The organism is Agromyces neolithicus (genome assembly GCF_039529735.1).
GTDB classification, from domain to species: domain Bacteria; phylum Actinomycetota; class Actinomycetes; order Actinomycetales; family Microbacteriaceae; genus Agromyces; species Agromyces neolithicus.
Window position 1 is genome coordinate 299451 of the sequence record NZ_BAAANJ010000004.1, and the last position, 56563, is coordinate 356013.

Annotated in this window: 51 protein-coding genes (1 of these 51 running past the window's edge); 23 read left to right on the forward strand and 28 right to left on the reverse strand. The window is 69.3% G+C overall.

Translation table 11 applies throughout. The annotated features are described in order from the left end of the window. Positions 1-75 precede the first annotated feature (75 nt). Together ABD164_RS06885 and ABD164_RS06890 are read right to left on the reverse strand one after the other, a co-directional pair. Positions 76-804, reverse strand: a complete 729-nt coding sequence (locus ABD164_RS06885) for an L-ribulose-5-phosphate 4-epimerase (RefSeq protein WP_344294790.1) — start codon at positions 802-804, stop codon at positions 76-78. A gap of 311 nt (positions 805-1115) precedes the next feature. Then, on the reverse strand, positions 1116-2135 hold the full coding sequence (locus ABD164_RS06890; RefSeq protein WP_344294792.1) for a LacI family DNA-binding transcriptional regulator: 1020 nt from the start codon (positions 2133-2135) through the stop codon (positions 1116-1118). 213 nt (positions 2136-2348) lie between these two features. Here ABD164_RS06890 and ABD164_RS06895 point away from each other — a divergent pair, with 213 nt between their 5' ends. Beyond that, positions 2349-2975 carry a hypothetical protein gene (locus ABD164_RS06895; RefSeq protein ID WP_344294794.1) on the forward strand — a complete coding sequence of 209 codons (627 nt, stop codon included), beginning with the start codon at positions 2349-2351 and terminating at the stop codon, positions 2973-2975. A gap of 27 nt (positions 2976-3002) precedes the next feature. Here ABD164_RS06895 and ABD164_RS06900 read toward each other — a convergent pair whose 3' ends face one another. The 6 genes from ABD164_RS06900 to ABD164_RS06925 all read right to left on the reverse strand — a co-directional run bounded on the left by ABD164_RS06900 (position 3003) and on the right by ABD164_RS06925 (position 10406). After that, positions 3003-4391, reverse strand: coding sequence for an MFS transporter (locus ABD164_RS06900; protein WP_344294796.1), 1389 nt, complete (start codon positions 4389-4391; stop codon positions 3003-3005). A 2-nt stretch (positions 4392-4393) separates the two neighbouring features. Beyond that, positions 4394-5224: an aldo/keto reductase gene (locus ABD164_RS06905; protein WP_344294797.1), complete on the reverse strand. Its 831-nt coding sequence runs from the start codon at positions 5222-5224 to the stop codon at positions 4394-4396. Positions 5225-5268: 44 nt separating this feature from the next. Beyond that, a complete protein-coding gene (locus ABD164_RS06910; RefSeq protein ID WP_344294798.1) occupies positions 5269-6204 on the reverse strand; it encodes a cyclase family protein in 936 nt (311 codons plus the stop codon). Further along, positions 6201-7535 (reverse strand): APC family permease, encoded by a 1335-nt coding sequence (locus ABD164_RS06915; protein ID WP_344294800.1) that lies wholly within the window; start codon positions 7533-7535, stop codon positions 6201-6203. The genes ABD164_RS06910 and ABD164_RS06915 overlap by 4 nt, the downstream gene beginning before the upstream one ends. 296 nt (positions 7536-7831) lie before the next feature. Beyond that, on the reverse strand, positions 7832-8998 hold the full coding sequence (locus ABD164_RS06920; protein WP_344294802.1) for a cystathionine gamma-synthase: 1167 nt from the start codon (positions 8996-8998) through the stop codon (positions 7832-7834). Between the two features lie 40 nt (positions 8999-9038). Continuing rightward, positions 9039-10406, reverse strand: coding sequence for a cystathionine beta-synthase (locus ABD164_RS06925; protein ID WP_344294804.1), 1368 nt, complete (start codon positions 10404-10406; stop codon positions 9039-9041). A gap of 313 nt (positions 10407-10719) precedes the next feature. Between ABD164_RS06925 and ABD164_RS06930 the strand changes: the two genes are divergently transcribed. Together ABD164_RS06930 and ABD164_RS06935 are read left to right on the forward strand one after the other, a co-directional pair. Beyond that, positions 10720-11403, forward strand: a complete 684-nt coding sequence (locus ABD164_RS06930) for a thioredoxin-like domain-containing protein (protein ID WP_344294806.1) — start codon at positions 10720-10722, stop codon at positions 11401-11403. After that, positions 11400-12170, forward strand: a complete 771-nt coding sequence (locus ABD164_RS06935; protein ID WP_344294808.1) for a DUF305 domain-containing protein — start codon at positions 11400-11402, stop codon at positions 12168-12170. Before ABD164_RS06930 ends, ABD164_RS06935 begins: the two co-directional genes overlap by 4 nt. A gap of 206 nt (positions 12171-12376) precedes the next feature. Here the strand turns inward: ABD164_RS06935 and ABD164_RS06940 are convergent, their stop codons facing one another. Beyond that, positions 12377-14296 carry an ABC transporter ATP-binding protein gene (locus tag ABD164_RS06940; RefSeq protein ID WP_425545918.1) on the reverse strand — a complete coding sequence of 640 codons (1920 nt, stop codon included), beginning with the start codon at positions 14294-14296 and terminating at the stop codon, positions 12377-12379. 282 nt (positions 14297-14578) lie between these two features. Here ABD164_RS06940 and ABD164_RS06945 point away from each other — a divergent pair, with 282 nt between their 5' ends. Further along, positions 14579-15424: a DUF559 domain-containing protein gene (locus ABD164_RS06945; protein WP_344294812.1), complete on the forward strand. Its 846-nt coding sequence runs from the start codon at positions 14579-14581 to the stop codon at positions 15422-15424. 185 nt (positions 15425-15609) lie between these two features. On the opposite strand, the gene ABD164_RS06950 is transcribed toward ABD164_RS06945, so the two are convergent. The 3 genes from ABD164_RS06950 to ABD164_RS06960 form a co-directional block, all read right to left on the reverse strand. Continuing rightward, the gene (locus ABD164_RS06950) at positions 15610-16605 is read right to left on the reverse strand and encodes a carbohydrate ABC transporter permease (protein ID WP_344294814.1); all 996 of its coding nucleotides are present in this window, start codon (positions 16603-16605) and stop codon (positions 15610-15612) included. Further along, positions 16602-17570: a carbohydrate ABC transporter permease gene (locus ABD164_RS06955; RefSeq protein ID WP_344294816.1), complete on the reverse strand. Its 969-nt coding sequence runs from the start codon at positions 17568-17570 to the stop codon at positions 16602-16604. The genes ABD164_RS06950 and ABD164_RS06955 overlap by 4 nt, the downstream gene beginning before the upstream one ends. Before the next feature lie 130 nt (positions 17571-17700). Further along, positions 17701-19065: an ABC transporter substrate-binding protein gene (locus ABD164_RS06960; RefSeq protein WP_344294818.1), complete on the reverse strand. Its 1365-nt coding sequence runs from the start codon at positions 19063-19065 to the stop codon at positions 17701-17703. 272 nt (positions 19066-19337) lie between these two features. Here ABD164_RS06960 and ABD164_RS06965 point away from each other — a divergent pair, with 272 nt between their 5' ends. Next, positions 19338-20360 carry a LacI family DNA-binding transcriptional regulator gene (locus ABD164_RS06965; RefSeq protein WP_344294820.1) on the forward strand — a complete coding sequence of 341 codons (1023 nt, stop codon included), beginning with the start codon at positions 19338-19340 and terminating at the stop codon, positions 20358-20360. A gap of 136 nt (positions 20361-20496) precedes the next feature. On the opposite strand, the gene rplL is transcribed toward ABD164_RS06965, so the two are convergent. Further along, positions 20497-20886 (reverse strand): 50S ribosomal protein L7/L12, encoded by a 390-nt coding sequence (rplL, locus tag ABD164_RS06970; RefSeq protein ID WP_344294822.1) that lies wholly within the window; start codon positions 20884-20886, stop codon positions 20497-20499. Positions 20887-20932: 46 nt separating this feature from the next. Then, positions 20933-21448 carry a 50S ribosomal protein L10 gene (gene rplJ / locus ABD164_RS06975; protein WP_232498145.1) on the reverse strand — a complete coding sequence of 172 codons (516 nt, stop codon included), beginning with the start codon at positions 21446-21448 and terminating at the stop codon, positions 20933-20935. A gap of 307 nt (positions 21449-21755) precedes the next feature. Here rplJ and ABD164_RS06980 point away from each other — a divergent pair, with 307 nt between their 5' ends. Beyond that, positions 21756-22142 carry a RidA family protein gene (locus ABD164_RS06980; RefSeq protein ID WP_344294824.1) on the forward strand — a complete coding sequence of 129 codons (387 nt, stop codon included), beginning with the start codon at positions 21756-21758 and terminating at the stop codon, positions 22140-22142. A 23-nt stretch (positions 22143-22165) separates the two neighbouring features. Here ABD164_RS06980 and ABD164_RS06985 read toward each other — a convergent pair whose 3' ends face one another. After that, the gene (locus ABD164_RS06985) at positions 22166-22861 is read right to left on the reverse strand and encodes a LysM peptidoglycan-binding domain-containing protein (protein WP_344294826.1); all 696 of its coding nucleotides are present in this window, start codon (positions 22859-22861) and stop codon (positions 22166-22168) included. 191 nt (positions 22862-23052) lie between these two features. After that, a complete protein-coding gene (locus tag ABD164_RS06990; protein ID WP_344294828.1) occupies positions 23053-24576 on the reverse strand; it encodes an AAA family ATPase in 1524 nt (507 codons plus the stop codon). 143 nt (positions 24577-24719) lie between these two features. Here ABD164_RS06990 and ABD164_RS06995 point away from each other — a divergent pair, with 143 nt between their 5' ends. Beyond that, on the forward strand, positions 24720-26450 hold the full coding sequence (locus ABD164_RS06995) for an MDR family MFS transporter (RefSeq protein WP_344294830.1): 1731 nt from the start codon (positions 24720-24722) through the stop codon (positions 26448-26450). A gap of 10 nt (positions 26451-26460) precedes the next feature. After that, positions 26461-26895 (forward strand): MarR family winged helix-turn-helix transcriptional regulator, encoded by a 435-nt coding sequence (locus ABD164_RS07000; protein WP_344294833.1) that lies wholly within the window; start codon positions 26461-26463, stop codon positions 26893-26895. A gap of 66 nt (positions 26896-26961) precedes the next feature. Here ABD164_RS07000 and ABD164_RS07005 read toward each other — a convergent pair whose 3' ends face one another. From ABD164_RS07005 to ABD164_RS07025, 5 genes are all read right to left on the reverse strand, one after another. Beyond that, positions 26962-28464 carry a sensor histidine kinase gene (locus ABD164_RS07005; RefSeq protein WP_344294835.1) on the reverse strand — a complete coding sequence of 501 codons (1503 nt, stop codon included), beginning with the start codon at positions 28462-28464 and terminating at the stop codon, positions 26962-26964. Between the two features lie 50 nt (positions 28465-28514). Then, positions 28515-29264 carry a response regulator transcription factor gene (locus ABD164_RS07010; RefSeq protein ID WP_344294838.1) on the reverse strand — a complete coding sequence of 250 codons (750 nt, stop codon included), beginning with the start codon at positions 29262-29264 and terminating at the stop codon, positions 28515-28517. A 206-nt stretch (positions 29265-29470) separates the two neighbouring features. After that, a complete protein-coding gene (locus ABD164_RS07015) occupies positions 29471-30667 on the reverse strand; it encodes a methyltransferase domain-containing protein (protein WP_344294841.1) in 1197 nt (398 codons plus the stop codon). 243 nt (positions 30668-30910) lie between these two features. Further along, positions 30911-31990, reverse strand: coding sequence for an alpha/beta fold hydrolase (locus ABD164_RS07020; RefSeq protein WP_344294845.1), 1080 nt, complete (start codon positions 31988-31990; stop codon positions 30911-30913). Positions 31991-32023: 33 nt separating this feature from the next. Next, positions 32024-32437, reverse strand: coding sequence for a hypothetical protein (locus ABD164_RS07025; protein WP_344294847.1), 414 nt, complete (start codon positions 32435-32437; stop codon positions 32024-32026). Between the two features lie 279 nt (positions 32438-32716). Here ABD164_RS07025 and ABD164_RS07030 point away from each other — a divergent pair, with 279 nt between their 5' ends. Both ABD164_RS07030 and ABD164_RS07035 read left to right on the forward strand, forming a co-directional pair. Continuing rightward, positions 32717-33415, forward strand: a complete 699-nt coding sequence (locus tag ABD164_RS07030; protein ID WP_425545914.1) for a YqaJ viral recombinase family protein — start codon at positions 32717-32719, stop codon at positions 33413-33415. Further along, positions 33412-34215, forward strand: a complete 804-nt coding sequence (locus ABD164_RS07035; RefSeq protein ID WP_344294849.1) for an alpha/beta fold hydrolase — start codon at positions 33412-33414, stop codon at positions 34213-34215. The genes ABD164_RS07030 and ABD164_RS07035 overlap by 4 nt, the downstream gene beginning before the upstream one ends. A gap of 19 nt (positions 34216-34234) precedes the next feature. On the opposite strand, the gene ABD164_RS07040 is transcribed toward ABD164_RS07035, so the two are convergent. Next, positions 34235-34939, reverse strand: coding sequence for a Pr6Pr family membrane protein (locus tag ABD164_RS07040; protein WP_344294851.1), 705 nt, complete (start codon positions 34937-34939; stop codon positions 34235-34237). 125 nt (positions 34940-35064) lie between these two features. Here ABD164_RS07040 and ABD164_RS07045 point away from each other — a divergent pair, with 125 nt between their 5' ends. Then, entirely contained in the window at positions 35065-36048 is a 984-nt protein-coding gene (locus tag ABD164_RS07045; RefSeq protein WP_344294853.1) for an NADP-dependent oxidoreductase, read from the forward strand. Positions 36049-36104: 56 nt separating this feature from the next. On the opposite strand, the gene ABD164_RS07050 is transcribed toward ABD164_RS07045, so the two are convergent. Continuing rightward, positions 36105-37073, reverse strand: coding sequence for an ArsR/SmtB family transcription factor (locus ABD164_RS07050; RefSeq protein WP_344294855.1), 969 nt, complete (start codon positions 37071-37073; stop codon positions 36105-36107). 56 nt (positions 37074-37129) lie between these two features. On the opposite strand from ABD164_RS07050, the gene ABD164_RS07055 reads away from it, so the two are divergent. The 3 genes from ABD164_RS07055 (at position 37130) to ABD164_RS07065 (ending at position 40468) form a co-directional block, all read left to right on the forward strand. Beyond that, positions 37130-38488, forward strand: a complete 1359-nt coding sequence (locus ABD164_RS07055) for an MFS transporter (RefSeq protein WP_344294857.1) — start codon at positions 37130-37132, stop codon at positions 38486-38488. A 169-nt stretch (positions 38489-38657) separates the two neighbouring features. Continuing rightward, positions 38658-39023, forward strand: a complete 366-nt coding sequence (locus tag ABD164_RS07060; RefSeq protein WP_344294859.1) for a hypothetical protein — start codon at positions 38658-38660, stop codon at positions 39021-39023. A 65-nt stretch (positions 39024-39088) separates the two neighbouring features. After that, positions 39089-40468 carry an ATP-binding protein gene (locus ABD164_RS07065; RefSeq protein WP_344294861.1) on the forward strand — a complete coding sequence of 460 codons (1380 nt, stop codon included), beginning with the start codon at positions 39089-39091 and terminating at the stop codon, positions 40466-40468. 439 nt (positions 40469-40907) lie between these two features. Here the strand turns inward: ABD164_RS07065 and aceB are convergent, their stop codons facing one another. Further along, positions 40908-42596, reverse strand: a complete 1689-nt coding sequence (gene aceB / locus ABD164_RS07070; RefSeq protein WP_344294862.1) for a malate synthase A — start codon at positions 42594-42596, stop codon at positions 40908-40910. A 127-nt stretch (positions 42597-42723) separates the two neighbouring features. Beyond that, positions 42724-44064 (reverse strand): isocitrate lyase, encoded by a 1341-nt coding sequence (gene aceA / locus ABD164_RS07075; RefSeq protein WP_344294864.1) that lies wholly within the window; start codon positions 44062-44064, stop codon positions 42724-42726. A 238-nt stretch (positions 44065-44302) separates the two neighbouring features. Between aceA and ABD164_RS07080 the strand changes: the two genes are divergently transcribed. The 7 genes from ABD164_RS07080 to ABD164_RS07110 all read left to right on the forward strand — a co-directional run bounded on the left by ABD164_RS07080 (position 44303) and on the right by ABD164_RS07110 (position 52275). Further along, positions 44303-44671 (forward strand): PadR family transcriptional regulator, encoded by a 369-nt coding sequence (locus ABD164_RS07080; protein ID WP_344294866.1) that lies wholly within the window; start codon positions 44303-44305, stop codon positions 44669-44671. 3 nt (positions 44672-44674) lie between these two features. Next, complete coding sequence (locus ABD164_RS07085; RefSeq protein ID WP_344294868.1) at positions 44675-46090, forward strand: permease prefix domain 1-containing protein; 1416 nt, start codon at positions 44675-44677, stop codon at positions 46088-46090. A gap of 197 nt (positions 46091-46287) precedes the next feature. Then, positions 46288-47457, forward strand: a complete 1170-nt coding sequence (locus ABD164_RS07090) for an ABC transporter ATP-binding protein (protein ID WP_344294870.1) — start codon at positions 46288-46290, stop codon at positions 47455-47457. Between the two features lie 40 nt (positions 47458-47497). Then, the gene (locus ABD164_RS07095) at positions 47498-48682 is read left to right on the forward strand and encodes a polyamine ABC transporter substrate-binding protein (protein ID WP_344294872.1); all 1185 of its coding nucleotides are present in this window, start codon (positions 47498-47500) and stop codon (positions 48680-48682) included. A 7-nt stretch (positions 48683-48689) separates the two neighbouring features. Next, positions 48690-49622: an ABC transporter permease gene (locus tag ABD164_RS07100; protein ID WP_344294873.1), complete on the forward strand. Its 933-nt coding sequence runs from the start codon at positions 48690-48692 to the stop codon at positions 49620-49622. Further along, entirely contained in the window at positions 49619-50506 is an 888-nt protein-coding gene (locus tag ABD164_RS07105; protein WP_344294875.1) for an ABC transporter permease, read from the forward strand. The genes ABD164_RS07100 and ABD164_RS07105 overlap by 4 nt, the downstream gene beginning before the upstream one ends. A gap of 113 nt (positions 50507-50619) precedes the next feature. Then, positions 50620-52275: an amidohydrolase gene (locus tag ABD164_RS07110; RefSeq protein ID WP_344294877.1), complete on the forward strand. Its 1656-nt coding sequence runs from the start codon at positions 50620-50622 to the stop codon at positions 52273-52275. Here the strand turns inward: ABD164_RS07110 and ABD164_RS07115 are convergent. Next, positions 52254-53258 (reverse strand): helix-turn-helix transcriptional regulator, encoded by a 1005-nt coding sequence (locus ABD164_RS07115; RefSeq protein ID WP_344294880.1) that lies wholly within the window; start codon positions 53256-53258, stop codon positions 52254-52256. The genes ABD164_RS07110 and ABD164_RS07115 overlap by 22 nt on opposite strands. 103 nt (positions 53259-53361) lie before the next feature. Here ABD164_RS07115 and ABD164_RS07120 point away from each other — a divergent pair, with 103 nt between their 5' ends. After that, entirely contained in the window at positions 53362-53793 is a 432-nt protein-coding gene (locus ABD164_RS07120) for a VOC family protein (protein ID WP_344294881.1), read from the forward strand. Between the two features lie 11 nt (positions 53794-53804). Here ABD164_RS07120 and ABD164_RS07125 read toward each other — a convergent pair whose 3' ends face one another. Beyond that, a complete protein-coding gene (locus tag ABD164_RS07125) occupies positions 53805-54629 on the reverse strand; it encodes a dienelactone hydrolase family protein (RefSeq protein ID WP_344294883.1) in 825 nt (274 codons plus the stop codon). A gap of 173 nt (positions 54630-54802) precedes the next feature. Then, the gene (locus tag ABD164_RS07130; RefSeq protein ID WP_344294885.1) at positions 54803-55288 is read right to left on the reverse strand and encodes a hypothetical protein; all 486 of its coding nucleotides are present in this window, start codon (positions 55286-55288) and stop codon (positions 54803-54805) included. A gap of 220 nt (positions 55289-55508) precedes the next feature. On the opposite strand from ABD164_RS07130, the gene ABD164_RS07135 reads away from it, so the two are divergent. Further along, a protein-coding gene (locus ABD164_RS07135) for a helix-turn-helix domain-containing protein (RefSeq protein WP_344294887.1) crosses the window boundary here: on the forward strand, positions 55509-56563 show its 5' portion. It continues 436 nt past the right edge of the window; 1055 of the gene's 1491 nt are visible here — the first part of the coding sequence; it begins with the start codon at positions 55509-55511; its stop codon lies off the right edge, out of view.

Below are 56563 nucleotides of genomic sequence, written 5' to 3' on the forward strand. Positions count from 1 at the left end.
TCTTGGTGACCGTCGGAGCCGGCTGCGTCCATGCCAGCCGCCTCCCCTCGCCGACCGCTCTCGCGATCGCAAGCCTCATCTGGATCTCTTGTTCATCGTCGGGACGGCCACGGCGGCCTGCCCGTAGACGTTCTGGTAGCGCTGGTGGAGGGCATCGATCGCCTCTTGCGGGATCGGCACCAGCGGGCCGGCCTCGCGAGCGAGATGCACCGTGCGGGCGACGTCTTCGACCATGACTGCGGCCTTGACCGCGTCCTTCGGGGATGCGCCGATCGTGAACGGGCCGTGGTTCTGCATGAGCACCGCCCGCGAGCGGTGCCCGGTGAGCGTCTCGACGATGCCGCGGCCGATCGAGTCGTCGCCGATGATCGCGAACGGGCCGACCGGGATCGGCCCGCCGAACTCGTCGGCCATCGCTGTGATCACGCACGGGATCTCTTCGCCTCGTGCCGCCCACGCGGTCGCGTAGGTCGAATGAGTGTGTACGACGCCGCCGACCTCGGGCATGTTCCGGTACACGTAGGCGTGCGCGGCGGTGTCTGACGAGGGGCTGAGCACGGCGCCCGGGGTGCCCTCGATGACGTTGCCGTCGAGGTCGCACAGGATCATGTTCTCGGGCGCGAGCTCGTCGTACGACACGCCAGACGGCTTGATCACGAACAGGTCGGCACCGGGAACGCGACCCGATACATTGCCGCCCGTCCAGACGACGAGGCCGTAGCGCGTCAGCTCGGCGTGCAGTCGTGCCACCTCGGCACGCACTCGCGCCACGGCGACCTCGACCTGCGGTCCGAAGGTGCTCATGCGGCAACCGCCCCGGCAACGAGACCCGCTCCTCGACCGGCGCACTGGTGATCGTGCGGCAGCGGTGCAGCGGTGGTCGGCACGTGGGACTCCTTCGTCGAGGGGCGGTATCGCGCCTGTTCCGGGTCTCAATGTGACCGTTCACATGGCGAGCACCATGTTAGCCACAGGGCGGAACCGGATGTCAACCCGAGAAGGTAACGGAACGGTAACGGGACGTCGCGGAGAGATGACGAGCCGGCCGAGGGCCGTCTGACGAAGGCCGCCGGCAGACGTCGCCGGGCAGACCTCGCCCGGCGAAACCCCGCCGGTCAGAACGCGGGCCGTCCGGTCGATCCGCGAACGATGAGCTCGGGCGCGATCGTGCTGTGGTGTTCGATCGCCGCCGGGTCGATGTCGCCGAGCAGCAGCGCCACACAGCGGCGGCCGAGTTCGGCGAAGTCCTGACGCACCGTCGTGAGCGGCGGCCAGAAGTGCGCGGCCTCGGGGATGTCGTCGAAGCCGATGATCGACACGTCGCGAGGCACGTCGAGGCCCGCGTCACGGACCGCGTGCATGACGCCGAGCGCCATCTGGTCGTTCGAGGCGAAGATCGCCGTGAAGTCACGTACGGTCAGCAGTTCGCGGCCGGCGTGATATCCGAAGTCGGCCGTCCAGTCGCCGAGGATCGGTGCCGTCGTCGGCACGTCCTGTTCGCTCATCTCATCGAGGAATCCGCGCATCCTCGCTTCGGCCTCGATCCAGTCCTGTGGCCCGGTCAGGTGGTAGATCGCCCGATGCCCCTGCTCGATCAGGTGCCGGGTGGCCATGCGGGCGCCCGCGATCTGGTCGACCGACAGCGCGCGCACCGGATCGTCGCCCGTGGACTGCAGGGTGACGATCGGCACGTCGATCGACATCTCAGCGAGCGTCTCGAGCACCCGCACCTGGGGGGCGATCACGACGAGACCCTCGATGCGCTGCGCCGCGAGGTGGGCGAGCGCGTCGGCGATCGACGCGGCATCGGTCGATTCGAGACTCGCCGTGCTGATCCAGTACCCCGAGGCCCGCGCCGCCGTCTCGATCGCGGCGATGCTCGATGCAGGGCCGTACTGCTCGCTCGACGCCGAGAGGATTCCGATGATGCGCGAGCGGCTCGTGACCAGGGCACGCGCCGCCCGGTTGGGCTTGTACTGCAGCTCGGCCATCACATCGAGCACACGCTGCTTCGTCTCGGGTCGAATGCTCGGATGATGGTTCAACACCCGCGACACCGTCTGGTGCGAGACACCCGCGAGGCGGGCGACGTCGCGAATGCTCGGCGCGCGCGTGCGCTGCGTTTCCCCCGGCACTGTCACTGGCGACCTTCGATCACGGTTTCGGCATGTTCACGGTCACACACGCCGGCGACTCCATTATGCACAGCACGCGAGGGAATGTGACAGTCACACATGTGACGGTCACATCGAGTGAACGGGCAGCGGATGTCTCGTGGTCGGACCCGTCGCGGTATCGTGCTGCCATCGCACCGCCCGGTGCCACAGCGTCAACCTCGAAAGGCCACGATGGCCGACTTCATGCACGAACTCCCGCTCAGCTGGCGCCCCCGGCGCGACGAATCCGACGTCACGGGCGACTGGCGCGACGCCGTGGCCGAGGTCATCGACGTCGCGGCGACGCAACTCGACGCGGCCGAGGTGGGCGCCGCCACGCGCGAGTGGCTCGCGACCGACTTCTTGCGCGCCGCAAGCTCGCGGCGGCTGATGTTCGCCAAGGCGGACGCCGAACCCGTTGCCGACACCGAGCCCGAAGCCGGCGCCGCGGCCGACGCACCCCCTGCGAGCCCGGCCGATCGCCTTCGCGCCGCAGCGGTCACGGCGCACACCGCCCGAACCGTGCCGGTTCGGGTGCTCTCACGCGCGGTCGCCGCCTACCTGACCCTCGCACGGGAGATCGGGGCGACGCCGACGCTGGCGCCGCGCACGAGCGGCGCGGTCGCCCTGTACCTGGCCGCGAAGGCGCCGACGCCGATTCGCGCCGTCATCAGTGGGCATACCCTGCGCGCCCCCGACGCCGACTGGGACTTCGGCCGCGGCCCCGTACTCGAGGCCGACGCGGTGCCGATGCTCGAGTTCCTGCTCGGGCGCAGCGTCACGGCACCGCGGCCCGCACCGCCGGCGAGCGCCACGTAGAGCGCCTCGCCACGAGGCATCCGGGATTCAGACACCGGAGGAAGCGTCGGCACGCGGCCGCACGCGCGGCGCGAGCACCACTGCGACGAATGCGATCACGACGGTCACCGCGAAGTCGGCGGTGAACGCGCCCCCGACGACAGCGCTCGACACGAGCGCGGTGACCGCGAGCGCGACCGCCGCGCCGAGCGACTCACCGATCGAGAGGGCCGCACTGTTGAATCCCTGTGCCGACACGGCCGAGAGGCCGAGCACCGCGACCGAGAACCGCGGGTACATGAACCCCATCGCGGCGCCCGCGAGCGTCCACGCGACGAACGCGATGATCGGATTGAGCGTGAAGGCCGCCACTGCGAGCACGACGACGAGCGACGCGGCGAGCAGACCGGCACCGATCTGCACGGCTTGCGTGTTCGAGACGCGGTCGCCGAGCCGCCCCTGCAACCACGATGCGACGGCCCACGAGACGCCCGCACCCGTGAGCACCGCCCCCGCGAGGCTCGGCGAGAACTCGTAGCGCTCGATGAACAGGTAGGGCAGGTAGATCTCGCTGCCGAAGAACGCGCCGGCGACGATGAGCCGCAGCAGCACCGTGGCCGGCAGGCCGCGCGCGGCGCGAAGGGTGCCCGCGGGCATGAGCGGCCGCGCCGCCACGACGACGAGCGCGATCGATACACCGGCGATGATCCACCGCCACGGTTCGGCGAACTCCTTCGACAGCGAGAGCGAAAGCGCGGCGGCGGCCGTGAGCACCGACCAGCCGACCCGGCCGGGACTCCACTGCACCGCCCCGTCGCCCTGCACCTGGTCGCGCACCCGCATGATCGGCGGCAGCATCATGCCGGCCGCGGGCACGAGCAGCCCGATGACGCCGAGGAACACCCAGTGCCAGCTGAACGTCTCGGCGACGACGCCGGCGAGCGCAGGCCCGATGATCGACGGAATGACCCATGCCGCCGCGAATCCCGCGAATACGCGGGCGCGCAACTGCTCGGGGTAGACCCGCGCGACGATGACGTACAGCGGCACGATCACCGCCGCGCCCGAGAGACCGTGCACGAATCGGCCGACGATGAACACGACCATGTCGGTCGCGGTGCCCGCGATCACGAGCCCGATGACGAAGAGCACCGCCGAGGTGATGAGCGACGGCAAGGGCCCGGCGCGGTCGGTCCAGTTGCCGGCGATGACCATGCCGATGATGCCCGCGGCGAGCGGCACCGCGAACGCGAGCGCGAAGGCCGCTTCGCCGTCGAGGTCGTCGGCGACGAGGGGCATGATCGTGGTCACCGCCATCGCCTCGAAGGCGGCGAGGAAGATGATCGAGAACATGCCGATCGAGAGCCATCGGTAGGGCAGCGAGAGCACGCCCTTCGCGTGCGGCGGCGCGACGAGATCCGGCCGTGCGACTGGCATCGTCAGAACTCCTCGTGCGTGTCGGGGTCGCCGCCCCACAACCGCCCGCGCGCGAGCGCAGAGATCGCGTCGACCTCTTCGACCGGGAGCGTGAAGCCGAACACGTCGAAGTTCGAGCGCCGGCGCGCGGCGTCAGACGACTTCGGAATCGGCACCGCACCGAGGTCGACGTGCCAGCGCAGCACCACCTGCGCCGGCGTGACGCCATGGGCGGCGGCGAGCTCGACGATCACCGGCTCCTGCAGCAGGTCGCTGCGCTTGGCCAGCGGGCTCCAGCTCATCGTGCGGATCTCGTGTTCGTCGTGGAATGCCCGCAGCTGCGCCTGCGGGAAGTACGGATGCAGCTCGACCTGGTTGACCACCGGCACGACACTCGTCTCGTCGACGAGCCTCGTGAGCATCTCGGCGGTGAAGTTCGACACCCCGATCGAGCGCACCAGGCCCTTCTCGCGCAGCGAGATCATCGCGCGCCAGCTGTCGACGTACTTGTCGACGCGCGGCAGCGGCCAGTGGATGAGGTACAGGTCGACCCAGTCGAGGTCGAGGTTCTTGCGCGACTGCTCGAAGCTCGCGATGGTCTCGTCGAAGCCGTGGTGGCGCCCGGGCAGTTTCGTGGTGATGAACAGGTCGCTGCGGTCGACGTCGGTGCGCCGGATGGCCTCGCCGACCGCTTCTTCGTTGCCGTAGTTGAACGCGGTGTCGAGCAGCCGATACCCGTCGGCGATCGAGGTGGTGATCGCATCGATGCCCGCCTGGTCGTCGAGCCCGTACGTGCCGAGTCCGATCGCCGGAATCGAGTTGCCGTCACGGAGCGCATAGGCGGGAGTGGTCATCTGTCCATCCTCACGTACGAGGCCGACGGATGCCACACCCCCACTCACGACGGCGGCAGCCGCGCGAAGGCCCGCACGGGGAACGTTCCGAACCCGGCGACGCGCGGCGGCACTGCCGTGAACCGCGCCCCGCGCACCGGAACCCGGTCGAGGGCGGTCAGGTGCTCGACGACGTGGATGCCCGCGGCGAGCAGGATCGAGTGCGCGGGCCTGGTGCCGCCCGACTCGGTGTCGTCGATGTTGAGCGAGTCGATGCCGACGATCGCGACACCCGCGTCGGCGAGGTGCTGCGCGCCCGCCTCGGTGAGGAACGGCGAGCCGTGCGCATACTCGGGCCGGCCGAAGTGGCCGCTCCAGCCGGTGTGCAACAGCACAGCGGTGCCTGCGAGGTCGCGGTCGAGGAACACCTCGGCGGGAATGCCGCGCCCCGCGGCATCCGTCAATCGGAACACCTCGGCGGGCACGTCGACGAGCGTCTCGAGCGGAAGGCTCGCGAGGTCGCCGCCATCGGCGTAGCGGTGGAACGGACTGTCGAGGTAGGTGCCCGTGTTTCCCGCCATGGTGATGATGTCGATTTCGAACTCGGTTCCCTGCGCGTAGTGCTCGCGCGACGCCTCGCGCGTGAGGTGCGGGCTGATCGTCGGCGCGGGAATGCCCGGGTAGGTCACCAGCCCCGCCGCGATCTCGTGGCTGAGATCGACCAGTTCGCCGCGCGGCGGGCGGGCGTCGGATGCCCCGGCGAGGCTGTCGGTCGCATCGATCACGCCGCGCGAGCCGCGGTGCAGTTCTTCGACGATCTCGAGATTCGACAGCGTGACGCTGCCGACGAGGGCCAGCCCGAGGTGCCGCACGAGGAGCTCGCCGATCTCGCCCTCGGTCAGCTCGTCCGACGGCAGGTCGAGACGGAACGCCTCGGCATGAAGAGCTCCTCCGTTCACGAAGGCGATCTCGGCGTCGAAGTGGGCCCGGTGTTCGGTCATTCGGGTGCTCCTGTGGTTCGTCGGGACCGGATGCGCCGAACCACCGTGACCGTGACCGCGGCGGCGGCGAGCACGAGGGGAACGACGAGGTTCGCCCAGGCGAGCACGAGCAGCCCGGCTGTGAGCACCGTCGCGACGACGGCGAGCCACCACCCGAAGCTGAAGCGGCGCAGCAGCAACGTCGCCGCGAGCATGCCGACGGCGTAGATCGCGACCATGTTGCTCGTGTGAATGAGGATGAAGCCGGTGAGATCGAGGTCGTTCAGCAGCATGAGCCCGAAATAGACGAGCACGAGCACCCCGGTGAGCGCGAGCGCCCGGCGCGGCACCTCGCCGTCGGCCGCGCCCTTGGAGAAGAACCGGGGCAGGTCGCCGTCGCGTCCGAGCGCGGCCCCGAGCTTGCCGAAGGCAGGCAGGTAGGCGTTCATCACGCCGAGCGTGACGATCGCGGCGATGATCGCGACGAACACCGGCCCGATCCCGGGCGCGGTGGTCTCGACGAGATCGAGCAGCGGCACCTGCCCCTCGCCCGCCCGATCGCCGAGCACCGCGACGGTGACGAACTGCAGTGCCAGGTAGCCGGCGCCGACGACCACGACCGCGATCGCTGTCGCGAGCGGAATGGTGCGTCGCGGGTTGCGGAACTCGCCGGCGATGTGGGTGCCCACCTCCCATCCGGCGAATGCCCACACGAACAGGCTGATCGCGACCCCGACTCCCGCCCAGCCGTTCGGCAGGAACGGCTCGAAGTTCGACGCCTCGACCGCCGGGAACGTCACCGCGACCACGGTCACGACCACGGTGATGAGCAGGCCGGTGAGCACGAACTGCACCCAGCCGGCGACGCGAACGCCGAACCAGTTGGCGATGAACGGCGGCACGAAGACCGCGAAGCCGATGATGGGCACCGCCGCGCGGTCGACGCCGAGCACCGCGACCACGTACTCGCCGCCGAGCACCGCGAGCACGGGAGCCCCGACGCAGACCCCGAAGTAGAACCAGTAGCCGGCCATGCGGGCGGCCGTGCCGCCGAGCGCGCGGCGCACGTAGCTCGCGACCCCGCCCGCGTCGGGGTAGCGCGCGGCAAGGGCCGCGAACGTGCCGGCGAGCGGGATCGAGAGCACGAGCACCGCGGCCACCGCGACGATCGACGCCGGCCCTGCGGCCGCTGCCGCGAGCCCGGGAAGCACGAGGATGCCGGTGCCGAGCACGCTCGCGATATAGAGCGCGGTTCCCTGCCCGAGTCCGAGCGTGCCATGGTGCACGCCGTCGGCGGTCGTCGCCGCCACGTCGGCTGTGGCGGTGGTGGGCGCTGGCCTGGTCGAAGTCACTCGCTCATTCTGCGGCATCCCACCAGCGTGCGCGGTTGGCAGCAGTGACTCTATTCATCAAGATCCTGCCAGTTTCGCCCCTCCGCGCCGCGGGCGCGCTCCCCCACCCAGGCCTCAGGTCGCGCGGGAGCAAGGTTCACCGGCGGGAGCAACCACCGGAGGTTGCTCCCGCCGCACAAAGTTGCTCCCACGGGCGCGGCGGGCGGGCGCGGCGGGCGGGCGCGGCGGGCAAAGCAGACGGGCGCGCGACGAGAGCGCGCGGGAGGAGCGGCGAGGGGCGAAACGAGCGGATGCCGCTACAGGCGCTCGAGGGTCTGATCGATGTCGGCCAGCAGGTCGTCGACGTCTTCGATGCCGACCGAGAGCCGTACGATCGACTCCGGCACCTCGGCCTCGGTTCCCTTCACCGACGCGTGGGTCATCTCGGACGGGTAGTTGACGAGCGACTCGACCCCGCCGAGCGACTCGGCGAGCTGGAACAGCTCGGTCGACTCCGCGAACCGGCGTGCCGCCGCGGCCCCGCCTGCGAGCGCGATCGACAGCATGCCGCCGAAGCCCGACATCTGCCGGCCGGCGAGCTCGTGGCCGGGGTGCGACTCGAGGCCGGGGTAGTAGACGCGTTCGATGCCGTCGTGCTCTTCGAGGCGACGGGCGATCGCGAGTGCATTCTGGCTGTGTCGCTGCATGCGGATGCCGAGCGTCTTGATGCCCCGCGACGTGAGGAACGCGTCGAACGGCCCTGACACCGCGCCCGCCGCGAACTGGGTGAATTTCACCCGCTCGGCAACCTCGGCATGCTCATCGCCGGCGCCGAACACGAGGGCGCCGCCGACGACGTCGGAGTGCCCGCCGAGGTACTTCGTCGTCGAGTGCACGACGACGTCGGCGCCGAGCTCGAGCGGCTGCTGCAGGGCGGGCGACGCGAACGTGTTGTCGACCACCACGAGGGCCCCGGCCTCGTTGCCGAGTTCGGCGAGCGCGGCGATGTCGCTGATCTTCATGAGCGGGTTCGACGGCGTCTCGACCCACAGCACCTTGGTGGTGCCGAGTTCGATCGCCGCGCGCACCGCGTCGAGGTCGCTCGTGTCGACCGTCGAATGCCGCACGCCCCAATCGCCGAAGATGCGGCGGATCAGCCGATGCGTTCCGCCGTAGACGTCGTTGCCGATGACGACGTGGTCGCCCGGCACCAGCACGGTGCGCAGCAGTGCGTCTTCAGCGGCGAGGCCCGAGGCGAAGGAGAGCGCCGAGGCTCCGCCCTCGAGTGCGGCGAGTTGCGTCTCGAGCGCCGTGCGGGTGGGGTTGCCGCCGCGGGAGTACTCGTACCCGCCGCGCAGGCCCCCGATGCCGTCCTGCACGTAGGTCGAGGTCGCGTAGATCGGCGGGATGACCGCGCCGGTCGTGGGGTCGAACTGCTGCCCGGCGTGGATCGCGCGGGTGTCGAATCGTGCGTCGCTGTTCATGGTCTCGTTCTCTTCCGGGTGCGTCGGGCTGGGCCGTGCGTCAGGCCGACAGGTAGGTCAGCAGGTCGGTGCGGGTGATGACGCCGAGCGCCTTGCCGCCGTCGGTGACGAGCATCGCGGGCGCGTCGGCGAACGCGGTGCGAGCGGATGCCACGGGCTCGGTCACCCCGATGAGCGGCAGCGATTCGCCGACCACGCCGGCGACCTCGTCGGTGAGCTTGACCTGCCCCGAGAACACCAGCTCGAGCAGCTGCTCTTCATGCAGGGCCCCCACGACCTCGCCGAGCACGACCGGCGGCTCGGCCGAGAGCACGAGCAACTGCGACACGCCGGTTTCGGTCATGCGGTCGATCGCCTCGCGCACGGTGTCGTTCGGATGCACGAAGACGAGCGGCTCGGTGCGGCCGGCCTTGGCCGAGAGGATGTCGGCGATCGTGTGCCCGGCGGGCGCATTGCCGAAACCGTAGGCGCGCATCCACTTGTCGTTGAAGATCTTGCCCAGGTAGCCGCGGCCGCCGTCGGGTAGCAGCACGACGAACACGTCGTCGGGGCCGGCGGATGCCGCAGCCTTGAGTGCGGCCACGACGGCCATGCCGCTCGACCCGCCGACGAGAATGCCCTCTTCGCGGGCGAGCCGGCGCGTCATCGCGAACGACTCGGCGTCGCTGACCTCGATGATCTCGTGCGGCACCGCGGGGTCGTAGGCGCCAGGCCAGAAGTCTTCGCCGACGCCCTCGACGAAGTAGGGGCGGCCCGTGCCGCCCGAGTAGACCGAGCCCTCGGGGTCGGCACCGATGATGCGCACGGTGTCGCCCGAGACCTCACGCAGGTAGCGGCCGGTGCCCGTGATGGTGCCGCCCGTGCCGACGCCCGCCACGAAATGCGTGACCTTGCCCTCGGTGTCGCGCCAGATCTCGGGTCCGGTGGTCTCGTAGTGCGAGCGCGGGCCGTTGGGGTTCTCGTACTGGTTCGGCTTGAAGGCGCCGGGGATCTCGCGGGCGAGCCGGTCGGAGACGCCGTAGTACGACTCGGGGCTGTCGGGCGCCACCGCGGTGGGCGTCACGACGACCTCGGCGCCGTACGCGGTGAGCACGTTGCGCTTGTCTTCGCCGACCTTGTCGGGGCACACGAAGATGCAGCGGTAGCCGCGCTGCAGCGCCACCAGCGCGAGGCCCACGCCCGTGTTGCCCGACGTCGGCTCGACGATCGTGCCGCCCGGCTTGAGCAGCCCATCGCGCTCGGCGGCGTCGATGATGCGCCCGGCGATGCGGTCTTTCGACGAGCCGCCCGGGTTCAGGTATTCGAGCTTCACCAGCACCGTGGCATCTGTCACACCCTCGGTCACTCGATTGAGCTTGACCAGCGGGGTGTTGCCGACGAGATCGACGATATTCTCTGCGTACTTCATGCCGTGTTCATTCCTTGTGTCAGTGCGTCTGCTGCGCCGGATGCGATGCGCGACGCTGTAGAGGGGGTCGTCTGTCTCAGCGACGACAACACAGCAGCGAGGAGTTCACGCGCCCAGCCTAGCCGGAACGCGCACCGCGCTGCGGGGCGGTTACGGGCACCGGATCGGGGCCGAGGGTATCGACAACTCCGTTCGTGACGCAGAATCGTAGGAGCGGAATGCGGGCACGCGACTGAGCGTTCTCCCAGCTGCATACGTTCGTATTGAACATGACGTCGTTCGATCGACCCCGTCCACCGAAAGAGGCCCACGCGTGAGCGCGACCCCGCCCGTACCCCCCACCAAGGCGAAGAAGCCGACCGTCAAAGAGCAGCGCGCCGCCGAGCGCCAGCGCAAGCTCGAGGAGTTCCGCCGCCGCGAGGCGAAGTCGCGGCGCAACCGGCGCATCGCGATCTGGGGCGGTGCGGTGGCCGCGGCCGTCGTCGTCGGCCTGCTCATCACGTCGATCGTGCTCACGCCGCAGGCGGCCAAGTACACCGCGGGCGGCGAGGGCGCAACGGTCGAGGGCGTCGAGACGTTCGAGAATGGTGCCGGCCACGTCGAGGGCGTCGTCGATTACGCGCAGACCCCGCCCGCCGGCGGCGAGCACAACCCCGCGTGGCTCAATTGCGGCGTCTACGACCAGCCGGTGCCCAACGAGAACGCGGTGCACTCGCTCGAGCACGGGGCAGTCTGGGTCACCTACGACCCGAGCCTCAGCGACGCCGACCTCGAGACCTTGAAGTCGAAGCTGCCCTCGACGTACATCGTGCTCTCGCCGTTCGACGACCTGCCCTCGCCGATCGTGCTCAGCGCCTGGAACTCGCAACTGCAGGTCGACGCGGCCGACGACCCGCGCATCCCCGAGTTCCTCGAGGAGTACTGGCAGAGCCAGAACGTGCCCGAGCCCGGCGCGCTCTGCACGGGCGCGGTCGACGCGCCCGGCAAGATCTCGTGACCGACGGGCGCGAGTACGACCCTGCCGGTGATACAACCGACGCCCGCGCGATGAGCGACGAGCACCACGAAGCGCACGGGCACCACCGCATGAGCCGCGGCGCCCGCATCGCGGTCATCGTCGCGGCGGCCGTGGCCGTCGTGCTCGTCGCGGTCGCTGCGTTCTCGATCGGCCGACTGTCGACGCTCGCCGAACCCACTCCCACCACCACGAGCGCCGAGGCGGGATTCGCCCGCGACATGCAGGTGCACCACCAGCAGGGGGTCGAGCTCGCGATGATCATCCGCGACCTCACCGACGACCCCGACGTGCGACTGCTCGGGTACGACATCGCGACGACGCAAGCGCAGCAGGCCGGGCAGATGTACGGATGGCTCGCCGAGTGGAACCTCTTGCAGGCGGGCTCCGAGCCGTCGATGACCTGGATGACCCGCCCCGCCGAGCCCGGTGCCGGCCATGCCACGCACGACGGCGACAGCGACGGCTCGCACACGACGCACACACCCGGTGAACCGATGCCGGGGCTTGCGACATCCGAGCAGATCGAAGAGCTGAGGGGTCTCGAGGGCACGGCCGCCGAGGTGATGTTCCTCGAGTTGATGATCGCGCACCACCAGGGCGCGGTCGAGATGGCTGAAGCGGCGCTCGAGCGCTCGTCGAACGACGTGGTCGTCGACCTCTCGAACTCGATCGTCGCGAGCCAGCAGGCCGAGATCGACCTCATGAACGACATGCTCGTCGAGCGCGGCGCCTCGCGGGTCGAGTAGCCCACCGGTCGAGTAGCGAGCGCAGCCCACCACCGGTCGAGTAGCGAGCGCAGCCCACCGCCGGTCGAGGAGCGATCGCAGCCCACCGCCGGTCGAGTAGCGAGCGCAGCCCACCGCCGGTCGAGTAGCGAGCGCAGCGAACGTATCGAGACCCCGTGGTCTCGATACGGCCCCGGCGGGCCTACTCGACCGACGGATCGGCGGGCCTACTCGACAGACGGGAGCTCGAGCACCGGGCGTTGCTCCTGCTGGCGATAGAGCGAGGCGTACACGCCTTCGGCGCCGACGAGCTCGGCGTGCGTGCCCTGCTCGACGACGCGGCCCGCGACGATGACGAAGATCACGTCGGCCGCGACCACCGTCGACAGCCGATGCGCGATCGCGATCGTCGTGCGGCCGCGTGCGGCGTCGTCGAGCGCCTCTTGCACCACCCGCTCTGAGATCGTGTCGAGCGCGCTCGTGGCCTCGTCGAGCACGAGCACCGCCGGGTCTTTCAGCAGCACCCGCGCGATCGCGATGCGCTGCTTCTCGCCACCCGAGAGCCGGTAGCCGCGCTCACCGACGACCGTGGCGTACCCCTCGGGGAACGACGCGACCGTCTCGTGGATGTTCGCCGCCCGCGCCGCCGCCTCGAGTTCGGCATCGGTCGCGTCGGGGCGGGCGTAGCGCAGGTTCTCGGCGATCGTCGCGTGGAAGAGGTAGGTCTCTTGACTGACGATGCCGATGTGCGACATGAGCGACTCCTGGCTGAGCTCGCGCACATCGTCGCCGGCGAAGCGCACCTCGCCCGATGACGCCTCGTAGAGGCGCGGCACGAGGTACGAGACCGTGGTCTTGCCGGCCCCGCTGGGGCCGACGAAGGCCGCGAACTGACCTGGCTCGATCGTGAAGCTCACGTCGTCGAGGGTCGGACGCGAATCGCCGTCGGCGTCGGGGTACCGGAATGACACCCGATCGAATTCCACCCGCCCGAGAGTGCCGTCGGTGGGCACCTGGCGCGCGCCCGGGGCATCCGATATCGCGGGCTTCAGGTCGAGGTACTCGAAGATCCGCGCGAACAGCGCGCTCGAGGTCTGCAGGTCGAGCGCCACGCGCATGAGTCCCATGAGCGGGAACAGCAGGCGCGCCTGCACGGTGGTGAACGCGACGATGGTTCCGGCGGTGACATCCGCAGATCCGCCTGCGATCAGCCAGCCGGCGACCAGGTAGACGATCGCGGGGATCGACGACATGAAGATGTTCACCATCGCGAAGAACCACTGGCCGGTCATCTGCTGGCGCACCTGCAGGCCGATCTGGTTCTGGTTCTCATCGGCGTAGCGCTCGATCTCGCTGCGCTGCCGAGTGAAGCTCTTCGACAGCAGAATGCCCGACACGCTCAGCGTCTCCTGCGTGATCGCCGTCATCTCGGACAGCGACTCTTGCGTCTTGCCCGCGATGCGCGCACGCACCTGCCCCACGCGTCGCTGCGCGATGACCATGAACGGCATCAGCACGAGCGCGATGATCGTGAGCTGCCAGTTGAGCAGCAGCATCGCGATGAACGCCGAGATCACCGTGACCGTGTTGCCGAGCACGCTCGACACCGTGTTCGTGAGCACGCTCGCGACGCCGCCGACGTCGTTCTGCAGGCGCGACTGGATCACGCCCGTCTTCGTGCGGGTGAAGAAGCTGAGCTCCATGGCCTGAAGGTGCGTGAAGAGCCGCACGCGCAGCGTGCCCATGACCTTGTTGCCGATGTTCGCCGTGAGCCACGTCTGCCACACGCCGAGCAGCGCCGACACGATGAACACGCCGATCATCGCGAGCACGAGCGTCGTCAGCACCGGAAGGTTCGGGCCGGATGTCGCTCCACTCGCATCGACCGGGAAGAGCCCGTCGTCGAACGCCCGCTGCGTGAGCAGCGGCGGGATGATGGCGAGCGCAGCGCCCACGAGTACGAGCACGACCGTGGTGATGAGTGCGAGCTTGTGCGCCGCGAACAGCTCGGCGATGCGGGCCAGCAGGTGCGGAATCTTCGGTGCCTCGGCGTTCTCGGCGCGCTGCGCGGCTTCGTCGGCCGACGCGATGCGGGTGCGCCCCTTGCCGTATCGGCCCGCCTGCCCGCCCGGCGCGCCCCCGTGCATGCTCATGGGTTTCAGCCTAGGCCGGTCCTCTGGCGCCGCGGCCGGGCCGCGCTTCGCAACTGCCCCGTGCGCAATTCAGGTGCGGAGGTGTGTCGCCGCCACTCCAGCCGGCGTGTCGCCGCGACACGCCGCCTCCGCACCTGAATTGCGCACGGGGGCGGGGGGGGGTGGCGCTGGGGGTGGGGCGGCGACTCGTCCTCGACAGCTTGCGTGCGGCCTCGATGCCCCACATCGCGATCGTCAACGGGCATCGGATGTCCCGGGAGCGACTATCCCGGAGGGGTGGCCCTGCTCATCCCCGTACTCCGTCGACTCGATGGCGTCGCCGAGACGCGCGAACTCCGTGCCCGCGGCATCCGGTCAACCCAATTGGCAGCCGCAGTCGCCGGAGGCGACGTGCTGCGAGTGCGTCGCGGGTGGTATGCCCTTCCGACGACACCTGACGACCTCGTCGAAGCCGTTCGCGTAGGCGGGCGACTGGCTTGCGTCTCGGCCGCCGCCCACTACGGTTGGGCCACGCCCGAACGCCACGGAGTCCACGTGTGCGTCGCCGAGAATGCCGCCCGCCTGCGCAGGCCGCAGGTCGACCCCGAGTTCGCCGGTCTGCGTGGAGGAACGGTCGTGCACTGGGGGTCACCCGAACCTCGGCCGAGGCGACCCCGACTCATCACCTCGAGGTTCGAAACCGTCGTGCATTCGGTCGGCTGCCTGGACCCCGAGCACGCCGTCGCCATGCTCGACTCGTTCCTGCACACCGAGCCCAGACTCTCGATCGAGCTCGAGGAGTGGCTCACGGCGCTGCCGGCCCACATCCTCGATCGCCTCGCCTCACGGTCGGAGCTGTGCGAGAGCTTTCTCGAGACCATCGGGCGCATCCGCCTCGAGCGTGCCGGCATCGTCGGAACCCATCAAGTCGAGATCGAGGGTGTCGGACGAGTCGACCTCGTCATCGACGGCCGGATCGTCATCGAATGGGACGGCAAGCAGCACGAGAAGACGCGGGAAGAGGACTCCCGTCGCGACGCTCTCCTCACCGCCATGGGGTATCACGTGTTGAGGTTCACGTATCGACTCGTGATGGACGAGTGGCACATCGTCATCGCCGCAGTCCGCGCTGCCCTCGCCTGAGCCGGCGGAGCCTCTGCTTTCGGGCGACGCGGCGCCGCGTCATCCGTTCGCAATTCAGGTGCGCGCACGGCGTGTCGCCGCGACACGCCGCCCCCTGCGGGCGCGACACACCTCCGCACCTGAATTGCGTACGAGAGCCTGCGCGAGGACACGGGCGCCGGGCGTGGGACGAGAGGCCCGCCGGGCTAACCCTTCGTGGCGCCCGCCAGCAGCCCGCGCACGAAGTACCGCTGCAGGGCGAAGAACACGATGAGCGGGATGATGATCGAGATGAAGGCCGCGGCGGTCAGCAACTGCCAGTCCTGGCCCCTCGTGCCGACCAACTCGGCCAGGCGCTGGGTGATCGGCGCGACGTCTTGCGTGCCGCCCGAGAAGATGAGCGCGACGAGCAGGTCGTTCCACACCCAGATGAACTGGAAGATCGCGAACGACGCGAGCGCCGGGGTCGCGAGTGGCAGCACGATCCGGAAGAAGATCTGCCCGTGCGTCGCCCCGTCGACCTTCGCCGCTTCGATGACATCGGCCGGGATGTCGGAGATGAAGTTGTGCAGCAGGAAGATCGCGAGCGGCAGTCCGAACATCGTGTGTGCGAGCCAGAGCGGCAGGTAGTTCTGCTCGGGGATGATCGGCACGATGTCGTGCAACCACGCCTGCATCGGCCGGAGCCAGGTCGAGAAGATCTGCAGCACCGGCACGAGCGACATCTGCAGGGGAACGATCTGCAGGGCGAACACGAAGATGAACAGCCAGTTCACCCACTTGAACTTGATCCACGCGAATGCATAGGCCGCCATCGCCGCGAAGGTCAACGTGATCAAGGTGGCCAACAGGGTGATCGCGACCGAGTTCACGATGTAGGCGCCGAGTTGCGGTGACGACCTCGACGTCGAGAAGAGCACGCTGGCGTAGTTGTCGAGCGTGAAGCCGGGGTTCTGGAAGATCGTCCACCAGCCGGTCGTGCGAATGAGCTCGGCAGGGCGGAACGACGAGACGAGCAGGCCGAACGTGGGGATCGTCCAGACCACGGCGATGACGAGCGCCGCGATTGTCGCCGTGCGCGAAGTGAGGCGTTTCTTGACGCGCCCGACCTTGGTGCCGGGCTCACGCTCGGCGATCTCGGCGGCCTCGCCATCGGCGAGCTCCTTGCCGATCGGGAGGTCGGCGGGGGCGACGCTGCTCATCGGATCTCCCTCTGCTTGCGAAGCACATTGACGTTGTAGATGATGATCGGCAGGACCATCACGAACAGGATCAGCGCAAGGGCTGACCCCCGCCCCACCTCACTGGCGCGGAAGGCCTGGGTGTACATCTCGTTCGCGACGACGCTGGTCTCGAAGTTGCCCGCCGTCATCGTTCGCACGATGTCGAACACCTTCAGCGTGGCGATCGAGATCGTCGTGAATACCACGACGAGCGCCCCCCGGATGCCCGGGACCGTCACATTCCTGAAGCGTTGCCACCCGTTCGTTCCGTCGAGCTGCGCGGCCTCGATCTGCTCGGTGGGAATGCCCTTGATGGCGGCGCTGAGCAGCACCATCGCGAATCCGGTCTGCACCCAGATCATGATGACGATCAACAGGATCGTGTTGATCGGATCGGTCTGCATCCACTGCACCGGTTCACCGCCGAAAGCGACGACGATCGCGTTCAGCAGGCCGATCTGCTCGCGATCGCCCGAGCGATACTCGTAGACGAAGCGCCAGATGACACTCGCGCCGACGAACGAGATCGCGATCGGCATGAACACGAGCACCTTGTAGTACTTCTCACCGCGCGACCGGTCGATGAACACGGCGTAGGCGAGCCCGATCACCGTCGAGACGATCGGCGCGATCGCCACCCAGATGACCGTGTTGATGAGCGTGCGGATGGCCGAGGGCTGCGTGAACATCCAGATGAAGTTGTCGAGGCTCCAGGCGCCCGAGCGGTCTTGGAACGCGAGGAGGCTCGTGCGAATGGCGGGATAGACCAGGCCGACCACGACGAACAGCATCGCAGGGAGCAGGAACAGCGCGAGCTGCCAGTAGTCGCGGCCCTTCTTCGGCGCCTTGTCGATGAAGAAGACGAGCAGGCCGACGACCGCGGCGAACACGGCCAGGCCCATCACCACCTGAAGGATCTTGCCGAGGAGATCGGCCGTGGTCATCGTGCCTCCCGATGTTCTTCATTGAAACAGGGCCGTCGGTGAATCCGGGGTGACAAGGGGCGGGGTTTGGAAGCCCCGCCCCTCGATCATGCCCCGTGATGGGGGCGCGTCGCACGCGGCGCGCGGAGCGCTAGCTGGCCGGCCAGCTGGCCTCGATCGTGTCGAGCACCTGCGGGGTGCTCTGACCGCCGACCCAGGAGACGATGCCCTTCCAGAAGGAATCGGCGCCTACGGCACCGGGCATCAAGTCGGAGCCGTCGAACCGGAACGTGGTCTCGGGATCTTGCAGGATCTCGATGGACTGCACGAGCAGCTCGCTCGACGCAACCTCGGGGTCGACGCCCTTGTTCGCGCTGATGACTCCGCCGAGGCCCACCCGGTTGTTCGCCCAGGTGTCGCTCGACAGGTAGTGGCGGAACGCCTCGACCTCTTCGGCCTCGCGGAACGCGACCACGATCTCGCCGCCGCCGGTCACCGACAGCGGGTCGTCGGCGTTCTCGGGCGGGAGCAGGAAGCCGAACACCGTTCCGTCGGAGGCCACGGTGTTCGCGTCGCCACCCTCGGGGTTCCAGAACGTCTCGTAGAACGACGCCTGGTGGTGCAGCGAGCACTCGCCGTCGAGGATCGGCAGACCGCCGGTCTGGAAGGCCTCGGTGACGAGCGTCGACACATCGCCGATGCCGCCGTTGACCATCTCTTCGTTCTTCAGGTACTCGCCGACGGCGTCGAACGCCTCAGCGACCTGCGGGTCGTTGAACGGGATCTCGTGAGCCACCCACTGGTCGTACACATCGGCGCCGTGCAGGCGCAGCATGTAGTCCTCGACCCAGTCGGTGCCCGGCCAGCCGGTGGCGTCACCGGACTCGAGGCCGACGCACCACGGTTTGTGGTCGCCCTCGGCCGCGATGGTCTCGGACAGCTCCGTGAGTTCGTCGAGCGTCTTCGGGATCTCGTAGCCCTTCTCTTCGAACTCGGCCGGCGAGTACCAGACGTAGCCCTTGATGCTCGCCATGAGCGGAGCACCGTAGAACACGCCGTCGGCGGTGCCGGTGCCGTACGTCTTCCAGTCTTCAGACCAGAACTCGTCGGTGTTCGCCTCGACGGGCTCGGAAGCCGGGATCAGCCAGCCACCTGCGGCGAGGCGGTTCATCAGGCCCGGCTGCGGGACGATGCCGACGTCGGGCGCGTTGCCGCCCTCGGCGAGCACCGCGATCTGCGCCTCGAACTCGCTCGAGCCCTGGTAGTCGACGGTGATGCCCGTGCACGTCTCGAAGTCGGCCCACGACTCGACGAGCCGATCGGCCTCGAGGTCGAGGATGGTGCCGCCGACCGTGACCTCGGCACCGTCGAAGGTGCCGTACTCCTCGTAGGGGCCGCAGTCGACGTCGCCGGCTTCTTCGTTCGCGATGTCTCCCGTACAGGCGGTGAGTGCCAGGCCGACGGCCGCGGCCACCGCCGCGGGAGCCAGCCAACGGCGATGCCGTGTGAGTCTCATGTCATCTCCTCGTTGAGGTTGAGTGTGGTGCAGGAGGAAAGCCGGGAACCGGTTCCAGCACCCACGCTAGGACAGGTGCACGGGCGACCACAAGGGAACGCAGATCACGAAACGGGAACCATGAGCGGATGCCTCTTCTACGGGTGGAGAGCGCTCCCATGGCGGGAGACGCCCGGTGGGGGGCATCCGATTCACATACTGGAATCGGTTCCATCTCGGTGGTCGCAGCCACTATGCTCAGCACCGGAACTGCCCGATGGAGGGAGTTGCTGATGGCCGCGATCGGCGACGTGGCACGGCTGGCCGGGGTCTCGAAGGCCACGGCGTCGCGCGCCCTCTCGGGTCGCGGGCACGTCGCCGACGCCACCCGCCGCCGCGTCGAGGCCGCGGCCGCCGAGATCGGCTACATCGCATCGCCCGCCGCCGCGAGCCTCGTCACGGGACGCACCATGAACGTCGGCGTCGTGATCCCATTCGTCAACCGCTGGTTCTTCGGCGAGGTGCTCGAGGGCATCGAGCAGGCGCTGCTCGCGGCGGGCTACGACCTGACGCTCTACAACGTGGGCTCGGCGGGCCTGGACCGCGACCGGGTCTTCGACTTCTTCCTCGCCCGCAAGCGGGTCGACGCGGTGATCGCGGTCGGCGTCGATCTCACTGAGCGCGAGACGGCCTCGCTCGACCGCCGCGAGAAGCCGCTCGTGAGCCTCGGGGGCAGCGGAACCGGCGGCGCGCTGCTCTCGATCGACGATCGCGCGGTCGGTGCCCTTGCGACCGAGCACCTGCTGCACCTCGGTCACACCCGCATCGCGCACCTCGCCGGTGAGGGCGCGTCGACGCACCCGGAGAGCGTGCACGGATGCCGCCGCGAGGGGTACCTCGAGGCGATGGCCGCCGCGGGCCTCGCGTCCGAGGCCGATGCGCACATCGTCGAGACCGCGATGAGCATGCCCGGCGGGTACACCGGCGCCCTGCAGTTGCTCGGGCACCCCGGGCGACGGCCGTCGGCCGTGTTCGCTGCCTCCGACGAAATGGCGTTCGGCGCCATCCGTGCGGCCGAGCGACTCGGTCTCGCGGTGCCCGGCGACCTGTCGGTCATCGGCGTCGACGGACACGAGTACGCCGAGATGTTCGGCCTCACGACGATCGAGCAGTACCCCGGTGAACAGGGGCGTCTCGCGGTCGACGTCGTGCTGCACCTGCTCGGGGAAGACGTCGTTGCAGATCCTCTGCCCGACTCGGGCGCGCCGCTGCCCACGCGCCTGGTGGTGCGCTCGACGACGGCCGCGCTGCGCTGAAGCACTCTGGCGCCGAGCGGCGGTGCCCCGCTGAGAACGACGGATGCCCCGTGGCTCGAGACGAGCCACGGGGCATCCGTGTATTCAGGTGACGCAGGTCACCTCAAGCTGCACGCGCCCGAACGAGCGCCGGCGACTACTTGAGGGTGACGGTTGCGCCGGCCTCGACGAGCGCGGCCTGAGCCTTCTCGGCGGTCTCCTTGTTCGCGCCCTCGAGCACGGCCTTGGGAGCACCGTCGACGACGGCCTTGGCCTCGCCGAGGCCGAGCGAGGTGAGCTCGCGCACGACCTTGATGACCTGGATCTTCTTGTCGCCGGCAGCCTCGAGGACGACGTCGAAGGAGTCCTTCTCTTCGGCCTCTTCAGCAGCAGCGCCGCCGCCCGCGGCAGCGGGGCCGGCAACGGCGACGGGGGCGGCCGCGGTGACCTCGAAGGTCTCCTCGAACGCCTTGACGAACTCCGAGAGCTCGATGAGGGTCAGGCCCTTGAACTGCTCGAGCAGCTCTTCAGTTGACAGCTTTGCCATTGTTTCTTCTCCTTGGTTAGTTACTCACCGCTTGAGAGGCTCGCGCCTACGCAGCGGACTCCTGCTTCTCACGCAGCGCGTCGACCGTGCGAACGGCCTTCGACAGCGGTGCGTTGAACAGATATGCGGCTCCGAACAGCGAGGCCTTGAAGGCACCGGCGAGCTTCGCCAGCAGCACTTCGCGGGACTCGAGGTCGGCGAGCTTGCCTACCTCTGCTGCGGTCAGGGGCTTGCCATCGAAATAGCCGCCCTTGACCACGAGGAGAGGGTTCGCCTTGGCGAAGTCACGCAGCGCCTTCGCGACGGCGACCGGGTCACCGTGCACGAACGCGATCGCCGACGGCCCCTTGAGGTCGTCGTCGAACGAGCTGATCCCGACATTGTTGGCCGCGATCTTGGTCAGCGTGTTCTTCACCACGGCGTAGCTCGCGTCCCCACTGATGGACTTGCGCAGCGTCTTGAGCTGGGCAACAGTGAGGCCGCGGTATTCGGTCAGCAGAACGGCGGTCGAGCTCTCGAACAGGTTCGTGAGTTCGGCAACCGAGGCTTCCTTGTTCGCCATGGCCACTCCTTGTGTCTTCAACGCGCATCGCGGAAGCGATGCACGGCCTGGGAGCGCTGGAACGTTCGTGGGAAAGAAAAAAGCTCCGGCGCAGTTGCGCGGAGCTCGGCCCGATTGCTCGGAAGTCTTCGTCACACCTGCGCGGGCCCTTGCTTTCGCAAGATTTCGGTCGGCATCGGCTCGCTTTCACAAGGCGCGCACGACAACCAGCGGTCTTCGGCTCCGTCAAGACTAACGGATGCCTCTCCCAACGGCCAAATCGCTGTCGCTGAGGCCGATCGTCGGTGGTTGACGATAGACCGGAGGCATGGAGATCACACACCTCAACCCCAGCACGCTCCACACGAATCCGGCGTTCAGCCAGGGAGTGATCGTGCGCGGCGCCCATGACACGCTGCATGTCGGCGGCCAGAACGGAACAGATGCCTCGGGCGCGATCGTGCCCGGCGGCCTCGGCGCCCAGACCGAGCAGGCGATCCGCAACGTGCTCGCCGTGCTCGCCGAGGTCGGCGCCGACCAGACGAACGTGGTGCGCATGGCCGTGTACGTCGCCGCCGGCGAATCGGTCGACGAGGGCTTCGCCGCGTCGATGCGGGTCTGGGGTCAGCACCCGACGGCCCTCACGGTGCTGTTCGTGGCCGCCCTCGGTCGCCCCGACGCACTCGTCGAGATCGAGGTGACTGCGGTGATGTAGCACTCTCGCTCGGGCCGCGACGGTCACATGCGGAGTCCGCGCGACCCCGGTGCCAAGTTGAGGGTGATGTCGGCGAGAACGAGTCGATTCCTGTCACGGTCGGGATTCAGCCATTCGAGGTCTTCCATGGTGATGCCGAATCGCGCCATGATCCCGGCCGATGTGTCGCCCCGTGCGACGCGGTAGCCGATGGGGGCACCGTCGGCGGCGAGCGTGGCCTGCCCGGCCGCGCCGTCGGCGGCACCATGGTCGACGACCTCGAGACCCGGGTTCATATCGGGAAGGTCCCAGGTCAGCGGCGCTGTCGAGACCACGTTGTCGAAGCCGAAATCGCTTCCGGCTGCGGGCGCCCAGATCACCGCGGTTCGCATGTAGCTCGGGTCGTTCGATTCGAAGCCGCCGTACCCCGGGCTCGGCACCCGGAACGTCTGGTCGGACACCTGCGCCAGTGAGTCGTATCGGTAGTAACTGAAGCCCGACTTCAACTCGGCGTCACTCGAGTCCGGTGGCAGGGAGTTGAGCTCGAGCGTCATGCCAGCGGCGGGTGCCGGCGAGATTCCGGCCAGGGTGACATCGAAGCCCGAGGCCGCGCCGTTCGCCCTGATCTCGATCCGACCTGTAGTGCCGCGATCGTCGAACGCGCCGGTGGCGATCAGGGTGCCAGGGGCCAGATCCGACAGACGTGGAGCCTGCTCTGGCAGGGCAGGATCGGGAGCCACCGTTTCGGTGGAGGCCAGGCCCGGAGCATCCGTGGAAACAGAACCGGCCGGGGCGCCCACACAGCCGGCCATCGTGACCGCAATGAGCGCCGTGACACCGATCGATCGGCCCCATCGTCGCGTCTGAGTTCGCGTCATCGCCGCACTCCATCCCAGCGCAGGCTTCACGAGACGGCCTGGAGTGCCGCGAGTCACGCGCCGCCGATGTAACCGAACGAGATCCCGCCACCCTCCATCTGCACCGGCCCACCCGGTCCCATCGGGTGTCGCCCATCCGTTCCCGCCGGCACTCCGCCGACGAGCAACTTGCGGGTGAGATCAGAGCGGTCCGACAGCAGCGTTTCGAGCGTGCTCGAGAGGTCGTCGTCGACGGCCGGTCGAGACGCCACCGCGGCGGTGAGCACAGCGCGGCGCATGAGCTCCTTCGCGAAGGAACCAGTGGTGCCCTCCGCTCGGTCGGCTGCAGCCTCGAGCGCGCGCTCCGAGAACGGCAGACCTCGACCGTACAGCCGGAAGAGTCGGCGTCGCGCGGTCTGATCCGGCAACGGGATCTCCGCGGCGAGGTCGATGCGGCCGGGGCGGTCGGCCAGCGCCCGCTCCAGCACCTCGACCCGGTTCGTCGTCAAGATGAACGTCACATCGGCGTCGCCCTCCAAGCCGTCGAGCGCGTCGAGGATGGTGAAGAGCACGCTGTTGCCGCGCACAGCGATCGAGCGGTCGTTCGCCACGAGGTCCACGTCCTCGAGCACCACGATGGCGGGCTGCATGGCTCGAGCAATCTCCGCCGCCATGGAGATGAACCCGATGCTCGGTCCGTTGAGCAGAACCGCCGTGGTGCCAGGCGTTCGGCTGAGCAGGTGCCGAACGGTGAGGGTCTTGCCCGTCCCGGGCGGGCCATAGAGCAACAGCCCCCGCTTCAGGTGCAGGCCCAATCCTCGGAGCACATTCCGCTGGTCGCCGAGGTCGACCACATGGCGCACCACCGACTCGAGCGTCTCGGGCTCCAGCACAAGCTGATCCTCTGCGACCTCAGGTCGTTCCACGAAGGTCGTCATGCCCATCGCGCGACCGAACTGGGTGCCTCCGATCGTGACCACCTTTCCCCGCAGCACGCTGAGTTCGAGCATGAGTCGTCGGAGATCGGCGAGGAACGTGTCTGCGACCGATGGGGTCGAGGCGATGATCTCCAACCTGGCGTCGTCACGGCCGTGTTCGGGAGCGCTCCCTCGCTGGAGCACCGCCACCGGCGAACCATCGTGCACCAGCAATCGCACCCCGAACGCCACTGACCGACGCTCTGTGGAGGGGCCCGTCGCGGTCGTGACGTAATCGACAGGACCGGGTGAGAAGGCCTGATGCGGGTTCACCAAGAGGTCGATGAACGCCATGTGGCCGCGGGCCTGCCCTCCATCCACACCGAGAAGTCGACCCGAGCCCGACGCCGACATGGCGTCGAGCGCGAGGTCGGCATCAGCCAGTCGATGCGGGGGCATCGACTCGGTGATCACCGGGAGCCCTCGGAAGTCCTCGCCGAGGTGCTCCATGACCAGCGCCCCCAGCGGTGTCGACTCGGCCGGCGATGCGCGGGGCCGGTTGACGACCTCGGCGAGGAAGCGGCGGAACAGGTCGACGAACTCGACGATCTCGTCGTCGCCCGACTCATCGGACGGTGCAGGTGCGCTGGGCGCGCTCGTGTTGCTGTTCATCGGGGTCATGGGCACATGCTGACGAAGCACGACGTCGGGGTCAAGCTCGCCCCGCCGTTCCAGCCAATAGTTGACCACCAGCAATAGTTGACATGAATCATCTAATTGATTAGAGTTGATCGAAGTCAACTACTTTCTGGAGCCCTCACCGCATGTCACGTCCCTCCTCGGCGCCCGCAGCCGATGCACTCACCGAGGGAGGCATGACGCACCGCCAGGTGCTCACCGCCCTCTCAGGCCTCCTGCTCGGCATGTTCGTCTCGATGATCGCCTCGACCGTCGTCGGCACGTCGCTGCCGCTGATCATCGCCGACCTCGACGGCGACCAGAGCGCGTTCACGTGGGTCGTCACCGCAACCCTGCTCGCGACCACCGTCTCGACCCCGATCTGGGGCAAGCTCGCCGACCTCTTCAACCGCAAGCTGCTGCTGCAGCTCGCCCTTGTCATCTTCGTCGTGTCATCGGCGATCGCGGGCTTCGCGCAAGACCCGGCGATGCTCATCACCATGCGCGTGTTCCAGGGCCTCGGCGCCGGCGGACTCGCGGCGCTCAGCCAGATCGTCATGGCCGACATCCTCAGCCCGCGCGAGCGCGGCCGCTACGCCGGCCTCTTCGGCGCGGTCATGGCCGTGGCCACCATCGGCGGTCCGCTGCTGGGAGGCGTCATCACCGACACCCTCGGCTGGCGCTGGAACTTCTTCGTCGGCCTGCCGATCGCCGTCGTCGCACTCGTGCTGCTGCAGCGCACACTGCACCTGCCGAAGCTCACCAAGAAGAAGGTGTCGATCGACTACTTCGGCATCATCCTCATCTCGGCCGGCGTCTCGCTGCTGCTCATCTGGGTGTCGCTCGGCGGCAGCCAGTTCGAGTGGAACTCACTCGAGTCGTGGCTCATGATCGGCGGCGCCGTGGTGCTGCTCGCGATCGCCGTGGTCGTCGAACTGCGCTCGAAAGAGCCGCTCATCCCCCTCGGGCTCTTCAAGAACCGCACGTTCACGCTCTCGGTCGTCGCGAGCCTCAGCGTCGGCGTCGCCATGTTCGGCACCGCGGTGTTCCTCAGCCAGTACATGCAGCTCGCCCGGGGCGCGACCCCCACCGAATCGGGGCTGCTCACCATCCCGATGATGGCCGGCGTGCTCATCTCGTCGACCATCGTGGGCGGGCTCATCTCGCGCCACGGCAAGTGGAAGGCGTTCGTCATCACCGGCGCCGCGCTCGCCGTCGCCGGAACCGTGCTGCTCAGTCGACTCGAGTACGACACCGACTTCACCTACGTCGGCTTCTCGATGTTCGTGCTCGGCGCGGGCATCGGCATGGTCATGCAGAACATGGTGCTCGTCGTGCAGAACACGACCGAGGTGAAGAACCTGGGCGTCGCCACCAGTGCGGTCACGTTCTTCCGCAGCCTCGGCGGCACCGCCGGCGTCGCCGTCATGGGCTCGATCCTCGGCACCGTCGTCGCCGACCACATCAAGAGCGGCATGTCGGGCCTCCAGCCCGAGCAGCAGGCCGTGGCGGCGCAGACGCTCGGCGGCGGCAGCATTCCGCACATCGCCGAACTGCCGGATTACCTGCGGGTCGTCGTCGAGTCGGCGTACGGCCTCGGTGTGGGCAGCGTGTTCCTCGCGGCCGTGCCGCTCACCGTGATCACGCTCATCGCCGTGATCTTCCTGCCCAACGTGCAGCTCGGCACCCTCACCGCCGTGCAGCGCACGAAGCTCGAGACGACCTCAGACGACTCGGCCGACGAATCGCTCGAGGCCGAACTCGAACAGGTCGGCGAAGAGCTGCTCGAGGTCGCCGAGGCCTCGGTCGGGGTGCCCGTGACGGCATCGGTCGCCGCAATCGGCACCACGACACCCCGCGAAGGCGGGCGAGCATAAGATGTCGCCTGTGACCACCGAACCCGACCTCGAGGCGTCGATCGCGGCCGTCGAAGACGAGTTCGGCCGGCTCTTCCACCGCGCTCGCACCCAGTGGCGGCTCGCTGCGGCCCGGGTTCATCCCGACCTGCAGCCGACCGGCTACAAGGTCATCGCGACCCTCGTGACGAGGGGCCCCGCGCACGCGGGCTCCCTTGCCGAAGAGCTGCAGATCGACAAGAGCCTGCTGAGCCGTCAGTTGCGCCAGCTCGAGGAGCTCGGGCTCACCGAGTCCCGGGTCGACGAGCACGACGCCCGCTCGAGGGTGATCGCCGCCACTCCCCTCGCGATCAAGCAGGTCGGCGAGGTGAAGGCCGAGAACCGGGCCGCGATGCGCGAGCGCCTGCATGAGTGGGAGCCGGGCGAGATCGCGCTGTTCGCCAAGCTGCTCGGCCGCCTGCTCTGAGGTGCGGGGCGACGGGTCTCGAGACGCTCGCTGCGCTCGCTGCTCGACCAACGAGAAGGACGCTCGCTATACGACCGTCGGCTTGGACACCGGTAGCTCGACCGTGAACACCGTCGAGCCGGGCTCGCTCTCGACCCCGACCGAGCCGTGGTGCGCCTCGACGACCGCACGTACGATCGCGAGCCCCAGGCCTGTGCTTCCGGCGCGGCGCGAGCGCGAGGCATCCCCTCGCTCGAATCGCTCGAACAGCGTGTCGCGCACCTGAGGGTCGATTCCCGGGCCGTCGTCGGCGACCGTGAGGATCGCCCGGTCACCCGCTCGCGCGAGCTGCACGCGCACCGAAGTTCCGGCGGGCGTGTGCAGGCGAGCGTTCGCGAGCAGGTTCGCGATCACCTGATGCAGTCGGGCAGGGTCGCCCGACACCTCGACGGCCTCGTCGGCGAGGTCGACCGACCAGTCATGTTCAGGACCGGCCACCTGAGCGTCGCCGAGCGCATCGGCCACGAGCGCGCTGAGGTCGACAGTCGTGTGCACGAGCTCTCGCCCCTCGTCGAGCCGCGCGAGCAGCAGCAGGTCTTCGACGAGCTCGGTCATGCGCACCGACTCCGACTCGATGCGCCCGATCGCGTGCGTCACGTCGTCGGGCAGCCGGCCGCCGTGCATGCGCGTGAGCTCGGCGTAGCCGCGGATCGACGCGAGGGGGGTGCGCAGTTCGTGCGATGCGTCGGCGACGAAGCGGCGCACCTTCTGCTCGCTCTGCTCACGAGCAGAGAGCGCGGATGCCACGTGCCCCAGCATGCGGTTGAACGCGGTGCCGAGGCGCCCGACCTCGGTGCGCTCGTCGTCGACCACGACCCGCTCGGTCAGGGCGACGTCACCGCGGTCGAGCGGCAGCTGCGACACCTCGAGCGCAGTCGCGGTCATTCGCGAGAGCGGCGACAGCGCCCGGCGCACGATGAGCGAGCCGAAGCCGATGGCGAGAATGAGCGCGGCGAGGGCCACAACCGCGATCGTCACGGCGAGCTCGGTCGTCGAACGTTCGACGTCGGCGAGCGGCAGGGCGAGCACGACACGGGTGTCGGGCACGTTCTCTTTGCGTTCGGCGAGCGCGCGGAACGAGCCGAACGGGGAGCCGGCGTCGATCGTGTGCACCTCGCCATCGGCGGGGACCGCGGCGAGCGCCCGCGTGGGTTCGGTGCCGAGGCCGACGATGCCCTCGGCGTCCTCCGAGATGTAGGCGGCACTCGGCGCGCCCTCGTCCGGCACGACCGCGGCGAGGGTGCCGGCCGACTGGCCGGCGACGTCGAGCAGCACGCTCGGCCCGGCGGCTCCTCCCGGCAGCGGGATCGGCCCGCGGATGTTCAGTTCGGCGCGGGTCATCGCCGACCGCAGTTCGGCGTCGACCGATGCGACCGATGAGGTGTGGAACACAGTGACGCTCGCGATGCCGACGATGAGGCTCACTGCTGCGACGAGCCCGGCGAGCACCACGAGCAGGCGGCGCTCGAGGCTCCATTGCGCGCGGTGGTCAGGCTCAGGGGAGAGCGCCGGTTCGGGGGGCGAAGCCACTGTCGCACTGGCGCGAGCGGCCGCGGCGTATCCGGGATCGCCGGGGTGGGTCATCCGGCGGCCTTCAGCATGTAACCTGCGCCGCGCACCGTGTGGATCATCGGCTCACGGCCGGCGTCGATCTTCTTGCGCAGGTACGAGATGTAGAGCTCGACGACCGACTCCTTGCCGCCGAAGTCGTACGACCAGACGCGGTCGAGGATCTGCGCCTTCGACAGCACGCGGCGCGGGTTGCGCATGAGGAAGCGCAGCAGCTCGAACTCGGTCGCGGTCAGCTCGACCGGCGTGCCCCCGCGCGCGACCTCGTAGGAGTCCTCGTCGAGGGTGACGTCGCCGACGGTGAGCACCGGGTCCTTCGCCTGCGCGAGCGTCAGGGTGGAGCGCCGAATGAGCCCGCGCAGGCGCGCCACCACCTCTTCGAGGCTGAACGGCTTCGTGACGTAGTCGTCGCCGCCCGCGGTGAGGCCGGCGATGCGGTCGTCGAGCGAGTCCTTCGCGGTGAGGAAGAGCACGGGCGTCTCGGTGCCCTCGGCGCGCACCCGGGCCAGCACCTCGAGCCCGTCGATGTCGGGCAGCATGATGTCGAGCACGATCGCGTCGGGCCGGAACTCGCGGGCGACCTTGACGGCGCTGAAGCCGTCGGCGGCGGTGCGCACGTCCCACCCCTCGTACTTGAGGGCCATCTTCAGCAGCTCGGTGAGCGAGTGCTCGTCATCGACCACGAGCACGCGCACCATCGAGCCGTCGCCCTTCGCGATGGCGGGGGCGCGGTGGGGCGTGGTGGCAGGCGTCGTGCTCATGCTTCCAGTATCCGCGCCGACCTATGCGCTTGCTATGCGTTCGATGAGCGGATGCCCCGTGCCCCGCCATCACCGAGCGCGCGCAGAGTGCGCAATTCAGGTTCGGAGGTGTGTCGCGGCCGCGGCATCGTGGCGCGTCGCGCGACACGCCCACTCCGCACCTGAATTGCACACCCGTGCGGGTGCTGTCGGGCGCTGTCGGGCGCTCAGCCGATGCGGTAGAAGCGCCAGAACGGGTTCGCGATGTCGAGCACGTCGACCCGGCCGAAACCTGCTTCGGCCGCCCAGCGTCGCAGCGTCGGCGCCCGCAGCACCGTGCCGTTGGCGACGTCGCCCGATTCGGCGGTCGTCGCGGGCAGGCAGTGCAGCACGCTCATCGCGTAGAGCATGCGCTCGACCGGTTCGGCGCCGGCGTGGAACACGTCGGCCACGCGCTCGTCGGCGACGAGCAGCGCGCCGCCCGTGCGCAGCAGCGCCCGGAACCAGGCGAGTGCGTCGACCGGCCTGCCCATGTCGTGCAGCGCCTCGAACACCGTGACGAGATCGAATCCGGATGCCTCGACGCCAGTGTCTCCCGTCGCCTCGGTTCTGCCGGTGTTCGCGACCGCGGCCGCCGCGCGAATCGTCGCCTTGTCGCCGGCATTGCCGTGCACGAACGCGATACGGTCGGCAACCCCGGCATCGCGGGCGTTGCGCCTCGCCTCGATGATCGACGCCTTGTCGAGGTCGAGGCCGACGATGCGGGCGTTCGGGAACGCCTTCGCGAGCGCGATGGTCGACCAGCCGACACCGCAGCCCGCATCGAGCACGGCACCGCCGGCGTCGAGTGCGGCGGCCCGGTCGGGCAGCGTTTCGACCCAGCCGCGCAGTTCGTGCGTGAAGCCCGGGCGGTTCAGCGAGCCGAGTCCGCCGCGCAGCTCTGCGCCGTACTCGCCGAACGCGACACCGCGACCTTGGCGGAAGTCGGCGACCAGTTCGGGGTACGCGAGGGCGACGCCTGCGAACAGGCTCGCCGCGGGAGCGGTGTGCGCGGGATGAGTCTCGTCGACGAGCACTGGGGCGTGCAGTTCGGGCAGTACGAAGCGGCGCTCGTGCCCGAACGCACCCGGCTCGACGACGTCGAGGTAGCCGGCGGCCGCCTGCTGTTCGAGCCACTCGCGCGCGTAACGCGGGGCGACACGGGTGGCGTCGGCGAACGCTGTGGCGGTCATCGGGCCGGCCTCGTGCAGGGTGCGGTAAAGGCCGAAGCGGCGGCCGAGCTCGATCGTGAGCAGCTCGGTGGCGGCCCCGAGCATGCCGACGAGCTGCTCGGCGAGGGCTCCGACCTGCTCGGCCGCATGCTCTTCTGCAGATGCGACGACCTCTGTGGTCGTGGTGGCTGTGGTGGTGAGGGTCTCGGACATCAGGTTCCTTGCGTGGTGTTTCCAGCCGGCGGATGCGCGGCACGATGGCAGTCAACGCCGAAGCCGCGATCGGTGAATCGCCTGATCGGGCCAACCTGCCGTGGCCGGAATCGGCCACCACGGGACATCCGTTCGCCGCCGTTCACCGACAGTGCTGTCGCCGCCCTCACGAGGGGCGCGGAGTGCACGTTCGGGGAGCGGCGGGCGCTCTGAGCGCGTGGGCGGCCGACGCCCGCGACGCAGCTAGATAAGCTGGTTGCGCAATGCCCAGGCGGCCGCGGCGGTGCGCGACGGCACGCCGAGCTTCGTGCGGATGTTCGCGATGTGACGGTGCACGGTGTGCGCCGACAGCACGAGGTGCGCCGCGATCTCGGCGTCGGTCTCGCCGCGCGCGACGAGGCGCAGCACCTCGCGCTCGCGGTCGGTGAGGCTCACCGCGGCTCGGGACGTGCTCGAAATGCCCGACGCGACCGCGACCGACGAAGCGGTGGATGCGGTCATCGACACCGGGGCGCCGAGGAACGCGAGCGTCTCGCGCACGACCGCATCGGCGTCACCCCGCCACGGGAAGTGGTCATCGCCTTCGAGTGCCACGAAGCGGGCGTTGCGGATGCGCGCCGCGAGATCCTTGCCGAGCGCGAACGGGATCGCCCGGTCGTCGCGACGATGCAGCACCAGCGTGGGTGCGAGCACGTCACCGAGATGACCCGTGGCGTCGAAGTCGTACACGGCGCGCAGCGACGCGAGCGCGACCTCGCGCGAGGCCGAGCGCCGCTGCAACTCGGCGAACTCCGCACGCTCGTCGGCGGTCGCGTCGGGCAGGAAGATGTCGGCGAGCACGCGGGAGCCGAGCCCCCAGTGCTGCTCGACGATCGAGAGCATCGTCTCGCGGGCCGCGGGCGGGGCGAGGTCGATGCCGCGTGCGTACGCTCCGTAGAGCACGAGCCGTTCGACCCGCTCGGGGTGACGGGCCGCATACAGCGAGGCGACCCCGCCGCCGGATGACGCACCGAACAGCGAGAGTGTGCCGGGCACCGCCTCGTCGATGAGGGCCTCGAGGGTCGCGAGCTCTTCGTCGAGCGTGCGCGCGGGCATCGCCCCGCGGTCGGAGACCCCGGAGCTGGGACGGTCATAGCGGATGACCGTGCGGTACTCGGCGATTGCCGCCACGAATCGGCGGAACTTCGGACTGCGCCAGTCGAGGTCGAGGTGGCTCGACCACCATCCGCCGATGACGAGCGGCGGCCCCTGCCCGACCGCCGACCACGCGATCGAGGCGCCGTCGTGCTCCACGTAATGGACGACCTGGTCCTCGGGTTGCACGCCCCAAGTCTAGGAACGCGGGGGGCGGCCTGACTACAGTTCTCGCAGTCCGGCGAGCGCCGGTGGCAACTGGTCGCGATGCGCGTCGAGCATCGCGCGGGCTCCATCGAGCTCGGGTGCGTCGGGCTCGCCATCGTCGCCGAGCAGGATCGGCACGTATTCGCCGGGGAGCAGCAGCTCCTCGCGCTCCCCATCAGGCGAGGCGACGACGCGCAGCACACCCGCGGCGAGCTGTTCATCGAGCCAGGACCGCGCAAGGCGCTCGGTCACGCCCGCGAGCTCGGCGAAGGTCGCGGCGTCGACCGGGCCCGCATCGAACAGGAGGCGGAAGTAGCCGCGCTTGCGGCCGAAGGCGATCGAGGCGCGGGCGATCCGCTCAGCGGCGGCCGCGTCGACGACCGGCTCGGTAGTGGGGATGGTGGTGGCGGTGGTGGTGGTGGTGAACATGTCGACTCCTCGGGGTGCGATGCAACTGGTGACGACCCCGATTCCACTCCGAAGCTCGGCGAACCTCATCGCGTGTTCGGGCCACGCTCGAGTGGCCCGAACCGGCCATGCCGGGTGCGCAGTTCAGGTCGGGAGGTGTGTCGGGGCCCCGACACTCCGACCGCGCCCCCGACACGCCGCCTCCGCACCTGAATTGCGCACTCCCCCCGCCTGGGCTCCCCGCGACACCCTTTGCACGAGACCTGCCCGATGACCGCGGCGGCGAGTACGCTCGATGCCGTGCCCGATACCCCGTTCGCCCTCTTCGACCTCGAGGGCGCATGGTCGGCAGCTCCCACCGAGCCGCGGCCGAGGCATCCGCATGAGACCCGGGTGGTCGCCGACTCCGGCGACCGCGTCGCCTGGTTGCGGGCGCGATCGCGCGGCGTCACCGCGACCGATGCCGCGAAGCTCGCGACCCGCGGGTCGGTGCGCACCGCGGCATACGAGAAACTCCACGGCACCCGCACGAGTTTCGGCGGCAGCCGCTTCACCGACCACGGCCGCGAGCGTGAGCCCGTCATCGCCGAGTGGGCGCGCCGTACGCACGGCATCGACCCGTCGACGCTGCTCTTCCACGCCGAGTTCGAGCGACGCCACCTCGCGACCCCCGATGGCCTGCGCATCGCACCGAACGGTGCGCTCGAGCTGTGCGAGATCAAGACCACGTCGAAGCCGTGGCGCGGCATCCCGCGCGGCTACCTGCGACAGGTCTGGTGGCAGCAATACGTGCTCGGCGCCGAGCGCACCCTCGTCGTCTGGGAGCAGCACGACGACTTCGTCCCCGTCGCCGACGAGCCCCGATGCCGGTGGGTCGACCGCGACGACGACCAGATCGCGATCCTCGTGGGACTCGCCGACGAACTGCTCGCCGCGATCCTGCCGACGGCCCCCGTCGAAGACCCGCGCGCCGTGTATCGCCCGGGTGCGCTGGCGTGACGACGCTGCTGCTGCACGGTCTCGGTGCCGACCGCCGACAGCCCATCGACCTGCTCAGTTCCCCGGTGCGCGCATCGTGCGGTGACGACGAGCTCATCATCGCGCCCGATGTGCGCGCCCACGGCGGGTTTCTCGAGGTCGGCACCCCGGCCGACTTCGAGATCGACCGCCTGGCCGCCGAGATCGCGGCCACCGTGCGCGATCAGGTGACGGATGCCACGGGCGGGGCCCCCGACGCGTCGAACCCGTTGACCGTCATCGGCATCTCGATGGGTTCGGCACTCGCGCTTCGGCTGATCCTCGACGACCTGCTGCCGATCGAGCGCGCCGTCTTCATCCGCCCCGCATTCGACGACCGGTCACTGCCCGACAACCTGCGCGCCTTCCCCGTCATCGGGCAGCTGCTCATCGATGCCGGCCCAGCCGGAGCCGAGGAATTCCGCGAGCGGTCGGTCTTCCAGCGCGTCGCATCCGAATCACCCGCCGGCGCGAAGGGCCTGCTCAGCCAGTTCACGGCGCCCGATGCCGCGCGCCGCGCGATGCGGCTCGTCGAGATCCCCCGCAACCGCGCGTTCCACGACGACGCCGAACTCGCGGGGCTCGAGGCACGGGGCATCCGCTCTCTCGTGGTCGGCGCCCCGCGCGATCCGGTGCATCCGACGGCGATCGCCGAGCACTGGGCCGGCGCGCTCAGTGCGCCATTGGGCATGGTGTCGCCGCGCGACGAGGGCCAGGCGCACCAGAACATGATGCTCGGCCAGGTGGTGGCGCGCTGGCTGCATCGCGCGCGCCAGATCTGAGGGCGGCGACGACCTCGATTCAGGCGGTGACGTGCTCGTCAGACGAGGCAGGTGCGGGGGGCGCAGCGGGCGCGCCACCGCCGCCGACCGCGCGATGCGGCCAGCGCACCTGGCTGAGCCCGACGATGCCCGATCCGACCAGCAGGATGAACGCGGCGATCGCGATGACGTACACGGTGACGCCGTCGTAGCCGACGCCGGGTTCGATCGCCGGATCGAGGAAGGGATACGGGTACCAGCCCACGACCGCGCCGCGGATCATCGTGTAGATCACCCACGCGATCGGGAATGCCGCGATCCACCAGAACCGGCTCCACGGCACACGACGGCGCCCCGGGGCGAACACCCAGTCGAGCAACAGGTACAGCGGTGCCCACACGTGCAGGATCTCGTTCGACCAGGGCACGGTCGTGGCCTGGTCGAGCGAGATGTCGCGCAGCAGCAGGTTGTAGACGACGAGCGTCGTGGTCATGTACGTCACGATCGCGGCGCGCGCGAACGTGTACCAGTCGGGCTCGGCCGCGGCGCGCAGGCCGTACCACGCGCCGATGAGCAGCACGATCGCTGCGAGCGCGTTCGACAGGATCGTGAAGAAGCTGAAGAAGTTCACGACGAACGCCGCGGGATCGGGCACCATCGAGAGGCTGTTCGCGAACTGGCCCACGATCGCGACGATGACCGCGACGGCGGCGAGCAGCCGCAGGATTCCGAACAGACGACCCACGATTCCGCCCCTCTCGTTCGCCGCTCGGCGACGCTGTCAGCAGCCTAGTGGTGCGTGAGAATGGAGAACACGGCGGATGCCGCGACACGCGCGCGCCTCGTGACGAATCGGAGAAGACTGCAGCGATGACCGACACGATGCGCGCACTGGTGATCGATCGCACGGGTGATGCAGGCGAACTGCACCTGGCCGAGGTTCCCGCGGCGCGCCGCGTGATCGACGAGGTGCTCGTGCGCGTGGTGGCCGCCGGCGTGAACCCGATCGACGTGAAGACGCGCGCAGGGCGGGGCGTCTCGGCAGAGCTCAGGTTTCCGGCCGTGCTCGGGTTCGACTTCGCCGGCGTCATCGAGGCCACCTCTCACGGGGCGCACCCGCTGCAACCGGGCGACCACGTCTACGGCATGGCGAGGGTGCCACGCGGCGGCGGCAGCTACGCCGAGCTCGTCGCGGCCACCTCACTCAGCGTCGCCCCCAAGCCGACCTCGCTCGACTTCGTGCAGGCGGCGGCCGTGCCGCTCGCGGCGCTCACCGCGTGGGGCGCGGTGGTCGACACTGCCCGGGTACACGACGGCCAGCGCATGCTGGTCCACGCGGGCGCGGGCGGGGTGGGCCACTTCGCGGTGCAGTTCGCCGCGTACTTCGGCGCGACCGTCACGACCACCGGGTCGCCCCGCAACGCCGAGTTCCTGCGCGAGCTCGGCGCCCACCGGGTCATCGACTACACGAGCGAGCGCTTCGACGAGGTCGTGGGCGACCAAGACGTGGTCATCGACCTCATCGGCAATGTGCAGGACGACACCGGCACCCGCTCGCTCGACGTGTTGCGCCCGGGCGGCCTGATCGTCAACATCCCCACGGCGTCGTGGCCGACCATGGCCGCCGATGCCGAGGCACGGGGCATCCGTGCCACCGGGTACTCGGTCGTACCCGACGCGCGCACGCTCGCGGTGATCAGCCGGCTGATCGACGACGGCGCCGTGCGCGTGCACGTCGACCGCGAACTGCCGCTCGAGCAGGGCGCCGAGGCGCACCGCCTGCTCGAGGCCGGCCACGTGCGCGGCAAGGTCGTGCTGCGCGTCGCACCTGATCCCATCCCGCCGGTCGAGTAGGCGCGCCAGCGCGGTATCGAGACCTGGTGACGAGGTCTCGATACGCTCGTTCGTCGCTACTCGACCGGCGGTCTGGGCGCTTCGAGCAGGGCCGTGCCGAGTTCGCTGCGCAGGTAGAGCACGCTGTGCCCGTAGCGCGTCGAGACCAGCAGGCCCGCGTCGCGCAGCACGCGCAGGTGCTGGTTCACCGCCGACGCGGTGACGCCGAAACGCACGCCCAGCTCGGTCGACGATGCGGGGTCGCCGAGGGCTGAGAGCAGGCTCGCCCGGGTCTCGCCGAGGATGGCGGCGAGCGCCGCGGGGTTCGCGACCTGCTCGGCCTCCCAGAGCGCGCCCTGCCCGCGGGCCGGGTACATGATGAGCGGCGGCCCGTCGCCGACCGGCGCAGACCCGCGCCGGGTGAACATCGTCGGAACGAGCGTGAGGCCGTTGCCATCGATATGCTGCACGCGATCGTTGGGATCTTTCAGCCGCACCGACACGACGCCGTCGGAGTAGCTCACGGTCGACGAGATGCCGTTCAGCATGACCGAGAGGCCGCCCTGCGCGATCTGCCGTCCGCGGTAGACGACGTCGGCCTCGAGCACCGCGCGCATACGCGGCCAGTACGGCTCGAACGTCGCCGCCCACAGTTCGCGCAGCGCCCGCACGATGCGACGCACAGCGGCCCTGGGCGGTCCGGCGAACACGTCGGGCACGTGGCCGTGCACCGCCACGAGGTCGCGAACGAACTCGTCGGCTGGAACGGCCGCGAGCACGGCGAACTCGTCGTCGAGTCGGGTGAGCGGCGACGCCGGGCGCGGGTTCAGGAAGTCGGGGGTCCACATGCGGTTGTCGATGAGGGCGAGGAGCGCATCGAGGTCGAGATCGGCGCGCGCCGCCTCGGTGCGGCTCAGCCACGGCAGCTGCAACGGGAACCGCGACGGCTCGCGGATGGCACGCAGCGAGAGGCCCAGTTCGCAGAGCGGTGAGATGCCGAAGCGCACGGTCGCGACATCCGCTTCGTTCAGCACGTATCGCAACATGAAGCGAAACGCTACATCAATTTCGTCGAGCGGATGTCTCTGCCAGAACTGATTCCGTGAGCCCTACCTCTACACCCGAGTTCGACACCGGCTCGATGCACGTACCTGAGCAGCCGCGACCGGGGCTGTTCGCCCGGCTCGCGGCATCCGTCTCGGATCCGGTGCTGCGCATCCTCGTCGGCGCGACCCTCATCTCGCGGGTCGGCCGCGGCATCTTCCTCACCGTCACCGTGCTGTACTTCACGTTCATCGTGGGCCTCGCACCGCACGAGGTCGCGATCGTGCTCGCTGCGGCGAGCGCGGCGGGCGTGGTGGCATCGCTCGCGGGCGGATGGCTCGCCGACCGGTTCAGCGCACGACGCCTGGTGATCTGGTTCACCGCGATCGAGGGCGTCGCCCTGATCACGTACGTGTTCGCCGGGGACTTCGTGACGGCACTCGTCATCGCCGTGATCTGCGGCGCGTTCGAGCAGGGCGCGAACTCCACGCGATCGGCGATCATCGCGCGCGCGTTCGACGGCGAGAGCCGGGTGCACGCCCGCGCCGTGCTGCGCACCGTCACCAACCTGTCGATCGCGGTCGGTTCCGGGCTCGGCGCGCTCGCGCTCGCGCTCGGCACCGCCGAGGCGTACCGCGGGCTCATCGTCGGCGCGGGGGTGCTCTACCTGCTCGGGCTGTTCCAGCTCGTGAAGCTCCCCTCACGGGTCGACGCGCCGCCGCGGCCCGCGGTCGAGTCGGTGCTGACCGCGACCGGATCGGTCGACGCCATGGCCACCGCCGACGCCGCCGACGAGTCGCGCCGCGACTGGGTGCGCCGCTCACCGTGGCGCGACCCGCGCTACCTCGTGTTCACCGCGCTCAGCGCGGTGTTCGGCATGCAATTCGGGGTCGCCGAGCTGGGCGTGCCGCTGTGGATCGCACGCGAGACCGCGGCGCCCGAGGTGCTCGTCGCACTGCTGCTCATCTTGAACACGGTGGTCGTCGTCATCTTCCAGGTGCCGCTGTCGAAGGGCACGCACGACTTCCGCGTCGCGGCACGGGTCTCGGCGATCAGCGCGTGGCTCATGGCGGGCGCGTGCCTCGTGTACGCGGCCGCGGCCGGGTTGCCCGTGGGTTTCGCGATCGCCGTGCTCGTGATCGCCGCGCTCGCGCACGCGTTCGCCGAGGTGCTCTCGCAGGCCGGTGGTTGGGGGCTCAGCTTCGAGCTCGCCGATCCGCTGCGGGCGGGCGCCTACCAGGGCGTGTTCTCGATGGGCTACTCGGTCGGCGCGCTCGCGGCACCGCTCGTGGTGAACGCGACCGCGATCGAGCACGGCTTCTCGGGCTGGGCGATGCTCGCGGTGATCTTCCTCGGATCGGGACTCGGCACGTGGTGGATCGCACGGCGCGCGGCGGCCACCTCGGTGGTCGTGTAGGCGCGCCGGCCAGGCGAGCCGACGCTCGCAACCCATCGCTCACGCCGGGATCCCGGCGTCGCGCGAACAGTATTGACAAATCTTCAGTGCTGAGTAGCGTCTGTGAACAGGCCCAACCCTGCTGCGGGTCTCGACCTTCTGCTGTATCCAACGCAACGACGGAGGAAGCATGTTCAAGAAGTCACTCGCAGCGATCGGCCTGACCGCGGCGTTCGTATTCATTCCCACCGCAGCGAACGCGCTCGACTGCGTGAACGTTTCGAAGCCGCCCGCTGCATGCGGTGCCGTCTGCACCGACGGCCCCATCATCCACGGCAACTGGGCGTGGCTGCCCAGCGTGTTCCCGGGGGCAGCGCAGGTCTGGGCGTTCGTGCCGCCGGGCACCGTGGAGGGCGCCGGACTCCCGGGCGAGAACGGCAACTTCCAAGGCGGCGAGGGGTTCGCCCTCCTCGTCAACGCGATCTGCAACTCCAACGGAGCCGTGCTCGACAAGCGCCAGACCGGCCACGGCATCCAGCTCATGGAGGTCTGCTAGCAGTCGGCAGTCCCGTCTGAAGGGGCCACTGCCCGAGGCATCGTCGGGAGTGGGATGATCGGCGCATGCGTGCAACGAACACACCACTCGCCCGGTCCGATGACGGCCGCTCGTTCGTCGTCGCCGACGCCTCGGGCTCGGGCCTCATCGCCGGATCGCTCGTCATCGTCTCGGGCGGCGGCGAGCGGCAGCTCGCGCTCGTCGAGGAACGCTCCGAGTCGCAACCGGTGCGCCTGCGCGGGCGACTCATCGGCGTGCTCGGCGACGGCGCGCTCGACACAGCCCGCAGCCACCCGTTCGATGAGGGAACGGTCGAGGAGGTCGATGCCGCGACCATCGAGATGCTGCACACCACCACGGGCGCGCTGCTCGAGGTCGGCCGCAACCTGACCGAGCCCGGCGGCCCGGCGAAACTGCTCCCCCACCGATTCAATCGCCACACGTTCTGGTGCGGGCAGAGCGGCTCGGGAAAGACCTACGCGCTCGGGGTCGTGCTCGAGCAGCTCGTCGCGCACACTGCGCTGCCCGTCGTGATCTTCGACCCCAACTCCGACTTCGTGCGGCTCGGCGAGCTCAACCCCGGTGCGAGCGGGCCCACCGCCGAGGGGCTCGCGCAACGGGACATCCGCGTGCTTCGCCCCCGTGGTGAAGGCGACACCGGCCTACGGGCACGATTCCTCGACATGAACCTGCCGTCGAAGGCGGCCGTGCTGCGGCTCGACCCCGTCGCCGATCGCGACGAGTACAACACCCTCATCCACCTGCAAGAGATCGTGAGCGTCGGCGACATCGGACAGTTGCTGCCGATGATCCAGGCGGCGCAAGGTTCGGGCAACTCGCACCCGCTCGCCGACCGCATTGAGAACCTCGGCGTGCTCGACTGGGAGGTGTGGGCCGGCGACCAGCCCGCCGTCACCGACGTCGTGGGCCAGCGGCCCGATGCCACGGTGCTCGACCTCGGCGGGTTCTCGACGCCCGAGCAGCAGCTCGTCGTCGCCCTCTCACTGCTCGACGACCTCTGGGACCGCCGCGAAGAGCGCCGGCCGGTGCTGCTCGTCATCGACGAGGCCCACAACCTCTGCTCGCCCCGGCTCGATTCGCCGCTCGCCGTCGCGGTGCGCGAGCGCATCGTGCAGATCGCGGCCGAGGGCCGCAAGTTCGGCCTGTGGTTGCTGCTGTCGACACAGCGCCCCTCGAAGGTGCATCCCAGCATCCTGTCGCAGTGCGACAACCTCGCTCTCATGAAGATGACCTCGCCGGTCGACCTCGCCGAACTCGGCACGTACTTCGGCTACGCGCCGGCGTCGCTACTGGCCCGGTCGCCGTGGTTCCGCCAGGGCGAGGCGCTGTTCGCCGGCGGATTCGTGCCCACGCCGTCACTCGTGAAGATGAACTCCCGGCTCACGCCCGAGGGCGGCAGCGACGTGCGGGTGCCGCTGCGCTGACTCCGATTCCTGCGGGTTGAGGAGGTCGCGCAGCGACATCCGTACGACGCTCACATCGTCGGACGCAATCGGACTCGGGCGAGACCGATTACACGAAAACAGGTGCGTCGTATGTGCCCTGCGACATCGAGCGATCGCCGAGGTCGGGGCTCGAAATGCCCGTCGGCACGCTGCGGGAGTTGGCGGAGTCGGGCCGCCGAGGATTGCACGTACTGCGGACCGCCGACGGTCTCGCGGGGTATCGGCTTGTGGCCGAGGCAGACAGTCCATGACCCAGGCCGGCCCGGCCCGGGGCGGCACCGATGGGCGGGCCCGCTCCGGTCGTCGCACCTCCGGGGTTCTCCGGATCCGACCCGAGCGGGCCCGCGTTCTCAACGCAGGAGAATGGGCGTCATCCCACTCTCACGGGAGGTGATGGCACCGATTCTCCTGCGCTACGTCACAGGTGCCGCGCGTACGCCCCCACGGTCAGGAACGTCGGGAACTCGGGCTCGAGCGCCACGGTGCGGAACACCGAGATCGCGTCGTCGAACCGGTCGCCCTCGAAGCGCGGCAGCTCGGCGACCGCCGCCGCCATGATGCGCACGATCGACGTCTGGTCGATGCGCGTGCCCTCGGCCGTGACGGTGTTCTCGTTGAGCCACTGCCAGACCTGCGAGCGCGAGATCTCGGCGGTCGCGGCATCCTCCATCAGGTTGTCGATGGCGGCAGCGCCCGTGCCGCGCAGCCACGACTCGATGTACCGGATCGCGATCGAGATGTTGTCGTGCACGCCGGCCTCGGTGACCTCGCCGCCGACCGACGGGATGTCGAGCAGCTGCGCCGCCGTCACCTCGACGTCGTCGCGCAGGCGGTCGACCTGGTTCGGCCGGTCGCCGAGCACCGCGTCGAACTCGGCGCGTGCCGTCGGGATGAGGTCGGGGTGCGCCACCCAGGTGCCGTCGAAGCCGTCGCCCGCCTCGCGCCGCTTGTCGGCGGCGACCGCGGCGAGCGCCCGCTCGGTGACCTCGGCATCGCGACGGTTCGGGATGAACGCGCTCATGCCGCCGATGGCATGTGCTCCGCGCTTGTGGCACGTCTGCACGAGCAGTTCGGTGTACGCCCGCATGAACGGCACCGTCATGGTGATCGACTTGCGGTCGGGCAGCACCCAGCGTCGACCCCGCGACCGGAACGTCTTCACGATCGAGAAGATGTAGTCCCAGCGGCCGGCGTTGAGGCCCGCGCAGTGGTCGCGCAGCTCGTAGAGGATCTCGTCCATCTGGAACGCGGCCTGGATCGTCTCGATGAGCACGGTCGCCCGCACGGTGCCCTGCGGGATGCCGAGCGCCTGCTGCGCGTAGACGAAGATGTCGTTCCACAGCTTCGCCTCGCGGTGGCTCTCGAGCTTCGGCAGGTAGAAGTACGGGCCGCGGCCCGCGGCGATCAGCGCGTGCGCGTTGTGGAAGAAGTACAGCCCGAAGTCGACGAGCGACCCCGAGGCGTGCATCGCACGCCCCGCGCGGTCGTGGAACTTCAGGTGCTTCTCGACCAGGTGCCAGCCGCGCGGCCGCATCACGATCGTCGGCGTCTCGGCGAGCGGGCGCTCGACGCGGTACTCCTTGCCCTCAGGGCTCGTGTACTCGAGCCCGCCGCGGAGCAAGTCGAACAGGCTCAGCTGCCCCTCGATGACGTTCGCCCAGGTCGGGCTCGTGGCGTCCTCCTGGTCGGCGAGCCACACCTTCGCGCCCGAGTTCAGCGCGTTGATCGCCATCTTGCGGTCGGTCGGGCCCGTGATCTCGACGCGCCGGTCCTCGAGGCCCGGTGCGCTGCCCGCGACGCGCCATGACGTGTCCTCGCGAATCCAGGACGTCTCGGGCAGGAACTTCGGGTCGCGGCCGTTCGCCGCATCGACCCGCGTCTGCAGCCGCACGGCGAGCAGTTCGTGCCGCGTGTGAGCGAAGCGATCGTGCAGCTCGGCGAGGAACGCGAGCGCCTCGGGCGTCAGGATCTCTTCGTAGCGTTCGCCGAGGGCCGCGGTGATCTCGATCCGCGGGTCGACGGTCTCGAAGCTTCCGGTGGTCGGCTGGGGTTCGTTACGGCGAGCGGATGTCGCGACATCCGTTCGCTCGATGGTGAGGGTGTTCATGGTCGTGGTCTCCTTGCTCGCTGCCCCCCGTGTGCAATTCAGGTGCGGACGTGTGTCGCACCGTCCCTCATCGGAGTGTCGGGCCGACACGCCGAGGGCGGACCTGAATTGCACACAGCAGGGTGGGTCAGTGGTTGAACTGTTCTTCCTCGGTCGATCCGACGAGGGCGAGGGTGGCGCTGTTGGGGTTCAGCGCCGTGGCGATCTGGTCGAAATAGCCGGTGCCGACCTCGCGCTGGTGGCGCGTGGCGGTGTATCCGGACGCCTCCGAGGCGAATTCCGCCTCTTGGAGTTCGACGTAGGCCGACATGTGGCGCTCGTTGTAGTCCTTCGCGAGCGTGAACATGCCGTGGTTCAGGGAGTGGAAGCCGGCGAGGGTGATGAACTGGAACGCGTAGCCCATCGACGCGAGCTCGCGCTGGAACTTCGCGATCTGGTCGTCGTCGAGGTGGCGCTTCCAGTTGAACGACGGCGAGCAGTTGTAGCTCAGGCGCTTCCCCGGGAACTTCGCGTGCACGGCCTCGGCGAAGCGGCGCGCGAGGTCGAGGTCGGGCTCGGCCGACTCGACCCAGAGCAGGTCGGCGTACTCGGCGTAGGCGAGGCCGCGGGCGATGACCGGCTCGATGCCGTTCTGCACGTTGTAGAAGCCCTCGGCGGTGCGCTCGCCGGTGACGAACGGCTTGTCGCGCTCGTCGTGGTCGCTCGTGATCAGGGTCGCGGCGAGGGCGTCGGTGCGGGCGATGATGATCGACGGCACGCCGGCGACATCGGCCGCGAGTCGCGCCGCGTTGATGGTGCGGATGTGCTGGCTCGTGGGAACCAGCACCTTGCCGCCCATGTGGCCGCACTTCTTCTCGCTCGCGAGCTGGTCCTCCCAGTGCACGCCGGCCGCGCCCGCCTCGATCATCTGGTGCATGAGCTCGTAGGCGTTCAGCGGACCGCCGAAGCCTGCCTCGGCGTCGGCGACGATCGGGGCCATCCAGTCCTTCACGTCGGTCGAGCCTGTCGAGACCTCACCCTGCTCGATCTGGCCGGCACGCAGCAGCGCGTTGTTGATGCGTCGCACGACGGCGGGCACCGAGTTGGCCGGGTAGAGCGACTGGTCGGGGTAGGTCTGCCCGCTGAGGTTCGCATCGGCGGCGACCTGCCAGCCCGACAGGTAGATTGCCTTGAGGCCCGCGCGCACCTGCTGCACGGCCTGGTTGCCGGTGAGGGCGCCGAGCGCCGCCGACCACTGCGGGTCTTCCTGCGGTGCGAACGCGGTGCCGGTGTTGCGCTGGATGTCGTCCCAGAGCTTCTCGGCGCCGCGCTTGGCGAGCGTGCGCTCCTCGCGGACCGGGCCGCGCAGGGCGATGACGTCTTCGGCGGTGTAGTCACGACGCACGTCGCTCCAGCGCGGGTTCGCGTCCCACTCGAGCTGCAGCTCGGCTGCGGTCTGGGTCTGGTCGCCGGGGCGGTTGGTGCTCATCGTCGTGCTCCTTCGGTGGTTCGTGCGGTTGGTTCGTGTGGTTCGTTCGTGCTTCGGGTCGTGCGGTGGCTGTGAACCCACTCTGCGCCCGGCGCAGCGCCCCGCCCCGACGAATCGGGGGGTGAACTTTCGCCGTTCTTCTGCCCGACAGAAGTTCCAGGGGCGGGTGGCATCGCACGGCATCGAACTGATACCTTGCAGTTCTAGGTACCCGGCACCTCAAGGTATGGAGGCGCTCATGCGCATCGGCAAGGACCTCGTGGCCGCCGCGGCCACACCGGTCGTGCTCGGCATCCTCGCCGACGGCGAGTCGTACGGGTACGCGATCCTGCAGCGCATCTCCGACCTCTCCGACGGTGAGCTCGCGTGGAGCGACGGCATGCTCTACCCGCTGCTGCACCGCCTCGAACGACTCGGCCACGTCGAGTCCGAATGGCGGCAGTCGCCCGCCGGGCGCCCGCGCAAGCACTACCGCCTCAGTGCGCAAGGCGCGACGACACTCGCCGAACAACGCCGGCAGTGGTCGGTCATCGGCGGTGTGCTCGACCAGGTCTGGCCCGGCGGGCCCGACGACCGGCATCCGCGCATCGCCCTCGGGGCGGGCTGAGCGATGGCACCAGACCTCACGCCCGGCGTCGACGAACTCATCGCATCGTGGCGCGATTGGATGCAGCGCCGCGATGCGCTCAGCACGTCCGACATCGTCGAACTCGAAGGGCACCTGCGCGACCGCATCGATGCACTGGCGACCGCTGGCCTCACCGAAGACGAGGCGTTCCTCATCGCCGTCAAGCGCCTCGGCACCATCGACGAGTTGTCGCGCGAGTACGCCGCCGAGCACTCCGGCCGGCTCTGGAAGCAGCTCGTGCTCGCCGACGAGACCGGCATCGAGGGCGCAACGGATGTCCCATCCGGCGGTTTGCCCCTCATGCGCCGGGCAAACGGGCTCGCCGTCGCCCTCCTGCTCGGCGTCGGCGCCGGAATCGCCGTGAAGGCCGCCGACCTCCTCACCGGCGATCCCGAACTCGTCTTCCGGAACATCGCGGTGCTCGTGCTGCCGTTCCTCGCGGCCTGGTTCGCGTGGCGGCGGCGCCCGCCGCTCGCCACCATCGTCGGTGTCGCCGCGTCGTTCGCGGTCGTCGCTCTCGCGCTGAACCTCTACCCGTTCGACGGAGGGTCCTCAACGGTCACCGTCGCGTCACAGAACTCGGCGACCGCCGTGCTCGCGACGATCGGTTCGATCGCCGCGCTCTGGCTCGTCACGGGCATCGTCGACGCCGGCGGTGAGTGGCGCAGCGACCGCGCTCGCATGGACTTCGTGCGGTTCAGCGGCGAGTGGCTGGTCTACTACGTGCTCATCGCCCTCGTCGGCGGCGCCCTGAGCGGGCTCACGGTCGCGGTCTTCGGATCGATCGGGGTCGACGTGCTGCCGTTCATCGGCGAGTGGGTGCTGCCATGCGGTGCCGCGGGAGCGGTGCTCGTGGCGGCCTGGCTCGTCGGCGCGAAGCAGCGGGTCATCGAGAACATCGCACCAGTGCTCACGAAGGTGTTCACCCCGCTCTTCACGATCATGATGCTGGCCCTCATCGTCGCGGCGGTCGTGCAATGGAACCTCGCCGACGGCAGCCGCGACCTGCTCATCGCATTCGACCTCGTGCTCGTGGTGGCGGTCGCGCTGCTCGTGTACTCGATCTCGGCACGCGACCCCGAGCTCGCCCCCGGCTGGTTCGACCGGCTGCAGGTGCTCATGCTCGCGGCCGCGCTCGTCGTCGACGTCGTCGTGCTCGTCGCGATGGTGGCCCGCACGGGTGAGTTCGGATGGAGCGCGAACAAGACGGCATCGCTCGGGCTGAACCTGATCCTGCTCGCGAATCTCGCATGGGCGTGGTGGCTGCAGGTCGGTTTCGTGCGGCGGCGCGTGCCGTTCGGCACGGTCGAGCGCTGGCAGACGAGCTACCTTCCGGTCTACCTCGGCTGGGCGTCGATCATCGTGCTCGCCTTCCCGCCGCTGTTCGGCTTCGCGTGATCGGTGCGGCTCGGCGAGCTCCCGGTCGGCAGTGCGGGTTGCGCTCGTGTAACACCTCGCCAGACGATCTGTCGGGCCGCACGCGATCGTGCGATGGTTTGTATCGGGCGAGGCTTGGCGCATTGCGCAGATGAGCAGCGCCAGCTTGAATGGCCAGCAACGCAATGATGCGCAGGCGAACCCGGAGGTGCCATCAGGTGACAGCGGCGACCAGCGAGGCCCCGGCGGCCTCCCCCACCGATCGGGCCGAATCCGACGGCACCGTCGTGCTCGACGGCATCACCAAGCGCTATGGCCAGGCGACCGCGGTCGACGCCATGTCGCTCACGATCGAGGCGGGTGAGTTCATTTCACTGCTCGGTCCATCGGGGTGCGGCAAGACCACGACGCTGCGCATGATCGCGGGTTTCGAGCAGCCCGACGCCGGCGACATCCGCATCTCCGGACGATCCGTGCTGGGCACCCCGCCCTACCGGCGCAACGTCAACACGGTGTTCCAGGCGTACGCGCTCTTCCCGCACATGTCGGTCGCCGAGAACGTCGCCTACGGGCTGCAGCAGCGCCGCACACCCAAGTCGGCCATCCGCGAGCAGGTGTCAGAGGCGCTCGACCTCGTGCAGATGCGCACGTTCGCCGACCGCAAGCCCACCCAGCTCTCGGGCGGCCAGCAGCAACGTGTCGCGCTCGCCCGAGCCCTCGTCAACCGCCCGTCGGTGCTGCTGCTCGACGAGCCGCTCGGCGCCCTCGACCGGCAGCTGCGCGAAGAGATGCAGCTCGAGCTCAAACTGCTGCAGTCTCGCCTCGGCATCACGTTCGTGTTCGTCACGCACGACCAGGGCGAGGCCCTCTCGATGAGCGACCGCATCGCGATCATGCGCGACGGTCGCATCGAGCAGCTCGCCGATGCCGACACGGTCTACGCCCGGCCGTCGTCGGCCTACGTCGCGGCGTTCGTCGGGCAGCAGAACTTCTTCCGCGGCACGGTCACCGAGGGCGGCGTGGCCGTCGACTCCCCGCACGCACTGGTGCGCGGCACGCGCGCCGACCTGGTCGACGGGCAGCGCGGGCAGGCTGCGGTCCGCCCCGAGAACGTTCGCATCGAAGCGGATGCCCCGGGCGAACCATCCGCTGGGGTGAATGTCGCCCGCGGCGAGCTGATCGGCCTCTCGCACCTGGGCGAGACGATGCAGTTCCTCGTTCGCCTGGGCGACGACCAGAGCCTCATCGCGCGTCGCCCGACCCCAGAGTCGCCCGGCCTCGCAGTCGGCGATGCCGTCGTGTGCAGCTGGAGCGCTGAGAGCGTGCTGCTCTTCCCCGCCGACGACGCCGCCCTCGCCGGCGGTTACGTCGCGCCGCCCACACTCTGACCGACCCCAACCACCCCACCCCGTCCAGAGGGAGCACGAGATGACCAACACCCGCAAACCCGTCCGCATCCTCGCCAGCGAGAGCGCCGCGAAGGTCATTCGCAGTGAGCTCTCGCGCCGCCGGTTCCTCAGCTTCGCGGCCGCGGCCGGCGCGACCGGCCTGCTCGCGGCGTGCACGCCCGGCGGCGGCACGTCGGGCGCGCCCCAGCCCACCGGCGGCGCCCTCGAAGACCAGCTGTCGATCTACACGTGGGGCGACTACGACAACCCCGACGTGCTTGCCGCGTTCACCGACGAACTCGGCCCCACCATCACGCTCGACTCGTTCGGCTCGAACGAGGAGCTCATCTCGAAGCTCGTTGCGGCGAAGGGCACCTCGGGCTACGACATCGTCGTGCCGACCGGGGTGTTCATTCCGCAGATGATCGAGAACGGCCTGCTGCAGGAGCTGAACCTCGACCTCATCCCGAATCTCGAGTTCATGGACCCGGCATTCCTCGGCCGCGCATGGGATCCCGACAATGCGTACTCGATCTGCAAGGCGTGGGGAACGACCGGCTTCGTCTACGACAAGAACGTCATCACCCGCGAGCTCGCGACCTGGAACGACTTCCTCGATGCCGCGCAGAACGAGGCGAGCGGCCAGACCTCGGTGCTCGACGACCCGGGCGACCTGACCGGCATGTACTTCTGGGCCAACGGCATCGACTGGAACACGACCGACGAGGCCGATCTCGCCGCCGCTGAAGACTTCCTCGTGAACACGCTCGCACCGAACATCGCGGCGTTCGACTCGTATCCGGGCGGCGCGGCGATCCCACAGGGCACGCACGCGCTCATGCAGGTCTGGAACGGCGACGCGCGCATCGGCATTCTCGAGAGCCCCGACCCCGACCGCTGGCAGTGGGTGTTCCCGGGCCCCGAGACCGAGATCTGGATGGACAACTGGGCGCTCGCGACCGGCGCCCCGAACCCCGAGGCCGCGCACGCGTTCATCAACTATGTGCTCACCCCCGAGAACCAGTTGCTGCAGCTCGACTACATCGGCTACCACACGGGCGCGACGGGCATCGAAGAGGCGGCGGTCGCTGCCGAGCTGCCGATGCTCGACCTGGTGTTCTTCACTCCCGAGCAGATCGAGACCATGCGCGAGGGTGAGGTGAACGACGCGCAGCAGGCTCGCGTGGACATCTGGAACAAGACGAAGGCCGCCGCCGGTGCGTAGCCTTCGAATGCCGCGCTTCGCCCTCGCCGTTCCGGCGTGGGCGTGGCTCGCCATCTTCTTCGTCGCGCCGGTGGCAATGGTGGTCTGGTTCAGCTTCGGCTACAAGCCGGGCATCTTCGGCACGCACGCCAACGACGTGCTGTCGTTCGACCGCTACCTCGAGGCGCTCTCGCCGACGTTCTTCGCCACGTTCCTGAACACGCTCTGGATCGGTCTGGCGGGCACGGCGCTGTGCCTCGTGATCGGGTTGCCGGTCGCGTACTGGATGGCCGTGAAGGCACCGCCGTCACGACGCGGCCTGCTCATCGCGCTCGTCATGGTGCCGTTCTGGACGAACTTCCTCGTGCGCACGATCGGCTGGCAGGTGATTCTCGCGCCAGAGGGCTGGCTCTCGACGCTGCTGCAGGGGGTGGGTCTCACCGACGGCCCCCTCGACATCCTGTACACGCGCACGGCGGTGCTCATCGGCGTGGTCTACAACTACCTGCCGCTCATGATCCTGCCGCTCTACGTCGCATTCGATCGTGTCGGCAACCCGCTGCGCGAGGCCTCGAAAGATCTCGGCGCGGGCAAGTGGCGCACGTTCGCCCGCGTCACCCTGCCCCTTGCCCGGCCGGGCGTCATTGCGGGCGTGCTGCTCGTCTTCATCCCCCTCATGGGCGACTACATCACCGCGACCGTGCTCGGCGGCGCGAGGGGCAACATGGTCGGCCAGCTCGTGGCCAGCCAGTTCCAGACCGCGCAGAACTGGGCGCTCGGCTCGGCGATGGCGGTGCTGCTCATCCTCGTGATCATGGTCACCGTCGCCCTCGGCGCGCTCGTCGTGTGGCTCGTGACCCTGCCGTTCCGGTCGCGCAACCGGCTCGTGCTCGGCGATGCGGCGGTCGCGGCATCCGATGCTGCCGTCGACGACCGCGAACTCCAGGAGGTCGGCTCGTGACCCTTCGACCCGTCGACAAGCTCAGGACATCGCAAGCTCATGGACCGCGCAAATCGTGGTCGGATGTCGCGCTCAATGCGTGGGGCGTGCTCGTCTTCGTCTTCCTGTTCGCCCCGATCATCGTCATCATCGTGTCGGCCTTCAACACGGGCCGGTTGCTCGTCGCCTGGGACGGATTCGGGTTCGACGGATTCGTCGCACTGCTCGCGAAGCCGGCGATCCGCGACGCGGTGTGGGTGTCGATCCAGACGGGCGCCATCGCCGCCCTCGTCGCCACGGTGCTCGGCACCCTCGCGGGAATCGCGATGGCGCGGCATCCCGGAAAATGGGTCTTCTGGTTCATCGGCCTGCTGCTGCTCGTCTCGGTGACGCCCGAGATCGTCGACGCCGTCGCGCTGCTGCCGTGGCTCGTGTTCCTCGGCCAAGACGCCGGGCTGGCACTCTTCAACGACGGCATCGTGCGACTCGTCGTGGGCCACTCGCTGTTCGCGACCGCCGTCGTCTCGTACATCGTTCGTGCCCGGCTCGTGGGGCTCGACGCGCAACTCGAGGAGGCGTCGGCCGACCTGTACGCGAAGCCGCTCGCCACGTTCCGCCGGGTGACCCTGCCGCTCGCGATGCCCGCGGTGCTCGCCGGTTTCCTGCTGTCGTTCACGCTGAGTCTCGACAACACGATCATCGCGGCGTTCGTGCAGGTGTCGGGCACGACGCCGTGGCCGGTCTACGTGCTGAGCGCCCTGCGCAGCGGGCTGCGACCCGAGATCGCATCGGTGTCGACGATCATGCTCGTGCTCACGCTCGTCGCGCTCGGGCTCGTCGCGCTCGTGCTGCGACGGGCCGGGGACTCGGCGACGCAGATCGCCCGCACGATGACCGGCAACTGACCACCGCCGATCGAGTAGGCCGCCAGGCCATATCGAGATCCCAAGGTCTCGATACCGGGTCTCGATGCGGCGCTGGCGCGCCTACTCGACCGACGAAACCGAAAGGACTCCCCATGCCACACGCCGATCTCGTCTTCACCGGCGGACCCGTCTTCACCTCGAACACGGTACGGTCGCGGGCGAGCGCCGTCGCCGTCACCGGCGGGCGCATCGTCGCCGTCGGTTCCGATGACGACGTCCGCGAGCTGATCGGGGCGTCGACCGAGGTCGTCGATCTCACGGGGCGGATGCTCCTGCCAGGCTTCCAGGACGCGCACGTGCACCCCGTCTGGGGCGGTCTCGACCTGATGCGCTGCGACCTGTCACCGCTCGGCACCGAGCCCGAGTACCTTGCGCGCATCGGCGAGTATGCGGCGGCGCACGCCGACGACGAGTGGGTGCTCGGCGGCGGATGGCAGATGTCGGCGTTCCCCGGCGGCACGCCCACGGCTGCGGCGCTCGACCGGGTCGTGCCCGATCGGCCGGCCTTCCTGCCCAATCGCGACGGGCATGGCGCGTGGGTGAACTCGGCGGCGCTGCGCCTGGCCGGCATCGATCGCGACACGCCCGACCCGGCCGACGGGCGCATCGAGCGCGATGCCTCGGGCGAGCCGACCGGCACACTGCACGAAGGCGCGATGTCGCTCGTGAACCGGCACCTGCCGGAGACGAGCGTCGAGACCCTCACCGAGGCGCTGCTGCTGGGCCAGCAGTACCTGCATTCCTTCGGCGTGACCGCCTGGCAGGACGCGATCGTCGGCAGCTACGGCGATGCGGGCGATCCCGGTCCGGCGTACCTCGCCGCCGCGGCATCCGGCAAGCTCACCGCACGTGTCGTCGGCGCGCTCTGGTGGGATCGCACGGCGGGTCTCGAGCAGATTCCGTCGCTCGTCGAACGACGCGAGCGCTACCGCGGGGGTCGCTTCGCCGCCACGAGCATCAAGATCATGCAAGACGGCGTCGCCGAGAACTTCACCGCCTCGATGCTCGAGCCGTACTGCGACGGGCATGGGCACTTCACCGACAATTCGGGCATCTCGTTCGTGCCACCCGAACGGCTGAACGCGGCCGCGCCGCAGCTCGACGCGCTCGGCTTCCAGTTGCACTTCCACGCGATCGGCGACCGCGCGGTGCGCGAGTGCCTCGACGCCGTACAGCACGCGATCGCCGCGAACGGCCGGAACGATCACCGCCACCACATCGCGCACATCCAGGTGGTGCATCCAGAGGACGTTCCGCGGTTCCGCGAGCTCGGTGTCGTCGCGAACATGCAGTCGCTGTGGGCGGCCCTCGAACCGCAGATGGTCGACCTCACCCTGCCGTTCCTCGGCTCGCCCCGCGATGCGTGGCAGTACCCGTTCGGCGACCTGCTGCGCTCGGGCGCGGTGCTCGCGGCCGGAAGTGACTGGTCGGTGTCGACTCCCGACCCGCTCGCGGCGATCCACGTGGCCGTGAATCGCCTGGCGCCGCCCGGGCACGAAGAGGGCGATTACGACGCCTTCCTTCCCGAGCAGGCGATCGACCTCGCCACATCGCTCACGGCCTACACGGCAGGGTCGGCGTTCGTGAACCACCTCGACGACACCGGCACGATCGAGGTGGGCAAGCTCGCCGACCTCGTCGTGCTCGACCGCGACCCGTTCGCGGGCCCGCCCTCGCAGATCGGCGCGACCCGGGTATTGCAGACCTTCGTCGAGGGCGAGCGTGTCTACGCGTCGCCCGACGCGTAACCGCGGCCCGAGCCGTCGCTCGATGTCTCGGCGTCGCTCGGCCCATCGTCGCCGTACCTCGCCGTGAGGGCGGCACCGAACCCGGCCAGCAGCTGCCGCAACGCGGGCGGCTCGATCACCTCGGCATGCGCACCCCACGCCGCCAGCCGGCGAGCCAGCACCTCATCGGTCTGGCCTGCGACGCGCACGATCGTGCGACCGTCGACGGATGTACCCTTGGACTCCGCCTGCCCGACCCACCCGAGGAACTCCGCTTCGACCTCAGGGTCGACGAGCACCGTCGCGGTCGTGCGCACCCGGGTCTGCTCGATCTCGGCCGACAGGCTCGACCATGCGGCATCGAGGTCGAAGCCGGCTGGTGGCTCGAATCGTTCGTCGCGCCCCTCGATGTCGGTCATGCGGTCGACGCGGTAGCTGCGAACGCCGCCGTCGGTGTCGGCGACGAGGTACCAGCGGCCCCCTTTGTCGACCAGGCCGAGTGGTCGTACGATGCGGTCGACGGGCTCCCGGCCCCACGCCGCGTAGCTGAACCCGACGAGCCGGCGCTCGACGACCGCGAGCTGGAGTGGGTGCACGGCGGCCGGTGTCGAGGCGGGTGCTCCCCAGCCGCCCGACTCGACGACGACCGCATCGGCCGCAGCCTCGGCATCGGCGCGGAAGGTCGGCGGCAGCGCCCGCATCACCTTGCGCAGCGCCGACGCGGCCGCGGCGGACTCGCCGGCCCGAGGCCCGAGCAGCAGGAAGAGGGCCCGCGCCTCGGATGCGGTGAACCCGCTCAGGTCGGTTCGCCCGTCGCCGAGCAGCGACCACCCGCCGCCGCGTCCCGGCTGCGGATACACCGGCACGCCTGCGGCCGAGAGCGCTTCGAGATCTCGACGAGCGGTTGCGACCGAGATCTCGAGCTCGTCAGCGAGCTGGCGCGCAGTAACCCGGCCCCGTGCCTGCATCAGCAGCAGGGTGGCGACGAGTCGGTCTGCCCGCATGTTTCCATTCTCGTCGACAAAGTAGTCAGAAGGTGAGCACTTCTGTGCGGCATCCTGATTTCAACGACGACATCGGGTCGCCGAATGACAGGAAGAAGCGACCATGCTGCGAGGCATCGCCACCGTGAACTGCTACGTCGAAGACCCGGCCGAGGCCGCGGCCTGGTACGCCCAGGTGCTCGGCATCGAGCCGTATTTCAACCGCCCCGCTCCTGACGGTCGCGCCGCGTACGTCGAGTTCCGCATCGGCGACCACCAGCAGGAGCTCGGCTTCATCGACCGACGCTTCGCACCGAGCGCACTGGCGGGGTCGGCGGCGCCGACCGGGCCGATCGTGCACTGGCACGTCGACGACCTCGAGGCGGCCGTCGCGCGGCTGATCGATCTCGGCGCAACCACCCTGCTGCCGATCACCGAGCACGGCCCGGGTTTCATCACCGCATCGGTGATCGATCCGTTCGGCAACGTGCTCGGGGTCATGACCAACGTGCACTACCTCGAGATGCTGGGCGAGGAGCGCGCCACGATCGGCTGAAGCCCGTGCAGTCAGGTGAGACGCCGCTTCAGGAAGCGAACGACCTGATCGCGCGCCCGGTGCGCCTCGTTCGGCGGCTCCTCGCGCACTTCGGCGGTCAGCACGGAGTGCGCCATCGACCCGTTTGCGCCGGGGTTGCCCCACGACGAGTCGAGCTCGATGACCTCGAACGCGTCGCCGAGGCGCCGCTTCAGCGCCGCGAAACGCTGTTTCGGCGAGATGCGATCGTCGCTGAAGCGCAGTCCGAGCACGCAGAGCCCGTCGTCGCGCGCACGCCGGGTGATCTCGGTCATCTCCTCACGACCGACCGGCAGGGCGCGACTCCACGGCCCGGGCAACGCATACGGCAACGAGGGCTGGCTGAGCACCGGCGCGACGACCGCATCGTCGACGGCCGCAGCGAGCGCGAACCCTCCGGTGAAGCACATGCCGATGACGCCGACACCGCGTGGCGAGTCATCGGTCTTCAGTGCCTCGGCGAGCGCACCCAGCTTCACGCTGAATCCCCGTTGCGACCGCAGTCCGAGCGCCCGGAACTCGCGCGTGATGCAGATGCGCGCCTGCGCGAGCGGCATGAGCGCCTGGCGGGCATCGTGGTGGGGCGCCCCGAACAGGTATGGGATCGCCACCGAGAAGCCCTGCGCGACGAGGTGGTCGCCGAGGCCGACGACCGTCGGCGTGATGCCGAAGAGCTCCTGCAGGAGGATCACCATGGGTCTCGGACCCTGCTCGGGATCACGCCGGTAGACCGGATAGTCGAACTCGCACGCGATCGCCCCGGCCGCGACGGGCTCGCCCCAGTCGGCGATGTCCCCGATCGGTGCCTGCGTCTTCATCGGACGACCCCCAACATCGATGACGGGCGTATCGTCGGCCAGCCTATGCCCGCGAGGCGCGGCCGCGGAAGGTCACCGTGCGACCGAGTCGATCACGTGAGCACCGGCGCACCGAGGTCGCGTGCTCGACGAGGTCGTCGTGCCGCTCTCGACGCGGTGATCGATCGCGCTCGTCAGGCTGCGGAACAGACCTCGCCGAGCGCGCCGATGCCCGCCTGCAGCGATGCGCCCTGCTCGCCGAGCGCAGCCATGTCGATGTTCGCGGGATCGGCGACGACGCCGTCGAGGTACTCCGTGTACTCGCTCATCGCGTCGGCGGCGCCGGTGGCGACGGCAGCGACATCTTCATTGGTCACCTGCTCGGCAGCAGCACGCATCGCTGCGTCGGTCGTGTGGAACAACTCGACCCCGCGCGCGGGGTCGCTCATCAGCTCGGCGGCATCAGCACCGGTCGTGTAGCTCGCGAGCTCCTCGAGGCTCGCTTGCATCAACGCACAGGCTTCGCCAACGGTCTGCCCGCTCGGAGCTTCGGCCTCGGCAGTCGCGACCGGCGTCGACTCGGGTGCGGCAGTGTCTTCGGCGGCAGCGCCAGCACATCCGGTGAGCAGCAGGACCCCGAGCGCGATCGAGACGGTTGCAGCGCGACGTGCGGTGTTCATTCGGTTCCCTCCGAGGTCGACGGTCGCTGATGCAACCCTCTCGATCCAAGCAGATCCAGGCGACCCTTCTCGCCACAGTGCGCAGACATGAATAGACGCCGATTCTTCTGCGATGATTCCGATCACATACGACGGAATCACACCACTCACGCCCCCTGCTCGCGGAACTCTCCCGATTGTTCCGTTTGCGACATCCGCTCGCCCGTGTGACCATCGAGAGATGATCACCGCGGATCGAAGCGCCCAGCTCACCCCGATCGAACCGGCCGAACCGGTCGACGGAGTCGACGCGCTCACGCTCGGCCGGCGAATCCGCGAGCTTCGCACCGCCCGCGGCATGACCCTCGGCGAGCTCGCCGCGGCGATCGACCGGGCGCCGTCGCAGGTGAGCGCGATCGAGAACGGCAAGCGCGAGCCGCGCCTGTCGATGCTGCGCACGATCGCCCTGGCGCTCGGCACCACGGTCGACGAGCTGCTGCGCCCCGACGCCCCGAGCGAGCGCGCCGCCCTCGAGATCGCCGTCGAGCGAGCCCAACGCGGCCCGGTCTTCCGGGCGCTCGGGCTCGAGCCGTTCCGCGTCGCGAAGACGATGAGCGACCAGACCCTGCAGACGATCCTCGCGCTGCATCACGAGATCGACCGCCTGCACCGCGAACGCGCGGCGACGCCCGAAGAGGCCCGGCGGGCGAACGCCGAGCTGCGGGCTGAGATGCGCGCCCGCGACAACTTCTACCCCGAGCTCGAGCAGAAGGCCGCCGAACTGCTCGAGGCCGTCGGCCACACCGGCGGGCCGGTGTCGCACCAGCTCGTCGCCGACATGGCGTCGCACCTCGGGTACTCCCTGCACTACGTCGGCGACCTGCCGCACTCGACCCGCTCGGTCACCGACAAACGCAACGGGCGCGTCTACCTGCCGACGCAGCAGTCGCCGTCGCGCGACTCGCGCTCGCCCATCCTGCAGGCACTCGCGAGCCACCTGCTCGACCACGACGAGCCGGCGAGCTACGCCGACTTCCTGCGCCAGCGCATCGAGACGAACTACCTCACCGCCGCGATCCTGCTGCCCGAGCAGGCCGCCGTGCGCTTCCTGACTGAGGCCAAGAACCTGCGCCGCATCTCGATGGAGGAGTTGCGCGACGCGTTCGCGGTGTCATACGAGACCGCCGCGCACCGATTCACGAACCTCGCGACCGCGCGCCTCGACATCCCCGTGCACTTCACGAAGGTGCACGAGTCGGGCACCATCATCAAGGCGTACGAGAACGACCGGGTGCG

What these genes read in the sequence shown, in the direction of transcription:
- ABD164_RS07015 (WP_344294841.1), bottom strand. Translation starts at nt 30,667, where the DNA reads ATGTCCGAGACCCTCACCACCACAGCCACCACGACCACAGAGGTCGTC.
- rplL (WP_344294822.1), bottom strand. Translation starts at nt 20,886, where the DNA reads ATGGCAAAGCTGTCAACTGAAGAGCTGCTCGAGCAGTTCAAGGGCCTG.
- ABD164_RS06910 (WP_344294798.1), bottom strand. Translation starts at nt 6,204, where the DNA reads ATGACCGAACACCGGGCCCACTTCGACGCCGAGATCGCCTTCGTGAAC.
- ABD164_RS06940 (WP_425545918.1), bottom strand. Translation starts at nt 14,296, where the DNA reads ATGCACGGGGGCGCGCCGGGCGGGCAGGCGGGCCGATACGGCAAGGGG.
- ABD164_RS06895 (WP_344294794.1), top strand. Translation starts at nt 2,349, where the DNA reads ATGGCCGACTTCATGCACGAACTCCCGCTCAGCTGGCGCCCCCGGCGC.
- ABD164_RS06955 (WP_344294816.1), bottom strand. Translation starts at nt 17,570, where the DNA reads ATGACCACGGCCGATCTCCTCGGCAAGATCCTTCAGGTGGTGATGGGC.
- ABD164_RS06905 (WP_344294797.1), bottom strand. Translation starts at nt 5,224, where the DNA reads ATGACCACTCCCGCCTATGCGCTCCGTGACGGCAACTCGATTCCGGCG.
- ABD164_RS06960 (WP_344294818.1), bottom strand. Translation starts at nt 19,065, where the DNA reads ATGAGACTCACACGGCATCGCCGTTGGCTGGCTCCCGCGGCGGTGGCC.
- ABD164_RS07130 (WP_344294885.1), bottom strand. Translation starts at nt 55,288, where the DNA reads ATGAACACCGCACGTCGCGCTGCAACCGTCTCGATCGCGCTCGGGGTC.
- ABD164_RS07065 (WP_344294861.1), top strand. Translation starts at nt 39,089, where the DNA reads ATGCGTGCAACGAACACACCACTCGCCCGGTCCGATGACGGCCGCTCG.
- aceA (WP_344294864.1), bottom strand. Translation starts at nt 44,064, where the DNA reads ATGAGCACCAACCGCCCCGGCGACCAGACCCAGACCGCAGCCGAGCTG.
- ABD164_RS06925 (WP_344294804.1), bottom strand. Translation starts at nt 10,406, where the DNA reads ATGAAGTACGCAGAGAATATCGTCGATCTCGTCGGCAACACCCCGCTG.
- ABD164_RS07045 (WP_344294853.1), top strand. Translation starts at nt 35,065, where the DNA reads ATGACCGACACGATGCGCGCACTGGTGATCGATCGCACGGGTGATGCA.
- ABD164_RS07110 (WP_344294877.1), top strand. Translation starts at nt 50,620, where the DNA reads ATGCCACACGCCGATCTCGTCTTCACCGGCGGACCCGTCTTCACCTCG.
- ABD164_RS07095 (WP_344294872.1), top strand. Translation starts at nt 47,498, where the DNA reads ATGACCAACACCCGCAAACCCGTCCGCATCCTCGCCAGCGAGAGCGCC.
- ABD164_RS06990 (WP_344294828.1), bottom strand. Translation starts at nt 24,576, where the DNA reads ATGACCCCGATGAACAGCAACACGAGCGCGCCCAGCGCACCTGCACCG.
- ABD164_RS07100 (WP_344294873.1), top strand. Translation starts at nt 48,690, where the DNA reads ATGCCGCGCTTCGCCCTCGCCGTTCCGGCGTGGGCGTGGCTCGCCATC.
- ABD164_RS06965 (WP_344294820.1), top strand. Translation starts at nt 19,338, where the DNA reads ATGGCCGCGATCGGCGACGTGGCACGGCTGGCCGGGGTCTCGAAGGCC.
- ABD164_RS06995 (WP_344294830.1), top strand. Translation starts at nt 24,720, where the DNA reads ATGTCACGTCCCTCCTCGGCGCCCGCAGCCGATGCACTCACCGAGGGA.
- ABD164_RS07085 (WP_344294868.1), top strand. Translation starts at nt 44,675, where the DNA reads ATGGCACCAGACCTCACGCCCGGCGTCGACGAACTCATCGCATCGTGG.
- ABD164_RS06950 (WP_344294814.1), bottom strand. Translation starts at nt 16,605, where the DNA reads ATGAGCAGCGTCGCCCCCGCCGACCTCCCGATCGGCAAGGAGCTCGCC.
- ABD164_RS07010 (WP_344294838.1), bottom strand. Translation starts at nt 29,264, where the DNA reads ATGAGCACGACGCCTGCCACCACGCCCCACCGCGCCCCCGCCATCGCG.
- rplJ (WP_232498145.1), bottom strand. Translation starts at nt 21,448, where the DNA reads ATGGCGAACAAGGAAGCCTCGGTTGCCGAACTCACGAACCTGTTCGAG.
- ABD164_RS06885 (WP_344294790.1), bottom strand. Translation starts at nt 804, where the DNA reads ATGAGCACCTTCGGACCGCAGGTCGAGGTCGCCGTGGCGCGAGTGCGT.
- ABD164_RS07120 (WP_344294881.1), top strand. Translation starts at nt 53,362, where the DNA reads ATGCTGCGAGGCATCGCCACCGTGAACTGCTACGTCGAAGACCCGGCC.
- ABD164_RS07115 (WP_344294880.1), bottom strand. Translation starts at nt 53,258, where the DNA reads ATGCGGGCAGACCGACTCGTCGCCACCCTGCTGCTGATGCAGGCACGG.
- ABD164_RS06900 (WP_344294796.1), bottom strand. Translation starts at nt 4,391, where the DNA reads ATGCCAGTCGCACGGCCGGATCTCGTCGCGCCGCCGCACGCGAAGGGC.
- ABD164_RS07025 (WP_344294847.1), bottom strand. Translation starts at nt 32,437, where the DNA reads ATGTTCACCACCACCACCACCGCCACCACCATCCCCACTACCGAGCCG.
- ABD164_RS07125 (WP_344294883.1), bottom strand. Translation starts at nt 54,629, where the DNA reads ATGAAGACGCAGGCACCGATCGGGGACATCGCCGACTGGGGCGAGCCC.
- aceB (WP_344294862.1), bottom strand. Translation starts at nt 42,596, where the DNA reads ATGAACACCCTCACCATCGAGCGAACGGATGTCGCGACATCCGCTCGC.
- ABD164_RS07080 (WP_344294866.1), top strand. Translation starts at nt 44,303, where the DNA reads ATGCGCATCGGCAAGGACCTCGTGGCCGCCGCGGCCACACCGGTCGTG.
- ABD164_RS07050 (WP_344294855.1), bottom strand. Translation starts at nt 37,073, where the DNA reads ATGTTGCGATACGTGCTGAACGAAGCGGATGTCGCGACCGTGCGCTTC.
- ABD164_RS07060 (WP_344294859.1), top strand. Translation starts at nt 38,658, where the DNA reads ATGTTCAAGAAGTCACTCGCAGCGATCGGCCTGACCGCGGCGTTCGTA.
- ABD164_RS06920 (WP_344294802.1), bottom strand. Translation starts at nt 8,998, where the DNA reads ATGAACAGCGACGCACGATTCGACACCCGCGCGATCCACGCCGGGCAG.
- ABD164_RS06980 (WP_344294824.1), top strand. Translation starts at nt 21,756, where the DNA reads ATGGAGATCACACACCTCAACCCCAGCACGCTCCACACGAATCCGGCG.